This window comes from Streptomyces sp. NPDC031132, from assembly GCF_055570595.1.
In genome coordinates, this window is the sequence record NZ_JBVIGX010000006.1 from 131,109 (window position 1) to 188,779 (window position 57,671).

The window sequence follows — 57,671 nt, forward strand, 5'->3', positions numbered from 1 at the left end:
ATGGTGACGGGGACGGGTGGTATTTCTTGAGACCGCGGTTGTGGCCCCCCCCCCCCCCCCCCCCCCCCCCCCCCGGGCCCGGCACGCGCGCTCGCCGCGTTGTCGTCGGTCGACGACGCGAGCGTCGCCTCCCTCCGCCTTGCGATCACACGCACCAGACCCCACCGCCCCCGCCCTCACGGGCGGACGACGCTACTTTGACGACACCCCCTAGGAGGGCTTCGCCTCGGACAGGTGCATCAGCGCCTGGGCCGCCAGGCGGTAGCCGAAGGCACCCAGGCCGACCACGACACCGCTCGCCAGCGGGGCGATCACCGACTCGTGCCGGAACTGTTCGCGGGCCCACACGTTGCTGAGGTGCACCTCGATCCACGGCGGTGAATAGCTCGCCAGCGCGTCACGCAGGCTCCACCCGGCGATCATCAGGGCGCCGGGGTTGACGATCGCCCCGACCGTGCTGCCGGCATGCCGGTGAATGGCGCTGACGAGGTCGCCTTCCGAATCGTGCTGGACGGAGCGGACCTCCCACCCCTTGACGCTCACTTCCCGGGCGACCGCCGCTTCGATGTCGGCGAGCGTGTCCGTGCCGTATATCTCCGGCTCGCGTCGCCCCAAAATGCCCAGGTTGGGACCGTTCAAGAGAAGAACGACACTCAAAGGGACACCTCGCTGTTGATTCACGCCATTCATTCCACCGGAGAGCTCCGGAACAGCTCCCATCCTGTCGGCGCCCTTCCCGGAGCACCATCATCAGAATTGATAGTCCCGTCGAGGGGCCGCGGCATGAGGACCGCTGGGGACCGGCTCGATGCCGTGCGCGCCCGGTTCGAGGGTGCCCCGGCGGGCTGAGGACGCGAGACCCCGTGGTGGGCGCCAGCCTCCCGTTCGGCGAGGCCGCCCGCCCCTCGCGAACCGAACTTCGCCCTTCCGGCAGCTGTCTTGATCTGCACTTGAGCCCGGCTGGAGCACTCCGGCCCCCCGGAGGCCGGTGCTGAATCATGACTGGCACGTCCACCGCCACCACTCGGACGAAGCGGCGCGACTGATGATCCGATGACAGGAGATGTGATGCTCGACTCTCTGATTCGCCTGCAGACGCCCCCGGTTTTTTCCGTCATGCGCACCTGCGACGGCAACTCCTGCGAGACGGTCCGATGGTCCGAGCTCTCGTTTTCCGCCTGGTCGCGCGGCGAACTCGTCGAGGCCATTCGCCTGGCGGCCGTTGCCGCCCGGATCAACCCTGAATGCGTGGACAACTGCGTGGGGCCGGCCATGGTCTGGCATTCCGTACTGCTCGTCCGGGTCCGCGAGCTCGCCTCCGGGGCGCGTGTGCTCGCCGGCGTGGAGGAGCTGACGGCCCGCGCCGGGGAAACCGGCGGGCTGGTGGCGGCTTCTCTGATCTGTTCGGCAGAACTCGCGTTCACCCGGGGGGATGTCGACTCCGCCGCCGACCTGGCGGGCAGGGGCGTGCACCGGGCGCAGCAGGCCGACCTCAACTCCCTGCTTCCCGACGCGCACACCATGCTGGCACTGAGCGCTCTGCGCCAGGGCAACATGAGCGTCAGCCTGGACTTCGTCGATCAGCTGCGGCAGGACGCCCTTCTCGGCCGGACGGTCGACAGGCCCGGTCAGTGCGCCTGGGCGGCGGCCCAGTTCCTGGAAGTGCAGGGCGGCGCGAAGAGTGCTGCTCATCTCATCGCGGGCATCATCACGGACGACCAGCTCATCCTGGAGCTCCTGGCCTCGGAGCCGGCCGCTGCCGCCTGGCTCGTGCGGACCGCGCGGAAGCTGGGCGACGAATCCCTCGCCAGGCGGGCGGCCTCCGAGGCTTCCGGGCTCGCCGCGCGCAACTGCGGGCTCCGGTCGATAGAAGCGGCGGCCGTACACGCCGACGGGCTGCTGGAGGAGGATCCCGAACGAGTCATCGCAGCGGCCGAATCCCATCTGGACCTGTGGGCCGGCGCGTCCGCCTACGAAGATGCCGGAACCCTCCTCTCCGAGCAGGACCGGGAACGCGACCGCGCCGTCGAGATCCTGGAACGGGCGGTGGACGGGTATGCGCATTCCGCGGCCCCGCGGGACGCCCGCAGGGTCGTGAGCAAGCTCCGCTCGCTCGGTGTGCGACGCGGCCGCTATCCGCAGTACGCCGGCCAGGACGGCGTGAGCGCCGGCTCTCTCACCGTCACCGAGGCTGCGGTGGCCGAGTTGGTGAGCCAGGGGTTCACCAACTCCCAGGTCGGCGAGCACCTGTTCATCTCGGGTCACACGGTGGCGTTCCATCTGAAGAAGATCTTCCGCAAGATGAACGTGGCTTCCCGGGTGGAACTGACGCGGACGTGGAGCCGTATTGCCAGTGGGACTCCCGAACTCGCACAGGTCGGCTGACCACCGGCGGGGATCACCCGGTCAGCCGGTCAGCCGGTCTCCCGGTCACCCGGCCTCCACGGGCAGTATCCGGCGCAGCCTTCCCGGCGGGTCCTGGCGCTTGCGCCACTCGCGGGGATATCCCACGGACACCTCTTCGAAGCGGACGCCCTCGTGGTACGTGGTCCGCGGGATGTGGAGGTGACCGTAGACCATGGCGGCCACGTTGAACCTGCGGTGCCAGTCGGCGGTCAGCCGGGTGCCGCACCACATGGCGAACTCCGGGTACCAGAGGACGTCCGTCGGGTGCCGGTCGAGCGGGTAGTGGTTGACGAGGACGGTGGGCAGGCCGTCGGGGAGTTCGGCGAGCCTGCGCTCGGTCTCGGCGACCCGGGCCCGGCACCAGGCCTCGCGGCTCGGGTACGGGTCGGGGTGCAGGACGTACTCGTCGTTGCAGATGACTCCGGTGCTGTGCGCGTAGGCCAGTCCCTCCTCCTTGGTGGTGCAACCGGCCGGCAGGAAGGAGTAGTCGTACAAGAGGAACAGCGGCGCCACGGCCACGGGGCCGTCCGGCCCCTCCCAGATCGGGTAGGGGTCCTCGGGCGTCGTGACGCCCAGTTCGCGGCACAGCCCGACCAGGTGCTCGTACCGGGCGACGCCGCGCAGGGTGAGGGTGTCGCTGGGGTGGGTCCACAGCTCGTGGTTGCCGGGAACCCAGACGACCTTGCGGAAGCGGCTCGCGAAGGTTTCCAGGCACCAGCGGATGTCGGCCACGTTCTCGCCCACGTCCCCGGCGACCAGCAGCCAGTCGTCCGGCGAGCCGGGTGTCATCCGCTCGACCAGGGCGCGGTTCTCGGCGTGGTTGAGGTGGAGGTCGCTGATGGCCAGCAACTGTCCCTTGCCCGTACCGCCGGCCTTCCCGGTCATCCCTCGTCTCCTTCGGTGCACGCGACGGGTGCCAGGAGGGACCTCTCCGCCTGCTTCGCGCACACGGCTGTCCGCGAGGGGACGAAGGCCGCGTGCTGCGGCGAACTGGAAGTCATGCTTCTCTCCTCCTGGCACTCGGCGAGTGCCAGTCAAGCCCTCCGCTCGGGGGCGACGACAGGTCCTCAGACGGTGGCGGGTGGTTGCGGCGCCGGCCGGCTCACCTCACCTCAGTCGGACCGGCCGGGCGTCAGGACGCTCCGGCGGACCAGCTTCTCCGCCACCAGTCCGGTCACGGCCTCGCTCTGATCGGCGAGGAAGAAGTGGCCTCCGGGGAACACGTGGAGGTCCGTCGGACCGGTGGTGTGCGCTTCCCAGGACGCCGCTTCGTCGATCGAGACGCGGGGGTCGTTGTCTCCGGTGAGCACCGTCACCGGGCAGTCCAGCTTCCGGCCGGGTGCGTACCGGTACGTCTCGACGGCACGGTAGTCGCTGCGGATGGCCGGCATGATCATTTCCAGCAGTTCCGGGTCGTCCAGCATGGCCGCGTCGGTTCCGCTCAACTTGCGGAGCTCGGCCACCATCTGTGCGTCCGACCCGAGGTGGACCACGTCGTCGCGGTAGCGGGAGGGGGCCCGCCGGCCGGACGCGAAGAACCGCACGGGCGAGGGGAGGCCGACGTCCTGGAGGCGCAGTGCGAGCTCGTAGCCGAGAACGGCGCCCATGCTGTGCCCGAACAGCGCCATGGGCAGATCGTCGAGGTGGCGCACGGCCGCGAAGATCTGGTCCGCCAGGTCGGGGATGCTGGGGATGTTCGGCTCGTGGCGGCGGTCCTGCCGCCCCGGGTACTGGATCGCCAGCACCTCCACCGCGGGCGCGAGCGCCTTGGACACCGGGAAGTAGAAGCTCGCCGATCCTCCTGCGTGCGGCAGGCATACGAGGCGGACTTCACTGCCCGGCGCCGGATGAGAGCGGCGGACCCATTTTTCGAATTGCTCCGCTGGCTGAGGCACGGCAATAAATTCCTTTCAGGAATCACCCTTGGCACGCTGCTGCCCCACCGCGGACCGACCAACGATCGACGGTGGGAACCGTGCGATCCCGAGACTTGTATCTTCTTTCTGGAGGGTAGGACAGACGGGGCCGGCCGGACATCCCTCGATCTGATAGCTCGTCCAGGAAATGACGCGCTCCGCTTCGAAGACACCCGGGCATGTGTCAGTCTGTGGTTTCTCGAACCCGCAGGAGGTAATCACCATGAAGATCATCGCGGACGTCGACAAGTGCATCGGCGCAGGTCAGTGCATGTTCACCGAACCGGAACTGTTCGACCAGAGCGAGGATGACGGCACGGTCGTCGTGCTCATTTCCGAGCCTGAGGGCGAACTCCTGACTCAGAAGGCCCGTGAGGCTTCCTACGTCTGTCCGGGCCGGGCCATCTCCCTGGTGGAATGAGTCGGGCGGGCCCGGTTAGCGCAGAAATCTCCGCCTGCACATCCCTCGACCTGATGGCGTTTCCTGCTCCTTGACACGCCTCGAACGGCCTGATTACCATTCTGGCAATTTTCCGGCGTGGCGGAATTCAGCCCTTCAAACAGCGCGGACCTGTGAAGTCTTCCTTGACGCCGTTTTTCGAAGTGCGCGCTGATCTGCCCACAGCATGCGAGTAGGGGCACGATGCCAACCATGCGAACGCACGACACGTACGCGAATCCGACGGACACGGACGTCGTCATCGTGGGCAACGGGCCGATCGGTGCCACGCTCTCGGTGCTGCTCGCCCAGCGCGGCTGGCGGGTGACGGTGCTCGAGCGCCGCGCCCGGCCGTACCGGCTCCCCCGGGCGACCAGCTTCGACGGGGAGACCGCGCGGCTCCTCGCGGCCACCGGGATCGGCCCGGATCTGGGCCGGGTCACCGAGCCGGCCAACGGCTACCAGTGGCAGACCCCCTCCGGCGCGGCGCTGCTGGACATCGAGTTCACCACGACGGGTCCGTACGGCTGGCCGGACGCCAACACGATGCACCAGCCGGCCCTGGAGGAGCTGATCGCCGCCAGGGCGGCGGCACTTCCCGGCATCACGGTGCTGCGCGGGCACGAGGTCGTGAAGATCGCCGACGGCGGGGAGCACGTCGAGGTGACGGCAACCACCGACGACGACGCGACGCGCGTCCTCTCCGCGCGGTGGGTGGTGGGGTGCGACGGAGCCAACAGCTTCGTACGCGACCACCTCGACGTCTCCGTGACGGACCTCGGGTTCTCCTACGAGTGGCTGCTCTGCGACGTCGAACTGCGCCAGCCGCGCGAGTTCACCCCGACCAACGTGCAGATCTGTGACCCGGCCCGGCCCACGACCGTGGTGGCCAGCGGCCCCGGGCGCCGGCGCTGGGAGTTCATGCGCCTGCCCGGCGAGAGCACCGCCGAGCTCAACCGGGACGAGACGGCCTGGCGGCTGCTGGCGCCGTTCGGCGTCACCCCGGACACGGCCACCCTGTTGCGCAGCACCACGTACATCTTCCAGGCCCGTTGGGCCGACCAGTGGCGCGTGGGCCGTGTCCTGCTGGCCGGTGACGCGGCCCATCTCATGCCGCCCTTCGCCGGGCAGGGCATGTGCTCCGGCATCCGGGACGTCGTCAACCTGGCGTGGAAGCTGGACCTGACGCTCCGCGGCCTCGCGGACGAGTCCGTACTGGACAGCTACACACAGGAGCGCCGGGCGCAGGCCAAGGAAGCGATCCTGGCGTCGGTCCAGCTGGGCCGGGTGATCTGCGTGACGGACCCGGCGGCCGCCGCCGAGCGGGACGCCACGGTGCTCGCCAACCGGCGCGGCAAGCCGGCGGGGCGGCCGGAGCCGGCGAAGGCGCTCTCGGGCGGGCTGCTGCACCGGCGGCCGGGAGCGGAGGCGGCCGAGGCGCCCGCGGGCGCCGTCGTACCGCAGGGCCGCGTGGCGCGTCAGGGCTCCGTGGGCCTGTTCGACGATGTCGTCGGGCGTGGTTTCGTCCTGCTGACCACCGATGACCCGCACACCGTGCTCGGTGAGGAGCGGCTGTCCTTCCTCGCCGGCCTCGGGGCCCACGTGGTGCGGCTGCTGCCGCCCGGACAGGCGTCCGACGAGCACGGCCCGGCGGTGGCCGGCGTGGCCGGCGTGGTGGACACGGACGAGGTCTACGGGCCGTATCTGGCGCGGTTCGGGGCGACTTCGCTGCTCGTCCGTCCGGACCACCACGTCTTCGGTGCCGCGAACGGCCCGGACGACACCGGAGCACTGGTCGACGACCTGCGGGACCAGCTGCGTGCCGCGGTGCCGGCCGGTGCACCGCACCGGGCCGGCTGACGGGTCGTACGCGGTCAGGGCGCGGCCAGCCGGGCGAGCGCGACCGCGCCGCGCAACGAGGACAGGCCCCCCAACGCTGCCGGCTCCACCGGCAGCGGGGGTTGGCCCGGGCGGGCCAGCTCGGCGAGGTGGCCCGACACCAGCCCGACGAGCTCGGGGAGACCGGCCGCGAAGCCGCCGCCGATCAGGGCGAGTCGGGGATGGACCAGTTCCTGGACGCCCGCCACCGCGGCGGCCAGGGCCCGGGAGGTCTCCTCGACCGCGGTGACCGCCCACGGCGCCCCTTCGCGCAGCGCCCGCCGGAGTTCCTCGAAGGGGGCGGGCGCTCCCCGCAGAACGGCCGCGCGGACCAGGGTGGCCGGTCCCGAGGCGATCGCCTGGAGGCATCCCCGGCGGCCGCAGACGCACTGCGCACCGCCCATCGCGACGATCACGTGCCCGATCTCGAAGGAGCCCCGGCCGAGCCCGGGGCACAGCGCCCCTTGCAGGACGAGACCGCCGCCGATGCCGGTGCCCACCCCGAGGTAGAGCAGGTCGTCGCAGCCCGACGCCCGCGCCTCTGCGAGCGCGCCGAGGTCGCCGTCGTCCGCCCAGGCGACGGCCGCTCCGGGGAACAGCGCGCGCAGCGAGGCGTCCAGGTCGAGCCCGTTCCACTCCGGCCGGCTGGGCCAGGCGGTGACCCGGCCGGCCGGATCGACCGTGCCGGGCATCGCGACGCCCACCGCGCGGAGCGGTACGCCGAGTCTCGCCCGTAGTTGCTCCACGTGGTGGGCGAGTTGGGCGAGGTCCTGGTCAGCGCTGTGCCGCGGGCCCCACCGGAAGGCGGACTCGTCGACGCACTCCGCGCCGGCCTCCACCCGGAAGGCGACCTTGGTGCCCCCGATGTCGACACCGAGGTGATGTGCCTTCTCCATGCCCTTGGACGGCCTTCAGCCGCGGGGCACGGACGGGCACAGCGCCAGTAGTTCGTCCGGGCGGTACAGGACGGCGCCCGGCAGAGCGCCCAGCAGTGCGTCCTTGTCGTCCACATCGGCCCACAGCGCGGCGACCGAGGCCACGCCGGCGCCGTGGGCGCTGGCGATGTCGGTCGGTGCGTCGCCGATCATGATCGCCTCCTCGGCCGGCAGCTCCAGCAGCTCGAGAGCGCGCACCACGATGTCCGGGGCGGGCTTCGGGTGGGCGACCTCGTCCGAGCCGATCACGTGGTCGAAGTAGTGCAGCAGGCCCAGCTGTTCGAGCAGTGACCGCGCCCGCGGCCCGCTCTTGCCGGTGGCCACCGCGAGCTTGTACCGGCGCGACCGCAGGCTGGCCAGCAGCTCGGCGATGCCCTCGAAGACGGGCACCTGGTGCGCGAGCCGGTAGCTCTCGCGGACGAAGGGCTCCTCCATCTCCAGCGGGAGGCCCATGATCCGCATGATGTCCGGGAAGTAGCGCCCCTGGTGGCGCCGGTACTCCTCGAACGGTGCCTGTCCCTCTCCGACGACCTCCTTGTACGCGATGGCGAAAGCTTCCTCCATCACCGCGAAGCTGTCGACGATGACCCCGTCCAGGTCGAAGATCACGCCGCGCCTGACCGACGAGCGCGTCTGCGTCGCCGTCGCCGATGTCCCTGCCATTGAAATTGTCACGTCATGCCGTCCCGTACGTCTGCTCGTTCTCCTGGAACCGTGGTTCCACTGGTCTTCCGCTGGTCTTCCGCGCCGCCTACCGATAGGCGGGCACGGCATTGCGGGGGCGGACGGAGCGGGCCGAGGCGTAGAAGTCCTCGATGACGCGGACCGTCGTACGGGCCTCGCCGATGGCCTTGCCGCGGTTGCCCGGATCCCCCAGGAATCCGGCGAGGCGGCACAGTTGCCGCCGGTACTCGTTGCCGATCGGCTCGTCCGGCACCGGAACCGAGGTGGTGGTGCCTTCGCGGGTCAGCGTCAGCACCGGCCGGGGCTGGCGGTTGGGGCTGAAGCCGAAGGTGCACCTCAGCTCGGCGGTTCCCTCGCTGCCCACCACCTGGATCCGGGACACGTCCCGCGCCTCGTGCGACGCCCAGCTGGTGTGCAGGGCGACGGAGACGCCGTCGTCGCGGACGAAGAAGCCCCGGGCGGTGTCCTCGACGTCCCCGGCGGTGTCGGCGACGGGCCGGTCGTGCCGCCATGCCGCGCTCCAGGAACCGGCGTTGACGAAGTCGTTCGCCGTCACGCCGACGACCTCCGCGAAGCGGGCCGGACCGAGCAGGGAGGCGAGCGTGTCGAGCAGGTGCCATCCGAGGTCGAACAGCACACCGCCGCCGGCCTTGCTGCGCTGGGTGAACCAGCCGCCGGCCTTGGGGATCCCGCGCGCCCGGACCCACGACAGGTCGACGTGGCGGATGTGGCCCAGGTCGGGCACCAGGCTCGCCAGGGCGCCCACATCGCTGCGGTAGGGGGCCGCGCTGCCGGCCAGCAGCATGGCACCGCCGCTGCGTTCGGCGGCTGCCAGCATGTCGGCCTCGGCGGAGGTCAGGCACACCGGCTTCTCGAGGAAGACGGAGATGCCCTTGCCGAGCAGCGCCGCGGCCACCTCGGCATGCATGAAGTTGGGGACGGCGACCACGGCGAGGTCGACCGACCGGGCGGTGAGCGTGTCCACCGTCGCGTGGACGGGTATGCCCGGCACCACGCCGAACGCCTCACGCGCCGCCGGTTCGGTGTCGGCGACGGCCACCACCTCGAAGTCGCCGTGCTCGCTCAGCAGGGGGAGCCACAGCTCACGCCCCGCCCAGCCGAGCCCGACGATGGCCACCCTGACGCTCATACGGCGCCCACAGCGTCGGCGATGATCGCGGCCGTACGGTGCATGTCCTCTTCGGAGGCGAGCAGCGTGCGGTGGTGCAGCCAGATGCAGTCCTGGCTGATGGCCTCGGAGTTGGGGCAGCGCTCGGCGAGCTCGTCCGGGGTCGCGTCGGGCGCGCCGATCTCCCAGAAGGCGTCGGTGCGGTAGATCGCGCGGAAACCGGCGAACGCCGGCACGCCGGCCTCCACGAGCCGGTCGACGAGAGCGTTGCGGTTCTCCTCGCTGATGCCGGGCACCCGGAACATCGCCATGTAGTGCGAGGGGACGTCGGTGCGCTCGTCGCCCCGCTGCGGGACCACGCCGTCGATCGACTCGAGCAGCTTGGACAGCACGCCCCAGCGCTCGTGACGGGTGGCGATCTGCCCGTCCAGGCGGCGCAGCTGCGCGCGCAGCACGGAGGCGGAGAACTCGTTGAGCCGCAGGTTGGACCCGGCGATCGAGTGGAGGTACCGGCGGTCGGTGCGGGGCCGTCCGCAGCTGTGCCGCAGGAACGCGGTCTCGTACAGCTCCGAGTCCGGGAACAGTACGGCGCCGCCCTCGCCGGCGGTCATCAGCTTGCCGTTCTGGAAGCTGAACGCGGCGATCGAGCCGAGCTCTCCGACCCGCTTGCCCTGCCAGCGGGCGCCGTGGGCGTGCGCGGCGTCCTGGAGCAGCGGGACGCCGGTGTCGGCGGAGAGCTTGCCGAGTGCGTCCATGTCCGCCAGGTAGCCGGCCATGTGCACCGGCATGATCGCCCGGGTCCGCGAGGTCACGGCGGCGGCGGCCGCCGCCACGTCGATGGAGTAGGTGTTCTCGTCGACGTCCACCGGGACGGCGACGGCGCCGAGGCGCTGCGCCGCCTGGGAGGACGAGATGAAGGTGAAGGCCGGGACGATGACCTCGGTGCCCGGACCGACGCCCATGACCTGCAGGGCGAGTTCGAGGGCGTGGGTTCCGTTCGTGACCGCGAGGGCGTGGGCGCCGCCGTGGTGCTCGGCGAACTCCTGCTCGAAGGAGTCGACTTCGCTTCCGCCCATCCGCCACCACTGGCCCTGCTCGAGGGCGCGGATGAGCCCTTCGCGCTCGTTCTCGTCATACTGCGGCCACTGGGGGAATTCCGGCGCCTGTCGCACGTTCATGTTTCTCCAAGGAATGGATCTGACTCGACGCGAGGTGCGAAGTGGGCGGGGCACTGTGCTGCTACGGAAGAAGACGCGCGCACACGAGCAGTCGCCGTCGAGATCGCGGAAGAGGCGCACACTCCGCCCCGTGCAGCGTCATGTGCAGTCAGAAATAGGCTGAATTACAAGTCCAAAATAGAGCTCCGTCTGCGACACCGCATCCCTAGATTCGGTAGTCGTGGCGTGAGTTCAGTGCAAATCGAAGAAGATTCGATAGGAATTCAGTTGCCCCTCGAGCATGTGAATACCGTGGTGGACTCCGTGACCCAGTGCGGCTGCTTCACGCAGGAGCCGCGTCTCACGGGGTTTCATGACGATGTCGGCCACCACGCAGCCCGGCGGCAAGGTGTCCAGGGGGAACGGAAGCGGATCGTCCGCACGCATGCCGAGCGGCGTGGCGTTCACCGCGATGTCGATGCCGGTGTCGCGCAGCTGCGGTCCGGTCAAGGCGCGTACCCGGCCCGGCCAGTACGCGCCGAGGCGGGTGACGAGCGCGCCGAGCTTCGCGGTGTCCGTGTCGTACAGGGACAGCCGGTCGACACCGGCCGTCAGCAGCGCCGCTGCGACGGCGCTGCCCGCACCACCCGCGCCGACCAGCGCCACCCGCCGGCCGTGGGGGTCGTGCCCGGCCCCGACGAGACCGGCCACGAAGCCCGAGCCGTCGAAGTTCTCCGCGAGCCAGCTGCCGTCGGCCTCCCGTCGCAGCACGTTCGCGCTTCCGACGATGTCCACGGTCGGGCCGCAGCGGTCGGCCAGGCGGCGGACGGCGACCTTGTGGGGCACCGTGACGAACATGCCGTCGAGGTTCTCCACGCGCTGCAGACCGCGCACGATCTGCTCGAGGTGCTCCGGCCGGGCGTGCACCGGAACGAGCACCGCGTCCTTCCGCAGGCGCGCGAAGAGGGGATTCATCAGCCCGGGCGCCTGGACCTGGGCGATGGGATCCCCCAGTACGGCGTACAGCCGGGTGGTGCCTTTGATGGCCGGCGTACCGGGAGTGCCGCCGGTCATCGCAGCACCGCTTCGAATTCGGTGACGGCGGCCGCCGTCATCTCCGGGACGGAGAATGCGAGTTCCATCGACTGCTCGGCGTTCAGGCGGGGATCACAGGCCGTGTGGTAGCGGGCGGGCAGGTCGGCTTCCGTTGTTCCGGAGGCGCCGCCGAGGCATTCCGTGACGTCGTCGCCCGTCGCTTCGATGTGAATTCCGCCGGGGTGGGTGCCCAGCCGCCGGTGGACTTCGAAGAAACCGGCCATCTCGTCGGTGATGTGCCGGAGATCGCGTGTCTTGTATCCGTTCGCCGACGTGTACGTGTTGCCGTGCATCGGATCGCACTGCCAGACCACCTGGTGGCCTGAGTCGGTGACCGCCGCGACGATCGCCGGCAGGACGTCACGGACCTGCCGGTGCCCCATGCGGCTGACCAGCGTCAGCCGTCCGGGTTCACGGTGCGGGTCGAGTCGCCGCACGTATGCGGCGGCCGTCTCCGGGCTGGTGCCCGGACCGATCTTGAGGCCGATCGGGTTGGACAGCAGTTCCGCGAAGGCGATGTGCGCGCCGTCGAGCTGGCGGGTGCGTTCGCCGATCCACAGGAAGTGCCCCAGCCCGCTGGCCAGCCGGGGCTCGGGCCCGCTGGTGTCCACCCGCAGCAAGGACCGCTCGTAGTCCAGCAGGAGTGCCTCGTGACTGACGTAGATGTCGCTGCCGCCGTGGCCTTCGCCGTCGCCGAACGTGCGCACCAGGGCCATCGCGCGTGCGGCCTCGGCGTGGGCCCGCAGCATCCGGTAGGGATCGGGCGTCCGGGCCGTGAGCGTGGGCTCGACGGAGTTGACCATGTCGCCGCGGTAGACGGGCAGCCCGAGGGCGTCGACGGCCTGGGACCGGGGCTTGGCGTACTGGCCCGCCATGCGGGCGACCTTGACGACGGGCAGTCCCGTACGGCGGGCGAGCACTGCGGCCATGTCCACGAGCGTCCACAGATTGGCGCGCACATGGGCTTCGGTGTTCGCGGCGAAGGTCTCGGCGCAGTCACCGCCCTGGAGCAGGAACGCCTCGCCGCGCGCGACCGCGGCAAGTCGGCTGCGCAGCCGTGCCGTCTCGGCCGGCGTCACGATCGGCTCGGCGCGGCTCAGCCGGGCCACCGCCTCCCTCGCCCGTTCCGGGTCTCCCCAGACCGGCTGCTGCGCGGCCGGTCTGGCGAGCGCCGCCTCCAGCTTGTCGAACAGCAGGCCGTCCGCCGGCCGGGCGGTGCCGGCCGATCCGTCGAGATCGGCCGGCCACTGAGTTGCACGTGTCATTTCTGAGCCGCATCGGTCGTGGAGGCTCCGGGCGCGGCGTCGCCGACGAGGTCGGCCAGGCGTGCTCGGGGCATCCGGTCCAGGACGCGCGCGACCACCTCGTGCGGTACGTCGCTCACCAGTTCCGCGCCGTTCGGGCCGTCCAGGACGAACGAGAGTCCGTTCATCGCCTTCTTGTCGTGGCGCATCAGATCCATCAGGGCCGCGGGCTCGGCCTCGACGGGCAGGGCGGTGGGGAGACCGTAGTACCGGACGACGTCCTGGTGCTCCTCCACCCGCGCCTGGTCGATACGGCCCAGGGCGCCGGCGAGCCGCCCCGCGAAGACCGTTCCGATGGCCACCCCCTCGCCGTGGCGCAGCGCGAAGTCGGTCGCCTTCTCCAGCGCATGGCCCAGCGTGTGGCCGTAGTTGAGCGTGTGCCGTAGTCCGGTGTCCCGCTCGTCGGTCTCCACGATGCGGGCCTTGAGGCTCACGCTGGCGGTGATCTGCTCCTCCAGCGACAGCCCGCGCAGGTCGGCCGCGCCGATGAAGTGGCAGCGGGCGATCTCACCGAGACCGTTGAGCAGCTCCCGCCGCGGCAGGGTCGACAGGTAGTCCGTGTCGCACAGCACCGCGCTGGGCTGCCAGTACGCGCCGACCAGGTTCTTGCCGGCCGGCAGGTTCACCGCCGTCTTGCCGCCGACGCTGGCGTCCACCTGGGCGAGCAGCGTGGTGGGCAGGTGGATCACGGGCACGCCCCGGTGGTAGAGCGCTGCCGCCAGCCCGACCACGTCGGTGGTCGTGCCGCCGCCGCAGGAGACGACGACGTCGGACCGGGTGAGCCCGAACCGCACGAACTCACCGCACAGCGCCTCCACCGTGGCGAGGGTCTTGTCCTGCTCGCCGTCCCGGGCCGGCAGCAGCAGGGTCTCCACACCGGTGTCCGGCACCCATTCCTCCGGGCGGGCCGACACGACGACGGCCCGTCCGGCGCCCAGCCGTCGGATGACCTCGGCAAGCGACGTACGCACCCCGGGGCCGATGAGGACATCGTACGAATGATCTCTGAGGCGCAGAGGAATGGAAGCCATGACGTCCCTACCGACCCGCCGTGGCCCTGCGGACGCGCGCCTCGGCCCGCTCCTTGCGGTCGGCCTCGTCCAGCTCGGGGTACACCGGGCAGCCGAAGACCCGCCGGAACGGCTCGAACGTGTCCCACTCGGTGCGCTTGCGCATCTCCTGGGCGACCGAGTTGTGCTCGCTCCAGAAGTCGCCGCCGATCAGCCGGACGAGGTACCTCTCCAGGGTGTCCCGGTCCGTGGAGCGCGCGGCGTCGGCGGCCATGGCCACCAGCTCGCCGTCGTAGTAGGCGTGGATGAGCCGGATGTAGGTGTCGTACCCGGTCTTGAAGAAGCTCGCGTACTTGTCGATCAGGTGGTCCTCCTGCGCCGGGTCCTTCAGCGCTGCGCCGATCGTCTCGGCGGCACGGACGGCGGTGGTCGTCGCCACCAGCACACCACCGGAGAACATCGGGTCGCCGAAGCAGCCGGCGTCTCCGACCATGACCCAGCCCGGCCCGGTGACGGTGTCCGAGTGGTAGCAGTAGTCGGTCTCGACCTTGAGGTCCGTGGTGGGACGGGTTCCGGTCAGGCGCGCGGTGATCCGTGGAATCCTGGCCACGTGGTCCTCGAACGCCTTCTCCGGCGTCGACGCGCGCAGTGCGTCGCGCGGCATGACCGTGCCCACGCTGATGCTGTCGGTGGACAGCGGGATCGCCCAGACCCAGCCGTCGTCGTGGGCGCCGACCTGGATGTCGCCCTCGACACCGGGGTTGTTGCTCTCGTCGAGTCCGTCGTAGTGGCGGAACACGGCCACCATGCGGAGCTTCTCGAGCGTCTTGCGCAGACCGAAGCGGTTGGCGATCCGGCCGGCCCGACCGCTCGCGTCGATCACGTAGGTCGAACGCACCTCGTGGGTCTCGCCCTCGCGCTCGTAGCGGACGCCGACCATGCGGTCGCCCTCCATGAGCAGCTCGTTCACGTTCGCGCCGAAGAGGACCTTCGCCCCGGCCTCGGCGGCCTGCTCGGTGAGCATCTTGTCGAACCGGGCGCGCTCGACCTGGAACGCGCGGGGGAAGCGGCCTTCACCCTGCTTGGTGAAGTCCGCACGGAAGACGCCCTCGAAGAACTTCTTCTCGGTCGGGTCGATGAACTCGCCGCCGAACTTGGGGACGTAGCCCTGGGCCTCGACCGTCTCGCGCAGACCGATCTGGTCGAACAGGCCCATCATGTAGGGGAGCAGGGACTCGCCTATGTGGAACCGGGGGAACTCGTCCCGCTCCAGCAGCACCACGGAGTGCCCCTGCTTGGCGAGCACCAGGGCGCTGACCGCGCCGGCCGGTCCTCCACCGATCACAACCACGTCAGCGGTGTCGTTCGTCATCACATTCCCCTTCTGATTCAAACTCGTTCATGTTCACCCGCGATGAATTGCCGTACGGGTGATGGATGGTGCGAATTCAGCCGAGCTCACCGGACAGGACGCCGGCGATCAACATCCGGTGCTCGTCGTCGTCCGTGATGGTGCGGGCCTGTTCACGGCCGTCACGGACCGTCAGGTACCGTCGCCCCTTCAATACGGCCTGGCCGTTCTCGAAACTCCGGCCGCACAGGATTTCCTGGCCGTCGTTCGACCGCGGCTGCGAAAGAATGTCGCGGAGGAGGTCCTCCATTTCCTTCCAGTCGGTCCACTGCCGGGATTCCGTCGTGAAGGTGTAGACGACACTCCACCGGGTGACCGCTCCACGGCGCTGCAGAGCGATCTCGGATCCGCTCTCGACCAGCCGGTACTGGCACCCGTACTGGGTCTGCACCGCGTCGGAGATCTGCAACGGCTCGATGAAGGAGGGACCGGGGTAACCGACGTCCACCAGCCATTCGTCGCCGTCCAGGGCGACGCGGCTGAACATGTGCTCGACGTCGAGCCCGAAGGCGTCCTGGCCTTCGGCGGTCCTCGCCGCCATCAGCGTGACGTCGTAGCCCAGCTCACGGAGGAGTCGGAAGAAGAGGCGGTTCAGCTGGAAACACGTGCCGCCCTGCCCGTTGAGGATCGTCGTCTCGAACGTGGCGTCCTCGTCGATGTCGACGAGGTTCACTCCGTCGCGGTATTCCTCGGTGACGCCGTTGTACGGAATCGCCATGAGGTGATTCTTGTGCAGCTTTCGCAGCGTCGCGAGGTCCGCACCGGTTTCTCCGCCGCAGCCGATCCGCTGCAGATATTTGTCCACGTCGAACATATCATCACCCTCTTTCAGACGGAGATCGCTACTGGATTCGCGGCCTGTTCGCCGCACGTCAGCTCGTGCAGGTACGCGGCGAGCATTCCCGGCGTCGGATAGTCGAAGACGAGGTTCGGGGAGAGCTTCGTTTCGGTGATGTTGCGGAGCCGGTTGCGAAGCTCGATGGCGGTGAGGGAGTCGAAGCCGATCTCGAAGAGCCCCTGGTCCGCTTCGAAGTGGTACGTCGCGCTGTAGCCGAGAACAGCGGCCACCTGGGCGCGCACCAGGTCGAGCAGGACCTTCTTCTGCTCGGCGGCGGTCAGGGTGGCCAGCCGGTCGTACAGCTTGCGGCCCTCGTCGGCGATGTCCGCCGCGTGGGCCTGCTGCCGGCCCGCCCGGACCAGGCTGCGCAACATGTGCGGTACACCGCCCCCGGCCGCCGAGCCGGCCCGGACCCCGCGCAGGTCCAGCTTGGCCGGGACCAGCAGAGCCTGACCGGAGCCGACGGCGGCGTCGAACAGTTCCATGCCCTCCGCCGGCGACATGGCCTGCAGACCGCCACGCCGGTTCAGGCGCGCCTTGACGATGTCGTCGGTGTCCGCGGCCATGCCGGAGGTCTGGTCCCACAGGCCCCAGGCCAGCGACAGCCCGGGCAGGCCCGCCGCCCGGCGGCCGGCGATCAGCCCGTCCAGGTAGGCGTTCGCCGCGGCGTAGCTGCCGCTGCCCGCGCCCATGAAGACGGCCGAGACGGAGGAGTAGACGATGAACGCGTCGAGGTCCAGGCCCCGGGTCAGCTCGTCCAGGTGCCGCACCGCGTCCACCTTCGGCGCGAAGACCCTCGCCAGGCGCTCCGGGGTCAGCGTTCCGATCACCCCGTCGTCCGTCACGCCTGCGGTGTGCACGACACCGGTCAGGCGGTGCTCGGCCGGCACCGAGGCCAGAAGGGCCTCGACCTGGTCACGGTCGGACATGTCGCAGGCCACCACCGAGACGGCGGCACCCTGTTCGGTCAGCTCGGCGACCAGCTCCTGCACGCCTTCGGCCTGCGGGCCGCGACGGCTGGCCAGCATCAGATGCCGTACGCCGTGCTGGGAGACCAGGTGACGGGCCACCAGGCCGCCCAAGGACCCGGCGCCGGAGACCAGGACGGTTCCCTCCGGCCCGAAGACGGCGGGAGCGTCTGCGGCGTGACCGGTGGTCCGGGCGAGCCGGGGCACGAAGAGGGTTCCTTCGCGCACCGCGAGCTGCGGCTCACCGCAGGCCAGTACCGCACCCAGTACCGGCTCCGCGCCCTCATCGGCAGCGGGGTCGGTGTCCACCAGGATGATCCGGTCGGGGTTCTCGGCCTGGGCGGCACGCACCAGACCCCACACCGCCGACCCGGCCGGGTCGGTCACCGCGCCGTCGCCGGCGGGGACCGCGCCACGGGTCACGACCAGCAGCCGCGACTCCTCCAGACCGGCTCCGCCCAGCCAGCACTGCATCACGTCCAGTACCCGGGTGGCCAGGTCCAGCACCGCGTCCTCGCCCTCGGCACCCCCGGTCCCGCCGGTGACGGCTTCCAGGACGGCCAGCGCCGGGGCGGTGTCCGCCCCCGACAGCACGTCGTAGGCCAGGGTCGCCACCTGTTCCGCGGTGTCGACCGGCAGCCACGACGGCGAAGGGTCCGCTCCCTGGGCGTGGGGCAGTTCGGTCCACTCCACGCGGAACAGCGAGTCGGTGCGCGCCGTGCCCGCCGCGTTCTCCAACTGCTCGGCGGACACCGCGCGGGACACCAGCGAGTCCATCGTCACCACCAGGCGGCCGGCCTCGTCCGCCGCCTCCAGCGACAGTGCGTCGCGCTCGGGCTGTGCGAGGCGCACGCGCAGCACGGAGGCACCGGCCGCGTGCAAGGCCAACCCGTTCCACGCGAACGGCAGACGCAGTTCCTGCTCGCCGGTCTCTCGTGCGGCGTCGCCGTCAGCCGACGTGGGCTCCGCCGCGGCGTTGAGCAGCGGCGAGTGCAGGGCCGCGTCGAGCAGCGCGGGGTGGATGCCGAACCTGCCGGCGTCCTTGCGCTGGTCCTCGGGGAGGGCGACCTCGGCGAAGAGTTCCTCGCCGCGCCGCCACACCGCCCGTACGGCCTGGAACGTCGGGCCGTACCCGTACCCCACCTGGGCGATCAGGTCGTAGCCGCCGTTGATGTCCACCGGCTGCGCGCCGACCGGCGGCCAGGTGGCGAAGTCGAACCCGGTGCCGCCGCCACCCGGCTGGACCGTGGCGGACAGCATGCCGGTGGCGTGCCGCGTCCACACGCCCTCACCGACGGCGTCCTCGCGCTGGGAGTAGACCTCCACGGTCCGCGAGCCGGTCTCACCCGGGCCGCCGACGGCGACCTGGACGCGGACTCCGCCGTGCTCGGGCACCACCAGCGGCGCCTCGATCACGAGCTCTTCCAGCACCACACATCCGGCCTCGTCGCCGGCCCGGACGGCCAGCTCCACGAGCCCGGTACCGGGGACGATGACCACACCGTCGACGGCGTGATCGGCCAGCCAGGCGTGCGACTTCAGCGACAGCCGCGAGCTGAAGACCAGGCCGTCGGACTGCGGCAGGTGCATCACCGCGCCCAGCAGCGGGTGATCGACCCCGGCGAGTCCCAGCGACGCCGCGTCGGTGGCCGACTCGGTCGACTGGATCCAGTAGTGCTGGTGGTCGAAGGCGTAGGTCGGCAGGGCCGGTCGTGCGGACCCGGTCCCGGTGGGCAGAAGACTGCTCCAGTCCACGGGCACGCCGCGTACGAACAGCTCGGCCATCGAGGCCAGCAGCCGTCGCAGGCCGCCGTCCTCGCGGCGCAGCGAGCCGGTCACCACCACGTTGGTGTCGGCGTGGTCGACGGTTTCGGTGATCGGCTGGACCAGCACCGGGTGGGCGCTGACCTCGACGAACACCCCGTGGCCCTGGGCGAGCAGGTCGGCCACGGCCGGGCCGAAGCCCACCTGGCCGCGCAGGTTCCGGTACCAGTAGTCGCCGTCCAGGACTTCGGCTTCCGCCACCCACGTACCGGTCACCGTGGAGTAGAACGGCACGGTCGGGGCCTGCGCGGTGACGCCGGCCAGGGTTTCGGCGAGCGTGTCGCGGATCGCTTCCACGTGCCGGGTGTGCGAGGCGTAGTCCACCGCGATCCGGCGTGCCCGGACGCCTTCGCCGGACAGCGTTTCGAGCGCCTCGTCCAGGGCCTCGGCGTCGCCGGCGATGACCACGGAGGTCGGGCCGTTGACCGCCGCGACCTCGATACGGTCCGCCCACGGCTCCAGCCACGCAACCGCCGCGTCCGCGCTCAGCGCGACCGAGGCCATACCGCCGCGGCCCGCCAGCTCCTTGGCGATGGCCTGGCTGCGCAGCGTCACCACGCGTGCGGCGTCTTCGAGCGAGAGCGCGCCCGCCACACACGCGGCGGCGATCTCGCCCTGCGAGTGGCCGAGCACCGCATCGGGCTTGACCCCGACCGAAGCCCACACCGCCGCCAGACCGACCATCACGGCGAAACTGGCCGGCTGGAGCACGTCGACCCGCTCGATGAGCTCGGGGTCGCCTTCGCCGCGCAGCACCTCGATCAGGGACCAGTCGATCCACGGCTCGAGGGCAGCCGCGCACTCCGCGATCCGCGCCGCGAACACCGGCGAGGAGTCGAGGAGTTCACGCCCCATGCCCGCCCACTGCGAGCCCTGGCCCGGGAAGACCCACACGACCTTGCCCGGGGCGGCGGAACCGGCACTGCCGATCACGACACCGGCCGTGCTCTCGCCCCGCGCCAGCGCCTGGAGCCCGGCCAGCGCCTCGTCAGCCGAGCCGGCCACCACGACCGCACGCTCGCCGAAGACCGCACGGTCCGACACCAGCGCCGCGGCCACGTCCGCCGGCGACACCCCCTCGGTGCTCTCGACGAACGCCGCGAGCCGCTCGGCCTGCCCCGCGAGCGAACCGGCGCTCCGCGCCGAGACCACCAGCGGCACCACACCGGCGGACATCAGCGGCTGCTGCGCCTCTTCCGAGACGGGCTGCGCCACTTCGGCGGGCGCCTCCTCCAGGATCAGGTGCGCATTCGTTCCGCTGATGCCGAACGAGGAGACACCGGCCCGGCGCGGATGACCGTTCTGCGGCCACTCCCGCGCCTCCGTCAGCAGCTCGACGGCGCCCTCGGACCAGTCCACCTGGCGCGTGGGCGCATCCACGTGCAGGGTCGGGGGCATGACGCCGTGGCGCAGCGCCTGCACCATCTTGATCACGCTGGCCACACCGGCAGCCGCCTGCGTGTGACCGATGTTCGACTTCAGCGAGCCCAGCCACAGCGGCTGTTCCGCGTCCCGGCCCTTGCCGTACGTCGCCAGCAGTGCCTGCGCCTCGATCGGGTCGCCCAGGGCGGTGCCCGTACCGTGCCCCTCCACCACGTCCACGTCGGACGGGGAAAGTCCGGCGCTGGCAAGGGCCTTGCGGATCACCCGCTGCTGCGAGGGACCGTTCGGCGCCGTGAGACCGTTCGACGCGCCGTCCTGGTTGACCGCACTGCCGCGCAGGACCGCCAGCACCTGGTGTCCGCGCTCACGCGCCACCGACAGCCGCTCCAGCACGACGAGGCCCACGCCTTCGGCCCAACCCGTGCCGTCCGCGCCGTCCGCGAACGCCTTGCACCGGCCGTCCCCGGCCAGTCCCCGCTGCCGTGAGAACTCCACGAAGGAGACGGGTGTCGCCATCACGGTCGCACCGCCCGCCAGTGCCATGGAGCACTCGCCCTGGCGCAGCGCCTGCGCGGCCAGGTGCATCGCCACCAGGGACGAAGAACACGCCGTGTCCACCGTGACCGCGGGGCCCTCGAAGCCGAACACGTACGACACGCGGCCCGAGGCCACGCTGGCCGCCGTACCCGTGCTCGCGAAGCCCTCCAGCTCCGGCGCGACCACGCCGGCTCCGTAGCCCTGGCTGGACACGCCGGAGAAGACGCCGACGTCGGTGCCCTTCAGCGCGAGCGGGTCGATGCCGACGCCCTCCAGCGCCTCCCAGGAGGTCTCCAGCAGCAGCCGCTGCTGCGGGTCCATCGCCAGCGCCTCACGCGGCGAGATCCCGAAGAACCCCGCGTCGAAGAGCCCTGCGCCGCGTACGAAACCGCCCTGGCTCGTGTACGAGGTACCCGCGCTGTCGGGGTCCGGGTCGAACAGGCCGTCCAGGTCCCAGCCCCGGTCGTCGGGGAAGGAGGACATGCCCTCACGGCCCTCGTGGACCAGCCGCCACAGGTCCTCGGGACCCGCCACACCGCCCGGCAGGCGGCACGCCATGCCGACGATCGCGATCGCTTCGTCGGGGTCCGCGACGACGGCCGCGGCCGAGGCAGGGGTACCGGCCTCCGCGTCGCCGAACTCCTCGCGCAGGTAGCGGGCGAGGGCCAGCGGGGTCGGGTAGTCGAAGACCAGCGTCGCCGGAAGCTTCAGACCGGTCGCCTCACGCACCCGGTTCCGCAGCTCGACCGACGTCAGCGAGTCGAAGCCGGCGTCCTTGAACGCCATCTCGGGCCGGACACCGCCGGGCCCGCTGTGCCCGAGCACGACCGCGGCCTGGGCACGCACCAGCTCGAGGAGCAGGGCCTCCTGATCCTCCGCGGCGAGACCGGCGAGGCGGCGGGCCAGGCCGCCGTCCCCGGTGGATCCGGCGCGCGCCTGCTGTCGGCCCGCGCGGACCAGGCCGCGCAGCAGGTGCGGCACGCCGCCGCCGGCCGCCGCACCGGCACGCGCGCCCCGCAGGTCGAGCTTGATCGGCACCAGCAGCGCCTGTCCGGACGCCACTGCGGCGTCGAAGAGCTCCATGCCCTCCACTGCCGATATCGCCAGCGCACCGCCACGGCTCATACGCGCCTGGTCGACGGTGCTGAGGTCGGCGGTCATGCCGGTGGTCTGCTCCCACAGGCCCCAGGCCAGGGACAGACCGGGCACACCCGCCGCCCGGCGGTTGGCCATCAGCCCGTCCAGGAAGGCGTTCGCCGCCGCGTAGTTGCCCTGGCCGGCAGAGCCGAACACGCCCGAGGCGGACGAGAAGACGACGAACGCGGCGAGGTCCAGGCCCCGGGTCAGCTCGTCGAGGTGCCGTACCGCGTCCACCTTGGGCGCGAACACCCCTGCCAGGCGCTCCGGGGTCAACGCCCCGATCACACCGTCGTCCAGCACACCGGCGGTGTGCACCACACCGGTCAGCCGGTGCTCGGCCGGCACGGATGCCAGCAGCGCCTCGACCTGGCCACGGTCTGCCACATCACAAGCCACCACGGAGACCGCGGCGCCGTGCCCGGTCAGCTCGGCGACCAGCTGGTCCACTCCGTCGGCGTCCGGGCCTCGACGGCTGGCCAGCACCAGATGCCGCACCCCGTGCCGCGAGACCAGGTGCCGGGCCACCAGGGCGCCCAGCGACCCGGTGCCACCGGTGACCAGGACCGTTCCCTCCGGCGCGAACACCGCCGGAATCTCCGGGACTTGACCGTGCGCACGGGCGAGCCGGGGGGCGGACAGGGCCGTGCCACGGACCGCGACCTGGGGTTCACCGCCGGCCAGCACCGTGCCCAGCACGGCTCCCGCTCCGTCGCCGGAGGCCGGGTCGGTGTCGATCAGTACGATCCGGTCGGGGTTCTCGACCTGGGCGACGCGCACCAGACCCCACACCGCGGCGCCCGCGGGATCGGTCACCGCGCCGTCACCGGCGGGAACCGCACCGCGGGTCACGACCACCAGCCGCGACTCCTCCAGCCCGGTCCCGGCCAGCCACGCCTGTACGACCTCCAGCACCCGGGAGGTCAGCGCCAGCACCGCGTCCTCGCCTGAACCGCCGAAGGCTTCCAGGACGGCCGCGGCCGGGGCTCCTGCGCCGCCGGCCAGGGCCGCGACTTCGTCGGCGGTGGCCACCGGCACCCACGCAGGCGAAGCCTCCGTCCCCTGGGCCGGAGGCAGTTCGGTCCACTCCACCTGGAACAGCGCGTTGGCGACCGCCGAGTCCGCCGCGGCGCCCAGCTGCTCGGCGGACACCGGACGCGACACCAGCGACTCCAGCGTCACCACCAGGCCGCCGGTCTCGTCCGCCGCCTGCAGCGACACGGCGCCGGGCCCACCGGGCACCAGACGTACGCGCAGCACCGAGGCACCCGCGGCGTGCAGCGCCAGCCCGTTCCACGCGAACGGCAGCACCGCCTCTGCGGTCTCCTCGGCCGGCGCACCCTCCGGGGCGCCGAACATCCCGGTGTGCAGGGCCGCGTCGAGCAGTGCGGGGTGGATGCCGAACCGGTCGGCGTCCTTGCTCTGCTCCTCGGGCAGGGCGACCTCGGCGAAGAGTTCCTCGCCGCGCCGCCACACCGCCCGCAGGCCCTGGAACGCCGGACCGTAGCCGTAACCGCGCTCGACCAGGTCGCCGTAGAACTCGCCGGGGACCATGTCCACCGGCTGGGCGCCGGGCGGCGGCCAGGCGGCGAAGTCGAACCCGGTGCCGCCGCCCGCCGGCAGGCCCGCGGCCGCGAGCATGCCGGTGGCGTGCCGCGTCCACACGTCTGCGCCACCGTCGTCGGCGGCGTCCTCGCGCTGGGAGTACACCTCCACGGTGCGCGAACCGTTCTCGCCCGGTGCGCCGACCGCGACCTGCACCCGTACGCCGCCGTGCTCGGGCACCACGAGCGGCGCCTCGATCACCAGCTCTTCCAGGACGCCGCACCCGGCCTCGTCACCGGCCCGGACGGCCAGCTCCACCAGGCCGGTACCCGGGACGAGCACGACACCGCTCACCGCGTGATCGGCGAGCCACGGGTGGGACCGCAGCGAAAGCCGCGAGGTGAAGACCAGACCGTCGGACTGCGGGAGCTGCACCACCGCGCCCAGCAGCGGGTGATCGGCGGCCGCCTGGCCCAGCGACGTCGCATCCGTCGCCGCCCCGGAGTCCTTCAGCCAGTAGTGCCGGTGCTCGAAGGCATACGTGGGCAGGTCCACCCGGCCGGACGCCGCCGCCTTCGGCAGCACGCGGCTCCAGTCCACGGCCACACCGCGGACGAACAGCTCGGCCACCGACGTCAGCAGGGTCTGCTCTTCCGGGCGGCCGTCGCGCAGGGCCGCGACGCAGGCCACCTCGGCGGCTGCGGCGGTGGCCGCCTCCTCGACCAGGCCGGTCAAGGCCGCGCCCGGACCCATCTCCACGAACAGCGTGCCGCCGTACTCCACCGCGGCCGCGATCCCCTCGGCGAACCGCACCGGCCGGCGCACGTGCCCGGCCCAGTACTGCGGGTCGGCGAGCTCGTCCGGCCCGGCCAGCCGCCCGGTCACGTTCGAGACCACCGGAATCACCGGCGGCTGCCACGCCACGTCGGTCAGCTCTGCGGCGAACTCGGCCAGCATCGGCTCCATCCGCAGCGAATGGAACGCGTGCGACACCGCCAGCCGCTTCGTCTTGCGTCCCTGCGCCCGCAGCCGGTCGGCTGCTGCGAGGACCGCGTCCTCCTCACCGGAGAGCACCACCGAGGACGGGCCGTTGACCGCCGCGACCTCGACGCCCTCGCCCAGCAGCCCGGCCACCTCCTCCTCGGTGGCAGCCACGGCGACCATCGCCCCGCCCTGCGGCAGCGCCTGCATCAGGCGGCCCCGGGCCGCGACGACGCGCGCCGCATCCTGCAGCGAGAGTGCCCCCGCCGCGTACGCGGCGGTGATCTCGCCGACCGAATGCCCGATTACCACATCGGGCCGCACACCCCAGGACTCCACCAGCCGGAACAGAGCGCTCTCGACCGCGAACAGGCCCGCCTGCGTGAACACCGTCTGGTCCAGAAGGGCGGCACTGCCCGGCACCGCGCCCAGCACCACGTCCCGTACCGGATGGTCGACCCATCCGGCCAGACGCGCGTCCAGCTGCTCACACGCCTCGTCCAGCGCCTGCGCGAACAGCGGGTACCGGGCGTACAGCTCCCGGCCCATCCCCACCCGCTGCGAGCCCTGGCCCGGGAACACCCACACGGTCTTGCCGGGCGCCGCAGCGGCGCTGCCGGCCACGGCTCCGGCCGCGTTCTCCCCGCGAGCCAGTGCTTCCAGCCGTGTCAGCGCCTCCTCGGCGGAGTCGGCCACCACGACCGCACGGTCGCCGAAGACCGCGCGGTCCGAAACCAGTGCCCCGGCCACCGACGCCAGCGACGCTCCGCCGGCACCGGACTCCAGGTACGAGGCCAGCCGCCCGGCCTGACCCGAAAGCGACCCGGCACTGCGGGCCGACACCACCAGCGGCACCGCACCGGCAGGCTGCGCCCCTTCCGTGTCGGGCTCCGCCTCCTCCTGCGGCGCCTCCTCGAGGATCAGGTGGGCGTTCGTGCCGCTGATGCCGAACGAGGAGACACCGGCCCGGCGGGGCCGGCCGTTCTGCGGCCACGCGCGGGCCTCGGTCAGCAGCTCGACCGCACCCGCCGTCCAGTCCACCTCGGTCGAGGGCTTGTTCACGTGCAAGGTGGGGGGCATGACGCCGTGGCGCAGCGCCTGCACCATCTTGATCACACTGGCCACACCGGCAGCGGCCTGCGTGTGCCCGATGTTCGACTTGAGCGAGCCGAGCCACAGCGGCCGGTCCGCGTCGCGGCCCTGGCCGTAGGTGGCCAGCAGTGCCTGCGCCTCGATCGGGTCGCCCAGGGCCGTACCCGTACCGTGCCCCTCCACCACGTCCACGTCCGCCGACACCAGCCCGGCGCCGGCGAGCGCCTTGCGGATCACCCGCTGCTGCGACGGACCGTTCGGCGCGGTCAGGCCGTTCGATGCACCGTCCTGGTTGACCGCACTGGCACGCAGCACGGCGAGCACCCGGTGCCCGCGCTCGCGCGCCACCGACAGCCGCTCCAGTACGACCACGCCGGCGCCCTCGGCCAGCCCCATGCCGTTGGCGCCGTCCGCGTACGCCTTGCAGCGGCCGTCCGTGGCCATGCCCCGCTGCCGGGAGAACGCCACGAAGGTACCGGGCGTCGACATCACCATCGCGCCGCCGGCCAGCGCCACCGAGCACTCGCCCTGGCGCAGCGCCTGCGCGGCAAGATGCATCGCCACCAGCGAGGAGGAGCACGCCGTGTCCACCGTGACCGCAGGACCCTCGAAGCCGAACACGTACGACACACGGCCCGACGCCACGCTCGGCGCCACGCCCGTGCCCGTGAAACTCTCCAGCTCCGGCGCGATCGCACCGGAACCGGCCCCGTAACCCTGACTGCACACACCGGAGAACACGCCGACGTCGGTGCCCTTCAGAGAGACCGGGTCGATGCCGGCCCCCTCCAGTGCCTCCCAGGAGGTCTCCAGCAGCAGTCGCTGCTGCGGGTCCATCGCCAGCGCCTCACGCGGCGAGATCCCGAAGAACCCCGCGTCGAACTGGCCCGCCCCGTGCAGGAATCCGCCCTGGTCGGTGTACGACGTGCCCGCGTGGTCGGGGTCCGGGTCGAACAGGCCGTCCAGGTCCCAGCCCCGGTCCTCGGGGAAGCCGGAGACGGCGTCCCGGCCCTCGGACACCAACTGCCACAAGTCCTCCGGCCCCGCCACGCCACCCGGCAAGCGGCACGCCATGCCCACGATGGCGATCGGCTCGTCAGCGTGGCTCGAGCCCTGCTTCTTCAGGTTGTGCAACTCGGTCGTGACGCGCTTCAGGTACTCGAGGAGTTTTTCGTCCGTGGCCATTCTTTAAATTCCTTACGAAGTTTGATGGAACCGCGCTGCCTTGAACTGTTTTCAGACGAGTCCGAATTCACCGTCAATGAATGCGAGGACCTCATCGGCGGACGCGGATTCCAGCTGCTCCGCCACCGTGGAGGCGTCCACGTTCTCGAGCACTCCGTTGCACCTGGCCACCAAACCCTGAAGGCGAAGCGCAATACTGGATTTCATGGATTCATCGAGCAGCAGGCCACTGATCAGCGCCTCGACGTCCTCGATCTTTGCGTTCACGCGGGAAAGCGCGTCGTCGCTCATGCCGAGCTCGTCGCGCAGGTGGCGGGCGAGGGTCAGCGGGGTCGGGTAGTCGAAGACCAGCGTGGCGGGAAGCTTCAGACCGGTCGCCTCGCGCATCCGGTTGCGCAGCTCGACCGACGTCAGCGAGTCGAAGCCGACGTCCTTGAACGCCGTCTCCGCCCGGACGCCCTCCGGCCCGGTGTGCCCGAGGACGAGCGCGGCCTGACCGCGCACCAGGTCGAGGAGCAGGGCCTCCTGCTCCGCTTCGGCGAGCCCGGCGATCCGACGGGCCAGGTCGCCTTCCTTGGCGGCTCCCGCTCGCGCCTGCTGCCGGCCTGTCGGCACCAGGCCGCGCAGCAGGTGCGGCACCCCACCACGGGCCGCTGCGCCTGCGCGCACGCCCCGCAGGTCCAGCTTCACCGGTACCAGCAGCGACTGCGCGGACGCCACGGCGGCGTCGAACAGCTCCATGCCCTCCGCGGGCTTGAGCGCCACGACTCCGTCACGGCTCGCGCGCCGGCTCATGCGCACCTGGTCGTCGGTGGTGAGGTGCGTGGTCATGTTCGTGGCGTATTCCCACGTGCCCCAGGCGAGCGACAGCCCGGGCAGGCCGGCGGCCCGGCGGGTGTCCATCAGCCCGTCGAGGAAGGCGTTGGCGGCCGCGTAGCCGCTGCTGCCGGCGCCCATGAAGACGGACGAGGCGGAGGAGTAGACGATGAACGCGTCGAGGTCCAGGCTCCGGGTCAGCTCGTCCAGGTGCCGCACCGCGTCCACCTTCGGCGCGAACAGGCCCGCCAGCCGCTCCGGGGTCAGCGCATCGATCAGCCCGGAATCGAATACGCCTGCGGTGTGCACCACACCGGTCAGGCCGTGCTCGGCCGGAACCGAGGCCAGCAGGGCCTCGACCTGGCCGCGGTCGGACATGTCACAGGCCGCCACCGTCACCGTCGCACCCCGTTCGGTGAGTTCGGCGACCAGCTCCTGCACGCCATCGGCCTCCGGGCCGCGACGGCTGGCCAGCACCAGGTGCCGTACGCCGTGCCGGGAGACCAGGTGCCGGGTGATCAGCTCGCCCAACGAACCGCCGCCGGAGACCAGGACGGTTCCCTCCGGGCGGAAGACCGCCGGGACGTCCGCGACTTCACCGGTGGTACGGGCGAGCCGGGGCACGGAGAAGGTGGTTCCGCGCACCGCGATCTGCGGCTCCCCGCCGGCCAGCACCGCACCCAGCACCCGTTCCGCAGCGACTTCGGCCGTGGTGTCGGTGTCCAGGAGGACGATGCGGTCGGGGTTCTCGGCCTGGGCGGCACGGACCATGCCCCACACCGCCGATCCGGCCGGGTCGGTCACTGCGCCGCCGCCTGCGGGCACGGCTCCTCGGGTCACGACCACCAGGCGCGACTCCTCCAGCCCGGACCCGGCCAGCCACGCCTGTACGACTTCCAGTACCCGGGAGGTCAGCGCCAGCACCGCGCCCTCGCCGGTGCCGCCGACGGCTTCCAGGACGGCCGCGGCCGGGACTCCTGCGCCGTCGGCCAGCGCCGACACGTCGGCAGCGGTGGCCACCGACAGCCACAACGGAACGGCCCCGGCGGGCTGGGCCTGGGACAGCTCGGTCCACTCCACCTGGAACAGCGAGTTGGCGGCCGCCGCGTCCGCCGCCGTCTCCAGCTGCTCGGTGGACACCGCCCGGGACACGAGCGAGTCCATCGTCACCACCAGGCCGCCGGTCTCGTCGGCAGCCTCGACCGACAGGGCATCCGGGCCGCTCGGCGCCACGCGCACCCGCAGGGCCGAGGCACCCACGGCGTGCAGCGCCAGCCCGTTCCACGCGAACGCCAGCACCGGAGCCCCGGACTCCTCCTCCGCCGCATCCGCAGCGGCGCCGAACGTCGCGGCCTGCAGGGCCGCGTCCAGCAGCGCGGGGTGGAGACCGAACCTGGCGGCTTCCTTGCGCTGCTCCTCGGGCAGGGCAACCTCGGCGAAGACCTCGTCGCCGCGCCGCCACACGGCCCGGATGCCCTGGAACGAGGGCCCGTACGCGACACCGCGCTCGCTCAGGTCGGCATAGAAGTCGTCGACGTCCACCTCGACCGGCTGCGCGCCGGGCGGCGGCCAGGCGGCGAAGTCGAACTCCGTCCCACGGGTCGCCGGCGATGCGGACAGGAGTCCGGTGGCGTGCCGCGTCCACACGTCCGCGCCGCTTTCGTCGGCGGCGTCCTCGCGCTGGGAGTACACCTCGACGGTGCGCGAACCGTTCTCGCCGGCTGCACCCACCGCGACCTGCACCCGCACACCGCCCTGCTCGGGCACCACCAGCGGCGCCTCGATCACGAGCTCTTCCAGCAGCCCGCACCCGGCCTCGTCGCCGGCCCGTACCGCCAGCTCCACGAGCCCGGTGCCCGGGGCGAGGATCAGACCACCGATCGCGTGATCGGCCAGCCAGGGGTGCGACTTCAGCGACAGTCGCGAGGTGAAGACCAGACCGTCCGACTGCGGCAGCTGCACCACCGCACCCAGCAGCGGGTGATCGACCGTCGTCTGGCCCAGCGACGCGGCATCCGTGACCGACTCGTCCGCATGGAGCCAGTAGTGCTGGTGGTCGAAGGCGTACGTCGGCAGATCCACTCGAACGGAAGCCGCCGGCTGCGGCAGGACACCGCTCCAGTCCAGCGCCACGCCACGCACGAACAGCTCGGCCATCGAGGTGAACAGGCGTCGCAGACCGCCGTCTCCACGGCGCAGCGAGCCGGTCACCACCACGTTGGTGTCGGCGTGGTCGACGGTCTCGGTGATCGGCTGGACCAGCACCGGGTGGGCGCTGACCTCCACGAACACCCCGTGGCCCTGCGCCAGCAGCTCGGCCACGGCCGGGCCGAAGCCCACTTGGCCGCGCAGATTGCGGTACCAGTACTCACCGTCGAGGACGTCGGCGTCCTCCACCCATGTGCCGGTGACGGTCGAGTAGAACGGCACCGTCGGAGCCTTCGCATCGATCCCGGCCAGCGTTGTGGCGAGCGCCTCGCGTATGTCCTCCACGTGCCGGGTGTGCGACGCATAGTCCACCGCGACCCGGCGCACCCGGACGTCCTCGCCCGACAGTGCCTCCAGCGCTTCGTCCAGGGCCTCGGCGTCGCCGGCGATGACCACGGAGGTCGGGCCGTTGACCGCCGCGACCTCGACACGGTCCTCCCACGGGGCCAGCCGTACGAGCGCCTCGTCCGCGCTCAGCGCCACCGAAGCCATGCCGCCGCGGCCCGCCAGCTCCTTGGCGATGGCCTGGCTGCGCAGCGCCACGACGCGCGCCGCGTCCTCCAGCGACAGCGCACCCGCCACACACGCGGCGGCGATCTCACCCTGCGAGTGGCCGAGCACCGCATCGGGCTTGACCCCGACCGACGCCCACACCGCCGCCAGACCCACCATCACGGCGAAACTGGCCGGCTGGAGCACGTCGACCCGCTCGATGAGCTCGGGGTCGCCTTCGCCGCGCAGCACCTCGATCAGCGACCAGTCGATCCACGGCTCCAGCGCGGCAGCGCACTCCGCGATCCGCGCCGCGAACACCGGCGAGGAGTCGAGCAGCTCACGGCCCATGCCGGCCCACTGCGAGCCCTGGCCCGGGAACACCCACACGACCTTGCCCGAAGCGGTCGCGCTGCCGGACACCACACCCGGCGCGCTCTCACCGCGCGCCAGCGCCTGCAGACCGGCCAGCGCCTCCTCGTCCGAGTCGGCCACGACCACCGCACGCTCGCCGAAGACCGTACGGCCCGAGACCAGCGCCCCGGCCACGCCCGCCAGCGACACCTCGGCGGTGCCGTCGACGTAGGCCGCCAGCCGTTCGGCCTGGCCCGCGAGCGAACCGGCGCTCCGCGCCGAGACCACCAGCGGGACCACACCAGTGGGCAGGGCCTCGCCGGAGTCCTGCTCCGTCTCCTCCGGCGGCGCCTCTTCCAGGATCAGGTGCGCGTTCGTGCCGCTGACGCCGAAGGAGGACACACCGGCGCGGCGCGGCCGGCCGTTCTGCGGCCACTCGCGGGCTTCGGTCAGCAGCTCCACCGCACCCGCGGACCAGTCCACCTGGCTCGAGGGCTCCTGCACGTGCAGCGTGGGAGGTACCACTCCGTGGCGCAGCGCCTGCACGATCTTGATCACACTGGCCACACCGGCAGCCGCCTGCGTGTGACCGATGTTCGACTTCAACGAGCCGAGCCACACCGGCTGTTCCGGGTCGCGGCCCTTCCCGTACGTGGCGAGCAGCGCCTGCGCCTCGATCGGGTCGCCCAGGGCGGTGCCCGTACCGTGCCCCTCCACCACGTCCACATCGGACGGGGAGAGCCCGGCGCTGTCCAGCGCGCGGCGGATCACCCGCTGCTGCGAGGGACCGTTCGGCGCCGTCAGACCGTTGGAAGCACCGTCCTGGTTGACGGCGCTGCCGCGCAGGACCGCCAGCACCCGGTGCCCGCGCTCACGCGCCACGGACAGGCGTTCCAGCAGCACCACACCGACGCCCTCGGCCAGGCCCATGCCGTCCGCGCCGTCCGCGAACGCCTTGCACCGGCCGTCGGTGGCCAGGCCGCGCTGCCGGGAGAAGGCCATGAAGGAGCCGGGTGTCGCCATCACCATCGCGCCGCCGGCCAGTGCCATCGTGCACTCGCCCTGCCGCAGCGCCTGCGCGGCCAGGTGCATCGCGACCAGCGACGACGAACACCCCGTGTCCACCGAAACCGCCGGACCTTCGAAGCCGAACACGTACGAGACACGGCCCGACGCCACGCACGACGCCGCTCCCGTGCCCGCGAAGCCCTCCACCTCAGGCGTCACCACACCGGCACCGGCGCCGTAGCCCTGCCCGGACACCCCGGAGAACACTCCGATGTCGGTGCCCTTCAGCGAGAACGGGTCGATGCCGGCGCTCTCCATCGCCTCCCACGAGGTCTCCAGCAGCAGGCGCTGCTGCGGGTCCATCGCCAGCGCCTCACGCGGCGAGATCCCGAAGAACCCGGCGTCGAAAAGCCCTGCCCCCTGCAGGAATCCGCCCTGATCCGTGTACGACGTACCCGCGTGGTCGGGGTCCGGGTCGACGAGACCCTCCAGGTCCCAGCCGCGGTCGTCGGGGAAGCCGGAGACGGCGTCGACGCCGTCGGCCACGAGCTTCCACAGGTCTTCGGGCGAGGACACACCGCCTGGGTAGCGGCACGCCATGGAGACGATGGCGATCGGCTCCCGCGCCTGGTCCTCGACCTCGCGCAGCCGCTTGCGGGCGTCGCGGGCGTCGGCGATGGCCCTCTTGAGGTAGTCGCGGAGTTGTGCCTCGTCAGCCACTGGATTCAGCTCCAAGGAAAATTTGAGTGAGCGATTGCTGAGGGGGGGTCCCCGCACCCGTGTGCGGGGAGCACGGCCGGGCCCACCCGGGCCCGGCCGTACGGGGTCCGGCTCAGTCGAGCCGGTCGAAGATCGCGAACAGCTCCTCGTCGTCAGCGGTTTCGAGATCCTCGTTGGACGTTTCCGCAGTTCCCGCCGCCGCATCGGGACCGCCCGCCGACTCGGCTGCCTTCAGCAGTTCCCGCAGCCGTACGGTGATCCGGTCGCGGGCCTCGTCATCGGAAGCCGCGGCCTCGATGGACGCCTCCAGACCGGCGAGACCGGCCAGCACCGGATCGGCGGCGGACGCCTCGTCGACGCCGCACTCCTCGCGCAGGTGGCGGGCGAGGGCCAGCGGGGTCGGGTAGTCGAAGACGAGCGTCGCCGGAAGCTTCAGACCGGTCGCCTCACGCACCCGGTTCCGCAGTTCCACCGACGTCAGCGAGTCGAAACCGGCCTCCTTGAACGCCATCTCCGCACGGACACTGCCCGAGTCGGAGTGCCCGAGCACGACCGCGGCCTGAGCACGCACCAGGTCGAGGAGCAGGGTCTCCTGCTCCGCCGCGGTGAGTCCGGCCAGCCGGTCGGACAGCTGACGGCCCTCGTTGCCGGTGCCCCCGGCGTTCGCCAGTTGCCGGCCGGCCGGTACCAGCCCGCGCAGCAGGTGCGGCACCCCGACACCGGTCGCGGCGTCGGCGCGCACACCGCGCAGGTCCAGCTTGACCGGCACCAGCAGCGCCCGTCCGGACCCCACGGCTGCACCGAACAGCTCCATACCTTCGGCGGACTTGAGCGCCATGACTCCCCCACGTCCCTCACGCCGGCTCATCTGAGTCAGAGTGAGGTCGTCGATGCTGTCGCCCAGACCGGTGACCTGCTCCCACGGGCCCCAGGCCAGCGACAGACCCGGCAGGCCCGCCGCCCGGCGGCAGGCCATCAACCCGTCCAGGAAAGCATTGGCCGCCGCGTAGCCACCACTACCAGCTCCCATAAAGATGGACGATGCGGAGGAGTAGACGATGAAGGCTTCGAGGTCCGTTCCGCGGGTCAGTTCGTCGAGGTGACGGACCGCGTCCACCTTCGGCGCGAAGACCCCCGCGAGCCGCTCCGGGGTCAGCGCCCCGACCACACCCGGATCGAAAACGCCCGCCGTGTGCACCACACCGGACAGCCGGTGCTCGGCCGGAACCGATGCCAGCAGGGCCTCGACCTGATCACGGTCGGACACGTCACAGGCGACCGCCGAAACCGTGGCACCCAGCTCGGTGAGCTCGGCGACCAGCTCCTGCACGCCCTCGGCAGCCGGACCCCGGCGGCTGGCCAGCAGCAGGTGCCGCACGCCGAGCCGGGTGACCAGGTGACGGGCCGCCAGCGCGCCCAACGATCCGGCGCCGGAGACCAGGACGGTCCCGTCCGGTCCGAACCCCACGGGGGCGTCCGGGGCCTCGCCGGTGACCCGGACGAGCCGGGGTACGGAGAGGATCGTTCCGCGCGTCGCGATCTGCGGCTCACCGGAGGCCAGCACCGAACCGAGTACGGAATCCAGCACCGAGTCCGTGCCGCCCTCGGCAGCGGGGTCGGTGTCCACCAGGACGATCCGGTCCGGGTTCTCGGACTGGGCGGCACGCACCAGACCCCACACCGCCGACCCGGCCGGGTCGGTCACCGCGCCGTCACCGGCCGGAACCGCGCCACGCGTCAGCACCACCAGGCGCGACTCCTCCATCCCGGAGTCGGCCAGCCAGGCCTGTACGACCTCCAGCACGCGGGAGGTCAGCGCCAGCACCGCGTCCTCGCCGGAACCGCCGACGGCCTCCAGGACGGCCGCGGCCGGAACTCCCGCGCCGCCGGCCAGGGCCGCCACCTCGTCGGCGGTGGCCACCGGCACCCACGACGGCGACAGCTCCGCCCCCGGGGCCTGGGGCAGCTCGGACCACTCCACCTCGAAGAGCGAGTTGGCGACCGCGGTGTCCGCAGCCGCGCCCAACTGCTCGACGGACACCGGCCGCAGGACCAGCGAGTCCAGCGTCACCACGGGGCCACCGGTCTCGTCGGCAGCCTTGACCGACAGCGCATCGGGACCGTTCGGCGCCACGCGAATCCGCAGGGCCGAGGCACCCGCGGCGTGCAGGGCCAGCCCGTTCCACGCGAACGGCATCACCGGTTCCGAGGACTCCTCCGTCGCCGCGCTCGCCGCGGCGCTGAACATCCCGGCCTGCAGGGCCGCGTCCAGCAGCGCGGGGTGGAGGCCGAACTTGCCGGCTTCCTTGCGCTGGTCCTCGGGCAGGGCGACCTCGGCGAAGAGTTCCTCGCCGCGCCGCCACACGGCCCGCATGCCCTGGAACGCCGGCCCGTAGGCGTACCCCACCTGCGCGAGCATGGCGTAGCCACCGCTGATGTCCACCTGCTGCGCGCCGGGAGGCGGCCAGGCGGCGAAGTCGAACTCCTGCGCCGCTCCCTGTGTCGCCGCGGACGCCGCAAGGAGCCCGGTGGCGTGCCGCGTCCACACGTCCGCGCCGCTCTCGCCGACGGCGTCCTCGCGCTGGGAGTACACGTGCACCGTGCGCGAGCCGGTCTCGCCGGGTCCGCCGACGGCGACCTGGACGCGCACACCGCCCTGCTCGGGCACCACCAGCGGGGCCTCGGTCACGAGTTCTTCCAAGAGCCCGCACCCCGCCTCGTCGCCGGCTCGTACCGCCAGCTCCACCAGTCCGGTGCCCGGGAGGAGCACCACACCGCCGACCCTGTGATCGGCCAGCCAGGGGTGCGACTTCAGGGACAGTCGCGAGGTGAAGACCAGGCCGTCCGACTGCGGGAGCCGCACGACCGCGCCCAGCAGCGGGTGATCGGCCGCCGCCTGGCCCAGCGACGCCGCATCGGTGGCCGCCTCGGCCAGGTGCAGCCAGTAGTGCTGGTGGTCGAAGGAATACGTCGGCAGGTCGATGCGTGCGGACGCCGCTCCGGCGGGCAGGGCCTCGGCCCAGTCCACGGCCACACCGCGGACGAACAGCTCGGCCATCGAGGCGAACAGCCGTCGCAGGCCGCCGTCCTCGCGGCGCAGCGAACCGGTCACCACCACATCGGTGCCGGTGTTGGCGTCGGTGTTGTCGACGGTCTCGTTGATCGGCTGGACCAGCACCGGGTGGGCGCTGACCTCCACGAACACCCCGTGGCCCTGCGTGAGCAGCTCGGCCACGGCCGGGCCGAAGCCCACCTGGCCACGGAGATTGCGGTACCAGTACGCGCCGTCCAGGACGTCGGCGTCCTCCACCCACGTGCCCGTGACGGTCGAGTAGAACGGCACCGTCGGAGCCTTCGCGGCGATCCCGGCCAGCGTTTCGGCGAGGGTGTCGCGGAGGTCCTCCACGTGCCGGGTGTGGGACGCGTAGTCCACCGCGACCCGGCGCACCCGGACGCCCTCACCGGAGAGGGTCTCCAGCGCTTCGTCCAGCGCCTCGGCGTCGCCGGCGATCACGACGGAGGCAGGCCCGTTGACGGCGGCCACCTCGACCCGGTCCGCCCACGGCACCAGCCGCGCAACCGCCTCGTCCGCGCTCAGCGCGACCGAGGCCATACCGCCACGCCCGGCCAGCTCCTCGGCGATGGCCTGGCTGCGCAGGGCCACCACGCGCGCCGCGTCGTCCAGCGACAGCGCCCCCGCCACACACGCGGCGGTGATCTCGCCCTGCGAGTGGCCGAGCACCGCATCGGGCTTGACCCCGACCGACGCCCACACCGCCGCCAGACCCACCATCACGGCGAAACTGGCCGGCTGCAGGACGTCGACCCGCTCGATGAGCTCGGGGTCGCCTTCGCCGCGCAGCACCTCGATCAGCGACCAGTCGATCCACGGCTCCAGCGCGGCAGCGCACTCCGCGATCCGCGCCGCGAACACCGGCGAGGAGTCGAGCAGCTCACGGCCCATGCCGGCCCACTGCGAGCCCTGGCCCGGGAACACCCACACGACCTTGCCCGAAGCGGTCGCGCTGCCGGACACCACACCCGGCGCGCTCTCACCGCGCGCCAGCGCCTGCAGACCGGCCAGCGCCTCCTTGTCCGAGTCGGCGACCACCACCGCGCGCTCGCCGAAGACCGTACGGTCCGAGACCAGCGTTCCGGCCACGCCCGCCAGCGACACCTCGGCGGTGCCGTCGACGTAGGCCGCCAGCCGTTCGGCCTGGCCCGCGAGCGAACCGGCGCTCCGCGCCGAGACCACCAGCGGGACCACACCGGCAGGCGCCGGTGCTTCCGCGACGGTCTCAGCTGCCTCTTCGGCGGGTGCTTCCTCCAGGATCAGGTGGGCGTTCGTGCCGCTGACACCGAAGGAGGAGACACCGGCCCGGCGCGGGTGACCGTTCTGCGGCCACTCGCGTGCCTCGGTCAGGAGCTCGACGGCACCCGCCGTCCAGTCCACCTCGGTCGTGGGCTTCTGGGCGTGCAGGGTGGGGGGCATGACGCCGTGGCGCAGCGCCTGCACCATCTTGATCACACTGGCCACACCGGCAGCCGCCTGCGCATGGCCGATGTTCGACTTCAGGGAACCGAGCCAGAGCGGCTGCTCCGGATCCCGGCCCTTGCCGTACGTCGCGAGCAGCGCCTGCGCCTCGATCGGGTCGCCCAGGGCCGTACCCGTACCGTGCCCCTCGACCACGTCCACATCGGCCGGGGAAAGCCCGGCGTTGGCCAGGGCCTTGCGGATCACCCGCTGCTGGGACGGGCCGCTGGGCGCGGTCAGGCCGTTCGACGCGCCGTCCTGGTTGACCGCACTGGCACGCAGCACCGCGAGAACCCGGTGCCCGCGCTCCCGCGCCACCGACAGGCGCTCGAGCAGCACCACGCCGACGCCCTCGGACAGACCCATGCCGTCCGCGCCGTCCGCGAACGCCTTGCACCGGCCGTCGGCGGCCAGGCCGCGCTGCCGGGAGAAGGCCATGAACGCGCCGGGCGTCGACATCACCATCGCGCCGCCGGCCAGTGCCATCGAGCACTCGCCCTGGCGGAGCGCCTGCGCGGCCAGGTGCATCGCCACCAGGGACGAAGAACACGCGGTATCGACGGAAACCGCCGGGCCCTCGAAGCCGAACACGTAGGACACCCGGCCCGACGCCACGCTCGGCGCGAGCCCCGTGCCTGCGAAACCTTCCACCTCCGGCGCGACCGTGCCGGTCCCGTAGCCCTGGCTGGAGACGCCGGAGAACACACCGACGTCGGTGCCCTTCAGCGAGACCGGGTCGATGCCGGCCCCCTCCAGCGCCTCCCAGGAGGTCTCCAGTAGCAGTCGCTGCTGCGGGTCCATCGCCAGCGCCTCACGCGGCGAGATCCCGAAGAAGCCCGCGTCGAACTGGCCCGCTCCCTGCAGAAAGCCGCCCTGATCGGTGTACGACGTACCCGCGTGGTCGGGATCCAGGTCGAACAGACCCTCCAGGTCCCAGCCGCGGTCGTCGGGGAAGGAGGACACCGCGTCGCGGCCCTCGCACACCATCCGCCACAGGTCCTCGGGATCCGCCACCCCGCCCGGCAGGCGGCACGCCATACCCACGATCGCGAGCGGCTCACCCGTGTCGGCTGCCATGACCGTCGGCTCCACCGGCGCCGGCGCCGCGTCGCCGAACTCCTCGCGCAGGTAGCGGGCGAGGGCCAGCGGGGTCGGGTAGTCGAAGACCAGCGTCGCCGGAAGCTTCAGACCGGTCGCCTCGCGCACCCGGTTCCGCAGTTCCACCGACGTCAGCGAGTCGAAGCCGGCGTCCTTGAACGCCGTCTCCGCACGGACACTGCCCGAGTCGGAGTGCCCGAGCACGACCGCGGCCTGAGCACGCACCAGGTCGAGGAGCAGGGTCTCCTGCTCCTCCGCGGTGAGTCCGGCCAGGCGGTCGGAGAGCTGACGGCCCTCGTCGGCGGCGCCGCCCGCACTCGCCTGCTGCCGGCCCGCGCGGACCAGGCCGCGCAGCAGGTTCGGTACGCCACGACCGGCCGCCGCGTCGGCACGTATCCCGCGCAGGTCCAGCTTGACCGGCACCAGCAGGGCCTGCTCGGACGCCAGACCGGCATCGAAGAGGTCCATGCCCTCTGCCGCCGATATCGCCAGCACGCCGCTACGGCTCGCACGCGCCTGGTCGACGGTGCTGAGGTGCGTGGCCATGCCGAGGGTCTGGTCCCACAGGCCCCAGGCCAGCGACAGGCCGGGCAGGCCCGCCGCCCGGCGGTTGTTCATCAATCCGTCGAGGAAGGCGTTCGCCGCCGAGTAGTTGCCCTGGCCGGCGCCTCCGGACAGGCCTGCGACGGACGAGAAGACGACGAATGCGTCGAGGTCCGTTCCGCGGGTCAGTTCGTCGAGGTGCCGCACCGCGGTCACCTTCGGCGCGAACACCCCCGCCAGCCGCTCCGGGGTGAGTGCCGCGATCAGCCCGTCGTCGAACACGCCTGCCGTGTGCACCACACCGCTGAGGGGGTGCTCGGCCGGGACTGCTGCCAGCAGGGCCTCGACCTGGCCGCGGTCGGACATGTCGCAGGCGACCGCCGAGACCGCAGCGCCGTGCTCGGTCAGTTCGGCGACCAGTTCCTGCACTCCGTCGGCGTCCGGGCCGCGGCGGCTGGCGAGTACCAGATGCCGCACTCCGTGCCGGGAGACCAGATGCCGGGCCACCAGGCCGCCCAGGGAACCGGCGCCGGAGACCAGGACGGTTCCCTCCGGCCCGAAGACCGCCGGTGCGTCCGGAACGTGAGCGGTGGTACGGGCGAGCCGGGGTACGGAGAAGGTGGTCCCGCGCACCGCGACCTGCGGCTCACCGCAGGCCAGCACCGAGTCCAGGACCGTGTCCATCACCGAATCCGTGCCGCCTTCGGCAGCGGGGTCGATGTCCACCAGGATGACGCGGTCGGGGCTTTCGGTCTGGGCAGCACGCACCAGACCCCATACCGCGGCGCCCGCGGGGTCGGTCACCGCGCCGTCACCGGCGGGCACCGCACCCCGGGTCGCCACCACCAGCTGCGACTCCTCGAGCCCGGCGCCGGCCAGCCACGCCTGCAGGACCCCCAGCACACGGGAGGTCAGCGCCAGCACCGCGTCCTCGCCGCCGTCCTTGTCGCCGACGGCTTCCAGGACCGCCACGAGCGATGCGCCGGGGACCGCCGCCATGCCTTCGGCCAGCGACGTCACCTCGTCGGCGGTGGCCACCGGCGCCCACGACAGCGAGGGCTCGGCCTGGATCTCGGGCAGCTCGCTCCACTCCACCTGGAACAGTGCGTTGGCGACCGCCGCATCCGCGGCGCCGCCCAGCTGTTCGGCGGAGACCGGCCGGGACACCAGCGAGTCCAGCGTCAGGACCGGGCCGCCGGTCTCGTCGGCAGCCTGGAACGACAGCGCGTCCGGGCCGCTCGGCGCCACGCGTACGCGCAGGGCCGTGGCACCCGCTGCGTGCAGCGCCAGCCCGTTCCACGCGAAAGCGAGCACCGGCTCCCCGGCGTCTGCGTCCTCTGCCGTGGCCGCCGCTGCGCCGACCGTGCCGGCCTGCAGGGCAGCGTCGAGCAGCGCGGGGTGGATGCCGAACTTGGCGGCGTCCTTGCTCTGCTCCTCGGGCAGGACGACCTCGGCGAAGACCTCGTCGCCGCGCCGCCACACCGTACGCAGGCCCTGGAACGCCGGGCCGTACGCGTAGCCGCGCTCGAGCAGGTCGGTGTAGAAGGTCCCGACCTCGACCGGCTGGGCACCCTTCGGGGGCCAGGCGGCGAAGTCGAACTCCGTCCCGTGGGCCGCCGGCGATGCCGACAGGAGCCCGGTGGCGTGCCGCGTCCACACGTCCGCGCCGCCCTCGTCGGCGGCGTCCTCGCGCTGGGAGTACACCTCCACCGTGCGCGAACCGGTCTCGCCCGGCCCGCCGACCGCGACCTGGACGCGGACTCCGCCGTGCTCGGGCACCACCAGCGGCGCCTCGATCACGAGCTCTTCCAGCAGCCCGCACCCGGCCTCGTCACCGGCCCGGACGGCCAGCTCCACCAGGCCGGTACCGGGCAGGATCACCACACCGCTCACCGCGTGATCGGCCAGCCAGGCGTGCGACTTCAGCGACAGTCGGGAGGTGAAGACGAGCCCGTCGGACTGCGGCAGGCGCACCACCGCGCCCAGCAGGGGGTGGTCGGCCGTCGTCTGGCCCAGCGAGGCCGCGTCCGTGGCCGAACCGACCGCCTCGAGCCAGTAGTGCCGGTGCTCGAAGGCGTACGTCGGCAGGTCCACGTGGGCGGACGCTGCCCCGGCGGGCAGGACCCCGCTCCAGTCCACGGCCACACCGCGGACGAACAACTCGGACATCGAGGCGAACAGCCGCCGCAGACCGCCGTCTTCGCGGCGCAGCGAGCCGGTCACCAGGACATCGGCTGCGGTGTCGCTGTTGTCGACGGTTTCGGTGATCGGCTGGACCAGCACCGGGTGGGCGCTGACCTCGACGAACACCCCGTGGCCCTGCATGAGCAGCTCGGCCACGGCCGGGCCGAAGCCCACCTGGCCGCGCAGATTGCGGTACCAGTACCCGCCGTCGAGGACGTCGGCGTCCTCCACCCACGTGCCCGTGACGGTGGAGTAGAACGGCACCGTCGGCGCCAGAGCAGTCACCTCGGCCAGCGCTTCGGCGAGCGCCTCGCGGATGTCCTCCACGTGCCGGGTGTGCGAGGCGTAGTCCACCGCGATCCGGCGTGCCCGGACGCCTTCGCCGGACAGCGTTTCGAGCGCCTCGTCCAGGGCCTCGGCGTCGCCGGCGATGACCACGGAGGTCGGGCCGTTGACCGCCGCGACCTCGACACGGTCCTCCCACGGGGCCAGCCGTACGAGCGCCTCGTCCGCGCTCAGCGCCACCGAAGCCATGCCGCCGCGGCCCGCCAGCTCCTTGGCGATGGCCTGGCTGCGCAGCGCCACGACGCGCGCCGCGTCCTCCAGCGACAGCGCACCCGCCACACACGCGGCGGCGATCTCACCCTGCGAGTGGCCGAGCACCGCATCGGGCTTGACCCCGACCGAGGCCCATACCGCCGCCAGACCGACCATCACGGCGAAGCTCGCCGGCTGCAGGACGTCGACCCGCTCCATGAGCTCGGGCTCGGTCTCGCCGCGCAGTACGTCGATCAGCGACCAGTCGATCCACGGCTCCAGCGCGGCCGCACATTCCGCGATGCGGTCCGCGAACACCGGGGAGGAGTCCAGGAGTTCACGACCCATGCCCGCCCACTGCGAGCCCTGGCCCGGGAACACCCACACGACCTTGCCCGGCGCACCGGAACCGGCACTGCCGGCCACGACACCGGCCGCGTCCTCACCGCGCGCCAGCGCCTGGAGACCGGCCAGCGCCTCGTCGGCGGAGTCGGCCACGACGACCGCGCGCTCGCCCAGCACCGCACGGCCCGAGACCAGCGCCCCGGCCACGTCCGCCGTCGACACTCCCTCGGCGTCCTCGACGAACGACGCCAGCCGCCCGGCCTGAGCCGAAAGCGCACCGGGGGTCCGGGCCGAAACCACCAGCGGCACCGCGCCTGTGGGCAGGGCCTTGCCGGAGTCCTGCTCCGTCTCCTCCTGCGGCGCTTCCTCGAGGATCAGGTGCGCGTTCGTGCCACTGACACCGAACGCGGACACGCCGGCGCGGCGCGGCCGGCCGTTCTGCGGCCACTCGCGGGCCTCGGTCAGCAGCTCCACCGCACCCGCGGACCAGTCCACCTCGGTCGTGGGTGCATCCACGTGCAGCGTCGGGGGCATGACGCCGTGGCGCAGTGCCTCCACCATCTTGATCACACCGGCCACACCGGCAGCCGCCTGCGCGTGACCGATGTTGGACTTCAGCGAGCCGAGCCACAGCGGCTGTTCCGGGTCGCGGCCCTGGCCGTACGTGGCCAGCAGCGCCTGCGCCTCGATCGGGTCGCCCAGGGCGGTGCCCGTACCGTGCCCCTCCACCACGTCCACGTCCGCCGAGACCAGACCGGCACTGGCCAGCGCCCCGCGGATCACCCGCTGCTGCGAGGGACCGTTCGGCGCCGTCAGACCGTTGGAAGCACCGTCCTGGTTGACGGCGCTGCCCCGCAGCACCGCCAGCACCCGGTGCCCGCGCTCCCGCGCCACCGACAGCCGCTCGAGTACGACCACACCGACGCCCTCGGCCCAGCCCGTGCCGTCCGCAGCATCGGCGAACGCCTTGCACCGGCCGTCGGCGGCCAGGCCACGCTGCCGGGAGAACTCCGCGAAGACGCCGGGCGAAGCCAGCACCGTCGCGCCGCCGGCCAGCGCCATCGAGCACTCGCCCTGGCGCAGCGCCTGCGCGGCCAGGTGCATCGCCACCAGCGAGGACGAACACGCGGTGTCCACGGAAACCGCCGGACCCTCGAAACCGAGCACGTACGACACCCGGCCGGACGCCACGCTCGTCGAGCCGCCCGTGCCCGCGAAGCCCTCCAGCTCGGGCGTCACCACACTGGCGCCCGGCGCGACGTAGCCCTGGCCGAAGACCCCGGAGAACACGCCGACGTCGGTGCCCTTCAGCGAGACCGGGTCGATGCCCGCCCGCTCCAGCGCCTCCCACGAGGCCTCCAGCAGCAGCCGCTGCTGCGGGTCCATCGCCAGCGCCTCACGCGGCGAGATCCCGAAGAACCCCGCGTCGAAGAGCCCCGCCTCGTGCAGGAACCCGCCCTGGTCGGTGTACGAGGTACCCGCGCGCTCGGGGTCCGGGTCGAACAGGCCCTCCAGGTCCCAGCCGCGGTCCTCGGGGAACCCGGAGACCGCGTCCCGGCCCTCGGAGACCATCCGCCACAGGTCCTCCGGCCCCGCCACGCCACCCGGCAGACGGCACGACATGCCCACGATGGCGATCGGCTCTCGGGAAGCATCGAGGAGTTGGCGGTTCTGCTTCTTCAGCGAGCCGACCTCTTCCAGCGACTTCCTCAGCGCCTGGACGACCTTTTCATACGACGCACTCACTTAATTGCCCCCATCATTCCGCGGTTTCGAAGGTTCTTATTCGCCGAGCGCCAGCTGCACGAGGTCATCGACGTCCAGCTCGGCGATCGCCCTCTCCTCGTCGGCGTCGTCGATCCCGCCGATTTCCGGTCCGCCATCGCCGTGGGCGACCAGCTTGACCAGGGCTTCCATCAGTCCCGCTTCCCGGAACCGGGCCAGCGGGAGGGATACGAGTGCGTTCCGCAGTCGCTCTTCATCCACTTCCGTCTCAATTGCATCGTTGGGCGGCAGCAATTCCTGGTGCAGGTGGCGGGCGAGAACCTGCGGGGCCGGATAGTCGAAGACCAGCGTTGCCGGAAGCTTCAGACCGGTCGCCTCACGCAGCCGGTTGCGCAATTCCACCGACGTGAGCGAGTCGAAGCCGGCGTCCTTGAACGCCATGTCCGACCGCACGCTCTCCGGCCCGGCATGTCCGAGCACGGCCGCCACCTGAGTCCGCACCAGGTCGAGGAGGGCCTTCGCCTGATCGGCGGCGGTCAGCGTGGCCAGCCGGTCGTACAGCCCCCGGCCCTCGTCGGCGGTGTCCGCCGCCTGCGCCTGCTGCCGGCCCACCCGGACCAGGCTGCGCAGCATGTGCGGTACGCCGCCCCCGGCGGCCGCGTCGGCGCGCACCCCCCGCAGGTCCAGCTTGGCCGGCACCAGCAGCGACTGTGCGGACCCCAGAGCGGCTTCGAACAGCTCCATCCCCTCTGCCGGCGGCATCGCCTGCAGACCGCCACGCCGGTTCATCCGGTTCCTGGTGAGGTCGTCGGTGTTGGCCGCCATGCCGGAGGTCTGGTCCCACAGGCCCCAGGCCAGCGACAGACCCGGCACACCGGCGGCCCGGCGGTTGGCCATCAGCCCGTCCAGGTAGGCGTTGGCGGCCGCGTAGCTGCCGCTGCCCGCGCCCATGAAGACGGCCGAGACGGAGGAGTAGACGATGAACGCGTCCAGGTCCAGGCCCCGGGTCAGCTCGTCCAGGTGCCGCACCGCGTCCACCTTCGGCGCGAACACCCTCGCCAGCCGCTCCGGGGTCACCGTTTCGATCACTCCGGCATCCAGCACACCGGCGGTGTGCACGACACCGGTCAGGCGGTGCTCGGCCGGCACCGAGGCCAGCAGCGCCTCGACCTGGCCACGGTCGGACACGTCACAGGCCACCACCGAGACGGCAGCGCCCTGCTCGGTCAGCTCCGCGACCAGCTCCTGCACGCCTTCGGCGTCCGGGCCGCGACGGCTGGCCAGCACCAGGTGCCGCACGCCGCGCCGGGAGACCAGGTGACGGGCCACCAGGCCACCCAGCGAACCGGTACCACCCGTGACCAGGACCGTCCCCTCCGGCCCGAACACCGCGGGGGCATCCGGCACCTCGCTGCCGGCCCGGACGAGCCGGGGGGCGGAGAGGACCGTGCCACGGACCGCGACCTGCGGCTCCCCGCCGGCCAGCACCGCACCCAGCACCAGCTCCACGGCGCCTTCGGCAGCGGGGTCGGTGTCCAGGAGCACGATCCGGTCGGGGTTCTCGCCTTGGGCGGCACGCACCATGCCCCACACCGCCGACCCGGCCGGGTCGGTCACCGCACCGTCACCGGCGGGGACCGCACCGCGGGTCACGACCACCAGTCGCGACTCCTCCAGCCCGGTCCCGGCCAGCCACGCCTGTACGACCTCCAGCACCCGGGAGGTCAGCGCCAGCACCGCGCCCTCACCGGTGCCTCCGACGGCCTCGAGGACCGCCACCGCCGGGGCAGCTGCGCTCCCGGCGAGAGCCGCCACATCGTCGGCATCGGTCACCGGCAGCCAGGACGGAGCGAGCCCGGCGCCCTGAGCCCGGGGCAGCTCGGTCCACTCCACCTGGAACAGCGAGTCGGTGCGCGCCGTGCCCGCAGTGGTCTCCAACTGCTCGGCGGAGACCGGCCGGGACACCAGCGAGTCCAGCGTCAGGACCAGGCCGCCGGTCTCGTCGGCAGCCTCGACCGCCAGCGCGTCCGGGCCGAGGGGTGCCAGCCGTACCCGCAGTGCCGAGGCGCCCGCGGCGTGCAGCACCAGCCCGTTCCAGTCGAGCGGCTGCAGCTGTCCCTCCTCCGTCGTGGCCTCGGCCGTCCCGGCGTGCAGGGCCGCGTCGAGCAGCGCGGGGTGGAGGCCGAACTTGCCGGCTTCCTTGCGCTGCTCCTCGGGCAGGGCGACCTCGGCGAAGAGTTCCTCGCCGCGCCGCCACACGGCCCGTACGCCCTGGAACGCCGGACCGTAGCCGTAGCCACGCTCGACCAGGCCGGAGTAGAAGTCCCCGGCCTCGACCGGCTGTGCGCCGGCCGGCGGCCAGGTGGCGAAGTCGAACCCGGTGCCGGGGCCACCCGGCCGGACCGATGCCGACAGCACACCGGTGGCGTGCCGCGTCCACCTGCCCTCCCCGGCAGCGTCCTCACGCTGGGAGTAGATCTCCACGGTCCGCGAGCCGTTCTCACCCGGGCCGCCGACGGCGACCTGGACGCGGACTCCGCCGTGCTCGGGCACCACCAGCGGTGCCTCGATGACGAGTTCGTCCAGTGCGCCGCAGCCGGCCTCGTCGCCGGCCCGCACCGCGAGCTCCACCAGCCCGGTGCCCGGGAGGAGCACCACACCACCGATCGTGTGATCGGCCAGCCAGGGGTGGGACTTCAGCGACAGTCGGGAGGTGAAGACCAGGCCGTCGGACTGCGGCAGCTGCACCACCGCACCCAGCAGCGGGTGATCGGCCGTCGTCTGGCCCAGCGACGCGGCGTCGGTGGCCGATCCGGCCGTCTGGAGCCAGTAGTGCTGGTGGTCGAAGGCGTACGTCGGCAGGTCCAGGGGCCGGGACGGCGCCGTCTGCGGCAGCACGCCGCTCCAGTCCACGGCCACGCCGCGTACGAACAGCTCGGCCATCGAGGCCAGCAGCCGTCGCAGGCCACCGTCCTCGCGGCGCAGCGAGCCGGTCACCACGGCATCGGTGTCCGTGCCGTCGACGATCTCGCTGACCGGCTGGACCAGCACCGGGTGGGCGCTGACCTCGACGAACACCCCGTGGCCCTGACCGATCAGTTCGGCCACGGCGGGGCCGAAGCCCACCTGGCCGCGCAGGTTCCGGTACCAGTAGTCGCCGTCCAGGACGCCGGCGTCCGAGACCCAGCCGCCGATGACGGTGGAGTAGAACGGCACCGTCGGGGCCTGGGCGTCGATCCCGGCCAGTGTTTCGGCGAGCGTGTGGGAGATGGCCTCCACGTGCCGGGTGTGCGAGGCGTAGTCCACCGCGACCCGACGCACTCGGACTCCCTCACGGGACAGCGCCTCCAAGGCCTCGTCCAGCGCCTCCGCGTCACCGGCGATCACCACCGACGACGGGCCGTTGACCGCGGCCACCTCGACCCGGTCCGCCCACGGCTCGAGCCGTGCAACCGCCGCGTCCGCGCTCAGCGCGACCGACGCCATGCCGCCGCGGCCGGCCAGCTCCTCGGCGATGGCCTGGCTGCGCAGCGCCACCACACGGCCCGCGTCCTCCAGCGAGAGCGCACCCGCCACACACGCGGCGGCGATCTCACCCTGCGAGTGGCCGAGCACCGCATCGGGCTTGACCCCGACCGAAGCCCACACCGCCGCCAGACCCACCATCACGGCGAAGCTCGCCGGCTGCAGGACGTCGACCCGCTCCATGAGCTCGGGGTCTGCCTCGCCGCGCAACACCTCGATCAGCGACCAGTCGATCCACGGCTCCAGCGCGGCAGCGCACTCCGCGATCCGCGCCGCGAACACCGGCGAGGAATCCAGGAGTTCACGACCCATGCCCGCCCACTGCGAGCCCTGGCCCGGGAACACCCACACGACCTTGCCCGAGGCAGTCGCGCTGCCGGACACCGCACCGGCCGCGTTCTCACCGCGCGCCAGTGCCTGCAGAGCGGCCAGCGCCTCCTCGCCCGACTCGGCGACCACCACGGCGCGCTCGCCGAAGACCGTACGGCCCGACACCAGCGCCCCGGCCACGTCCGCCAGTGGCACCTCTCCGGCGCCCTCGACGAACTCCGCGAGCCGCCCGGCCTGGCCCGCGAGCGAACCGGCACTCCGCGCCGAGACCACCAGCGGCACCACACCGGCAGGCGCCGGCGCTCCCGCGACGGGCTCCGCCGCCTCCGGCGGCGCCTCCTCCAGGATCAGGTGCGCATTCGTCCCGCTGATACCGAAGGACGACACACCGACCCGGCGCGGATGACCGTTGCGCGGCCACTCCCGCGCCTCCGTCAGCAGCTCGATGGCACCCGCGGACCAGTCCACCTGGCTCGAAGGCTCGTGCACGTGCAGCGTGGCCGGCATGACTCCGTGCCGCAGTGCCTGCACCATCTTGATCACGCCGGCCACACCGGCAGCCGCCTGCGTGTGACCGATGTTCGACTTCAGGGAACCCAGCCACAGCGGCTGCTCCGGGTCCCGGTCCCGCCCGTACGTCGCCAGGAGCGCCTGCGCCTCGATCGGGTCACCCAGGGCGGTGCCCGTGCCGTGCCCCTCCACCACGTCCACCTCGGACGCGGTGAGCCCGGCGCTGTCCAGGGCCTTGCGGATCACGCGCTGCTGCGAGGGACCGTTCGGCGCCGTCAGGCCGTTGGAAGCACCGTCCTGGTTGACGGCGCTGCCGCGCAGCACCGCCAGCACCCGGTGTCCGCGCTCACGCGCCACCGACAGCCGCTCCAGCACCACCAGACCGACACCCTCGGACAGCACCGTGCCGTCCGCGCCGTCCGCGTAGGCCTTGCACCGGCCGTCGGCGGCCATGCCGCGCTGGCGCGACATGCCGAGGATTCCGATCGGCGAACCCATCACGGCGACACCGCCGGCGAGCGCCATCGAGCACTCGCCCTGGCGCAGCGCCTGCGCGGCCAGGTGCATCGCCACCAGGGACGAAGAACACGCCGTGTCCACGGTGACCGCGGGGCCCTCGAAGCCGAAGGCGTACGACACGCGGCCCGAGGCCACACTGCCCGCCGTGGCGGTCGTGACGAAGCCTTCGAGTTCCGCGGGCATGTTCGTCAGGGACTCGACGTAGTCGTGGATGGAGACACCGGAGAAGACGCCGATGTTGCTGCCCTGTGCCGAGCTCGGGTCGATGCCCGCCCGCTCCAGCGCCTCCCAGGAGGCCTCCAGCAGCAGCCGCTGCTGCGGGTCCATCGCCAGCGCCTCGTTCGGCGAGATGCCGAAGAAGGCGGCGTCGAACTGCGCGGCCTCGTGCAGGAATCCGCCCTGGTTTGCGGACGAGGCGCCCGCACCGTCGGGGTCCGGGGCGTGCAGGCCGTCGAGGTCCCAGCCGCGGTCGGCGGGGAAGGACGACATGCCCTCACGGCCCTCGGACACCAGCTGCCACAGGCCATCGGGGTCTGCGACCCCGCCCGGCAGTCGGCACGCCATCCCGACGATCGCGATCGGCTCGTCCGGATCCGCGACGACGGCCGCAGCCGCGGCAGGGGTGCCGGCGGCCGCGTCACCGAGCTCCTCGCGCAGGTGGCGGGCGAGCGCGACCGGGGTGGGGTAGTCGAAGATCAGCGTGGCCGGCAGCTTCACGCCGGTCGCCGCGCTCAGCCGGTTCCGCAGCTCGACCGCGGTCAGCGAGTCGAACCCGATGTCGCTGAACCCGCGGGTTCCCTGCGCCAGTTCGGGGCCGCTGAAACCGAGTACGTTGCCCGACTCGGCCTGGACGACGGTCAGCAGGATGCTCTCCTGCTCGGCCGGCGACAGCCCGGCGAGCCGGCGGACCAGTCCGCTGCTGTCCCCGGCAGCCGCCCGCGCCACGCGCCGGCTCGCGCGGACCAGGCCGCGCAGCAGGTGCGGGACTCCCCCGCCGGCTGCGGCCTGGCTCCGCATGGTCTTCAGGTCGAGCTTGATCGGCACGAGCAGCGTCTGGCCCGCGTACAGGCCGACGTCGAAGATGTGCAGGCCCTCGGCGGGCGTCATCGCCAGCACGCCGCCACGGCTCATCCGGGCCTGGTCGACGGCGCTGAGGTGAGCGGTCAGGCCGTTGCTCTGCTCCCACAGGCCCCAGGCCAGCGACAGTGCGGGCAGGCTCGCCGCCCGGCGGTCGGCCATCAGCCCGTCGAGGTAGGCGTTCGCCGCCGCGTAGTTGCCCTGGCCGGCGGACCCCATGAGCGAGGCGGCGGACGAGAACACGATGAAGGCGTCGAGGTCGAGGCCTCGGGTGAGCTCGTCGAGGTGCCGTACCGCGTCCACCTTCGGCGCGAACACCGTGGCGAGCCGTTCCGGGGTCAGCGTCGCGATCACGCCGTCGTCCAGCACACCGGCCATGTGTACGACACCGGTCAGGCGGTGCTCGGCCGGCACCGAGGCCAGGAGGGCCTCGACCTGGCCGCGGTCGGACACGTCACAGGCCGCCACCGACACCGCGGCACCCAGCTCGGTGAGCTCGGCGACCAGCTCCTGCACGCCCTCGGCAGCCGGGCCCCGACGGCCGGCGAGCAGCAGGTGCCGCACCCCGTGCCGGGTGACCAGGTGCCGGGCCACCAGACCGCCCAGGGCGCCGGTGCCACCCGTGACCAGGACGGTCCCGTCGGCTCCGAACACCGCGGGCTCGTCCGGGACCTCACCGCCGGCCCGGACGAGCCGGGGGACCGAGAGGGCCGTTCCGCGCACCGCGACCTGCGGCTCGCCGCTGGCCAGCACCGCGCCGAGGACGGAAACCGCTGCGTCACCGGAGGCCGGGTCGGTGTCGATCAGAATGATCCGGTCGGGGTTCTCGGCCTGCGCGGCACGCACCAGACCCCACACGGCCGATCCGGCCGGGTCGGTCACCGTACCGTCGCCGGCGGGGACCGCGCCCCGGGTCACCACGACCAGGCTCGACTCCTCCAGCCCGGTCCCGGCCAGCCAGGCCTGGACGACCTCCAGCACCCGGGAGGTCAACTCCAGTACGGCGTCCTCGCCGTCGGCGCCGGCCACGGCCTGCAGGACCGCCACCGCCGGGACGGGTGCGCTCCCGGCCAGGGCCACCACGTCGTCAGCGCCGGAAACCGCCACCCACGACGGGGCCGGCTCTGCGCCCTGGGCCGCGGACAGCTCGGTCCACTCCACCCCGAACAGCGAGTCGCGGCTCTCATCGCCCGCCGCTGCGCCCAACTGGTCGGTGGACACGGGCAGGGACACCAGCGAGTCCATCGTCAGGACCATGTCGCCGGTCTCGTCGGCGGCCTGGAACGACAGCGCGTCCGGCCCGCACGGGGCCACCCGCACCCGCAGTGCCGAGGCACCCACGGCGTGCAGCACCAGCCCGTTCCACGCGAACGGCAGCACCTGGCGGTCGTCGTCCGGATTGGCGAAGGCGTTCGTGTGGAGGGCGGCGTCCAACAGCGCCGGGTGCATGCCGAACTTGCCGGCTTCCTCCCGCTGCTCCTCGGGCAGGACGGCCTCGGCGAAGACCTCGTCGCCGCGCCGCCACACCGCCCGCAGGCCCTGGAACGCCGGGCCGTACGCGTAGCCGCGCTCGAGCAGGTCGGTGTAGAAGGTCCCGACCTCGACCGGCTCGGCACCCGGAGGCGGCCACGCTGCGAAGTCGTAGTCCTGTGCCGTCTTTCGTGTCGCCGACGAAGCCGCCAGGAGTCCGGTGGCGTGCCGCGTCCATGCGTTCGCGCCGCCCTCGCCGGCGGCGTCCTCGCGCTGGGAGTACACGTCCACCGTGCGCGAGCCGGTCTCGCCCGGTCCGCCGACCGCGACCTGCAACCGCACGCCGCCCTGCTCGGGCAGCACCAGCGGCGACTCGATCACGAGCTCTTCGAGGACGCCGTAGCCGAACTCGTCGCCGGCCCGCACCGCGAGGTCGACGTACATCGTGCCGGGGATGATCACCACGCCGCCGATCGCGTGACCGGCCAGCCAGGGGTGCGTCCGCAGCGACAGTCGGGAGGTGAAGACCAGGCCGTCGGACTGCGGCAGCTGCACCACCGCGCCCAGCAGCGGGTGATCGGCGCCGGTCAGCCCCAGCGAGGCCGCGTCCGTGGCCGAACCGGCCATCTGGATCCAGTAGTGCTGGTGGTCGAAGGCGTACGTCGGCAGCTCGATGCGTGCGGACGCCGCTCCGGCGGGCAGGACCTCGGCCCAGTCCAGCGTCACACCGCGGACGAACAGCTCGGCCATCGAGGCGAACAGCCGCCGCAGACCTCCGTCTTCGCGGCGCAGCGAGCCGGTCACCACCACATCGGTGCCGGTGTCGGTCTTGTCGACGGTCTCGGTGATCGGCTGGACCAGCACCGGGTGGGCACTGACCTCCACGAACACCCCGTGGCCCTGCGCCAGCAGCTCGGCCACGGCCGGGCCGAAGCCCACCTGGCCCCGCAGGTTCCGGTACCAGTACGCGCCGTCGAGGACGCCGGCGTCCTCCACCCACGTGCCGGTCACGGTCGAGTAGAACGGCACCGCCGGGGCCTGCGCGGTGACGCCGGCCAGCGCTTCGGCCAGCGTGTCGCGGATGGCCTCCACGTGCCGGGTGTGGGACGCGTAGTCCACGGCCACGCGCCGTATGCGGACGCCCTGGTCGTCCAGTGCGTCCAGCGCCTCGTCCAGCGCCTCGGCATCACCGGCGATCACCACGGACGACGGCCCGTTGACGGCGGCCACCTCCACGCGGTCCGCCCACGGCTCCAGCCGCGCAACGGCCTCTTCCACGTTCAGTGCGACCGAGGCCATGCCGCCGCGGCCGGCCAGGTCCTTGGCGATGGCCTGGCTGCGCAGCGTCACCACGCGCGCCGCGTCCTCCAGCGACAGCGCGCCCGCCACACACGCGGCGGCGATCTCACCCTGCGAGTGGCCGAGCACCGCGTCCGGCTCCACGCCCACGGACGCCCAGACCGCCGCCAGGCCCACCATCACGGCGAAGCTGGCCGGCTGCACCACGTCGACCCGCTGCAGGAGCTCGGGCTCGGTCTCGCCGCGCAATACGTCGATCAGCGACCAGTCCACCCACCGCTCCAGGGCGGCGGCGCACTGCGCGATCCGCTCGGCGAACACCGGGGAGGAGTCCAGGAGTTCACGGCCCATGCCCACCCACTGCGAGCCCTGACCGGGGAACACCCACACGACCTTGCCCGGCGTACCCGAACCGGTCACCACACCGGGCGCGCTCTCACCGCGCGCCAGCGCCTGCAGACCGGCCAGCGCCTCGTCGTCCGAACCCGCGACCACGACCGCGCGCTCGCCCAGCACCGCACGGCCCGACACCAGCGCTCGGGCCACGTCCGCCAACGGCGCCTCGTCGGCGCCCTCGAGGAATTCCGCGAGCCGCCCCGCCTGGGTCGCCAGCGAGTCGGCGCTCCCCGCCGACACCACCAGCGGCACCGCACCGGCAGGCTGCGCCTCTTCCGTGACGGGCTCCGCGGCCTCCTGCGGCGCCTCCTCCAGGATCATGTGCGCGTTCGTGCCGCTGGCCCCGAAGGCGGAGACACCGGCGCGGCGCGGGTGGCCGTTCTGCGGCCACTCCCGCGCCTCGGTCAGCAGCTCCACCGCACCCGCGGACCAGTCGACCTGAGGGGTGGGCGCGTCCACGTGCAGGGTGGCGGGGAGCGTGCGGTGCCGCAGCGCCTGGACCATGTTGATGACGGCGGCGACACCGGACGCCGCCTGCGTGTGCCCGATGACGGACTTGACCGAGCCGAGCCACAGCGGCTGTTCCGGGTCGCGACCCTGGCCGTACGTCGCCAGCAGCGCCTGCGCCTCGATCGGGTCGCCGAGCACCGTGCCCGTGCCGTGGCCCTCGACCGCGTCCACGTCGGACGGGGTGAGCCCGGCACTGTCCAGGGCCTTGCGGATGACCCGCTGCTGCGACGGCCCGTTCGGCGCGGTCAGACCGTTGGACGCACCGTCCTGGTTCACCGCGCTGCCGCGGATCACGGCCAGGATCTGGTGCCCGCGCTCCTGCGCCACCGACAGCCGCTCCAGCAGCACCACACCCACGCCCTCGGCCCAGCCGGAGCCGTCGGCGCCGGCGGCGTAGGACTTGCAGCGCCCGTCGAAGGCGAGTGCGCGCTGACGTGCGAAGCCGACGAACCCGCCCGGCGTGGCCATGACCGTCGAGCCGCCCGCGAGCGCCATGGAGCACTCGCCCCGGCGCAGCGCCTGGGCGGCGAGGTGGATCGCGACGAGCGAGGAGGAGCACATGGTGTCGACCGTCACCGCGGGGCCCTCGAGCCCGAGGGTGTAGGCGACCCGCCCGGAGGCGACGCCGCCCGCCGTACCCAGGGCGCGCTCCAGGCTGAGGTACCCCTCGAAGCCGCTGAGGTCCGGCGCGTAGTCCTGGTGCACGATGCCGGCGAACACGCCGATGTCGCTGCCGCGTACCGAGTGGGGGTCGATGCCGGCCCGCTCGAACGTCTCCCAGGACACCTCGAGCAGCTGTCGCTGCTGGGGGTCCATCGCCAGGGCCTCGCGCGGCGAGATGCCGAAGAACCCGGCGTCGAACTGCGCCGCGTCGTGCAGGAAGGCGCCTTCCTTCACGTACGTCGTACCGGGGTTGTCGGGGTCCGGGTGGTAGAGGCCCTCGACGTCCCAGCCGCGGTCCTCGGGGAACGTGCTGTACACGTCGGCGCCCTCGGACACCACCCGCCAGAAGTCCTCCGGCCCACGGATCCCGCCGGCGTACCGGCAGGCCATGGACACGATCGCGATGGGCTCCGCGGCTGCCGCGACGAGTGTGCTGTTCTCCTGCTGAAGCCGGGCGTTCTCCTTCAGCGAGGCACGCAGTGCCTCAACGACCTGCTGGTCGGGCGCCGACATATCCATCCTCCACGATTCGTTCACAGGCGATCAGCTCGTCTTGCCCAGGGCCCGTTGCACCAGATCGGCAACGTCCATGGCGTCGATCAGTTCCACGTCGGCGGCGGCCGCCGACGGCTCCACTTCCGGCGCGTCCGCGTCCGCGTCCGTGTCGGTCTCGGCGAGGCCGAGGAGGGTGTCCAGGACCCCGGCTTCCTTGAACCGGGCGAACGGCACGGACGCCAGGACCTGCCTGAGCGCGTCCTCCCGTTCGTCCAGGCCGTCGTCGGCCTCCCGGAGAAGTTCGGAGCGCAGGTATCCGACCAGCGCCTCCGGGGTGGGGTAGTCGAAGATCAGCGTTGCGGGCAGGCGCAGTCCGGTGGCCGCGTTCAGGCTGTTGCGGAGGTTGACGGCGGCCAGTGAGTCGAAGCCGACCTCCTGGAACGCCTGGCGCGGGCCGATGCCCTCCGCGCCGCTGTGGCCGAGGACCGTCGAGGCGTGGCCGCGGACCAGCCGGAGCAGGATGCGGTCCTGCTCGGTGTCCGAGACCGCCCGCAGGGAGTCCGCGAGGGACGTGGCGGCGTCGCTGTTCTCGCCGTCGCCCTGCAAGGCCTGGAGGGCCTTCTTCGCCTCGGGGAGGTCGGCGAACAGCGGGCTGGTGCGGACCGAGGTGAACGCGGGGATGAAGGCCCCCCAGTCCATGTCGGCCACCGCCACGAACTTCTCGTTGCCCTGGACCGCCTGCACCATCGCGGTGACCGCCAGCCGGGGTGCCACGGGAAGGACGCCACGGCGCCGCAGCTGGGCGAGGGCTGCCTCGTCCATGCCCACGCCGATCTGGTCGAGGGCTCCCCAGGCGATCGACGTCGCCCTCAGTCCGCGGGCGCGGCGCCACTCGATCAGGGCGTCGAGGACGGCGTTGGCCGCTCCGGACGGACCCTGGCCGCCACCGCCCCACACACCCGCGATCGAGGAGAAGACGACGAACGCGTCGAGCGGGGTGTCCTCGAACAGCCCGTCCAGCCATACGGCGGTGTCCACCTTGGCCGCGAACACCCCGGCGAGGTCGGCGGCTGCGGTGTCGTCGATGGAACTGGTCTGCGCGACGTCGGCGGCGTGCACCACGGCCGTGAGCGGCTGCTGCGCGGCCGCCTCGGAAACCAGCTGCGCGATCGCGTCCCGGTCGCAGTCCTCGCACGACTCCACCGTGGTGGCGACGCCCAGCCCGGCCAGTTCGGCCCGCAGGTCCGACACGCTCTCGTCGGGTGCCTGCGCGGTGGTGGTGACGATGAGCCGGTCCACGCCGGCCTGTGCGAGCCAGACCGCGACGTGCTTGCCGAGCCCCTCGGCGCCGCCGGTCACCAGGACCGTGCCCCGGGGCTGCCAGCCGGCGTCGCCGGTGGCCTCCGGGACGGGCTTGCGCACCAGGCGCCGGGTGTACACGCCCGACCGCCGGACCGCGAGCTGGTCCTCGTCGGCAGCGGAGTTCAGCACTCCGAGCAGGTACTGGGCCGTACGCGGGTCGCTCACGGCGGGCAGGTCGACCAGACCGCCCCACCGGTCGAGCCGTTCCAGTGCGGCGGCGCGGCCGAGGCCCCACAGCGACGCCTGCACCGGTGAGGTGAGGGTGTCGTGGATGCCGATGTTCACGGCACCCCGGGTCAGGCACCACAGCGGCTGGGTGGCGTTGTTGTCCCCCAGGGCCTGGATCAGCGCGAGCGTCGACGCCGTGACGGCGGTCGGGTCCTGCAGACCGCTGCCCGTCTGCTCGTCCAGGGCCAGCAGGGACAGCACGCCGGTCAGGTCGTGTTCGGCCAGGACGCCGGTCAGCCGCTTGGCGAGCTGTTCCCGCGTGCGATCGGGCTCACCGATCTCGAGCAGGACGGTGCCGAGTCCGAGACCGGTCAGCTCCTCCAGGAGCGCGTCGGTCGCACTGCCGTCGGGACGTCCGGACGGGACGACGACCAGCCAGCGGCCACCGGGTACGCCGGCGGCTTCGCGTTCGAGCGGCTGCCAGGTGACGTGGTAGCGCAGCTTCTCGGCCGTCGACCGCTCGCGGCGCTTCCCCCGCCATTGCGCCAGTACGGGGACGACGGCGTCCAGGGCGCTGCGCTGGTCGCTCGACGCCATGTCGAGCAACGCGCCGAGGGAGTCCAGATCGGCTCGTTCGACCGCGGCCCAGAAGTCGGAGTCCGCGCCTTCGGCCGCATCGCCGGCGGCGTCGGCGGCCGCCTCCGCCTCGTGGAGCCAGTAGTGCTGGTGCTCGAAGGCGTACGTCGGCAGGTCCACGTGTGCGGATCCGGCCCCTGCGGGCAGGAGACCGCTCCAGTCCACGGCCACGCCGCGGACGAACAGCTCGGCCATCGAGGCGAACAGCCTTCGCAGGCCGCCGTCCTCGCGCCGCAGCGAACCCGTAACCAGCGCATCGGTCCCGGTGTCGTCAGCGGTCTCGGTGATCGGCTGGACCAGCACCGGGTGGGCGCTGACCTCGACGAACACCCCGTGGCCCTGGCCCATCAGTTCGGCCACGGCCGGGCCGAAGCCCACCTGGCCGCGCAGGTTCCGGTACCAGTACCCGCCGTCGAGGACGTCGGCGTCCACCACCCAGCCGCCGGTCGCGGTGGAGTAGAACGGCACCTTCGGGGCCTGCGCGTCGATGCCGGCCAGTGCCTCGGCGAGCGTGTCGCGAACGTCCTCCACGTGCCGGGTGTGGGACGCGTAGTCCACTGCGACCCGCCGCACCCGGACACCCTGACCGGACAGCGCCTCCAAGGCCTCGTCCAGCGCCTCGGCGTCACCGGCGATCACCACCGACGACGGGCCGTTGACCGCGGCCACCTCGACCCGGTCCGCCCACGGCTCGAGCCGTGCAACGGCCGCGTCCGCGCTCAGCGCGACCGACGCCATACCGCCGCGTCCCGCCAGCTCCTTGGCGATGACCTGGCTGCGCAAGGCCACCACGCGTGCCGCGTCGTCCAGGGACAGCGCCCCCGCGACGCAGGCCGCGGCGATCTCACCCTGGGAGTGACCGAGCACGGCGCCCGGCTCCACTCCTGCGGCGCTCCACACGGCGGCCAGGCCCACCATCACGGCGAAGCTGGCCGGCTGCAGGACGTCGACCCGCTCCATGAGCTCGGGCTCGGTCTCGCCGCGCAGTACGTCGATCAGCGACCAGTCGATCCACGGCTCCAGAGCGGCGGCGCATTCCGCGATCCGCTCGGCGAACACCGTGGAGGAGTCGAGGAGTTCCCGGCCCATACCGGCCCACTGGGAGCCCTGGCCGGGGAAGACCCACACGACCTTGCCCGGCTTGCCCGAAGAGGCACTGCCGCAGACCACACCGGGCGCGCTCTCGCCCCGGGCCAGCGCCTGCAGTCCTGCGAGCGCCTCCTCGTCCGAGCCGGCCACCACGACCGCACGCTCGCCCAGCACCGCACGGCCCGACACCAACGCCCCGGCGAC

At 72.4% G+C, this 57,671-nt stretch carries 20 protein-coding genes (1 of these 20 only partly in view); 3 read left to right on the forward strand and 17 right to left on the reverse strand.

What is annotated here, in order from left to right:
• Positions 1-210: 210 nt before the first annotated feature.
• Positions 211-657 (reverse strand): type II 3-dehydroquinate dehydratase, encoded by a 447-nt coding sequence (locus ACZ49B_RS11720; protein WP_468303682.1) that lies wholly within the window; start codon positions 655-657, stop codon positions 211-213.
• A 411-nt stretch (positions 658-1,068) separates the two neighbouring features.
• Between ACZ49B_RS11720 and ACZ49B_RS11725 the strand changes: the two genes are divergently transcribed.
• A complete protein-coding gene (locus tag ACZ49B_RS11725) occupies positions 1,069-2,385 on the forward strand; it encodes a LuxR C-terminal-related transcriptional regulator (protein ID WP_468303685.1) in 1,317 nt (438 codons plus the stop codon).
• A gap of 45 nt (positions 2,386-2,430) precedes the next feature.
• On the opposite strand, the gene ACZ49B_RS11730 is transcribed toward ACZ49B_RS11725, so the two are convergent.
• On the reverse strand, positions 2,431-3,291 hold the full coding sequence (locus ACZ49B_RS11730) for a metallophosphoesterase family protein (protein ID WP_468303688.1): 861 nt from the start codon (positions 3,289-3,291) through the stop codon (positions 2,431-2,433).
• Between the two features lie 227 nt (positions 3,292-3,518).
• Positions 3,519-4,301 carry a thioesterase II family protein gene (locus ACZ49B_RS11735; protein WP_468303690.1) on the reverse strand — a complete coding sequence of 261 codons (783 nt, stop codon included), beginning with the start codon at positions 4,299-4,301 and terminating at the stop codon, positions 3,519-3,521.
• 244 nt (positions 4,302-4,545) lie between these two features.
• Here ACZ49B_RS11735 and ACZ49B_RS11740 point away from each other — a divergent pair, with 244 nt between their 5' ends.
• Positions 4,546-4,743, forward strand: coding sequence for a ferredoxin (locus tag ACZ49B_RS11740; RefSeq protein ID WP_468303693.1), 198 nt, complete (start codon positions 4,546-4,548; stop codon positions 4,741-4,743).
• A 231-nt stretch (positions 4,744-4,974) separates the two neighbouring features.
• Positions 4,975-6,621 (forward strand): bifunctional 3-(3-hydroxy-phenyl)propionate/3-hydroxycinnamic acid hydroxylase MhpA, encoded by a 1,647-nt coding sequence (gene mhpA / locus ACZ49B_RS11745; protein ID WP_468303696.1) that lies wholly within the window; start codon positions 4,975-4,977, stop codon positions 6,619-6,621.
• A gap of 14 nt (positions 6,622-6,635) precedes the next feature.
• Here the strand turns inward: mhpA and ACZ49B_RS11750 are convergent, their stop codons facing one another.
• From ACZ49B_RS11750 to ACZ49B_RS11815, 14 genes are all read right to left on the reverse strand, one after another.
• Positions 6,636-7,535: an ROK family protein gene (locus tag ACZ49B_RS11750; protein WP_468303699.1), complete on the reverse strand. Its 900-nt coding sequence runs from the start codon at positions 7,533-7,535 to the stop codon at positions 6,636-6,638.
• A gap of 15 nt (positions 7,536-7,550) precedes the next feature.
• Complete coding sequence (locus ACZ49B_RS11755; protein WP_468303702.1) at positions 7,551-8,237, reverse strand: HAD-IA family hydrolase; 687 nt, start codon at positions 8,235-8,237, stop codon at positions 7,551-7,553.
• 88 nt (positions 8,238-8,325) lie between these two features.
• The gene (locus tag ACZ49B_RS11760; protein WP_468303704.1) at positions 8,326-9,408 is read right to left on the reverse strand and encodes a Gfo/Idh/MocA family protein; all 1,083 of its coding nucleotides are present in this window, start codon (positions 9,406-9,408) and stop codon (positions 8,326-8,328) included.
• On the reverse strand, positions 9,405-10,565 hold the full coding sequence (gene rifK, locus ACZ49B_RS11765; RefSeq protein WP_468303707.1) for a 3-amino-5-hydroxybenzoate synthase: 1,161 nt from the start codon (positions 10,563-10,565) through the stop codon (positions 9,405-9,407). The genes ACZ49B_RS11760 and rifK overlap by 4 nt, the downstream gene beginning before the upstream one ends.
• A 231-nt stretch (positions 10,566-10,796) precedes the next feature.
• On the reverse strand, positions 10,797-11,618 hold the full coding sequence (locus ACZ49B_RS11770) for a shikimate dehydrogenase family protein (protein WP_468303710.1): 822 nt from the start codon (positions 11,616-11,618) through the stop codon (positions 10,797-10,799).
• On the reverse strand, positions 11,615-12,904 hold the full coding sequence (locus ACZ49B_RS11775; protein WP_468303713.1) for a 3-deoxy-7-phosphoheptulonate synthase: 1,290 nt from the start codon (positions 12,902-12,904) through the stop codon (positions 11,615-11,617). Before ACZ49B_RS11775 ends, ACZ49B_RS11770 begins: the two co-directional genes overlap by 4 nt.
• Positions 12,901-13,974, reverse strand: coding sequence for a 3-dehydroquinate synthase family protein (locus ACZ49B_RS11780; protein WP_468303715.1), 1,074 nt, complete (start codon positions 13,972-13,974; stop codon positions 12,901-12,903). The genes ACZ49B_RS11775 and ACZ49B_RS11780 overlap by 4 nt, the downstream gene beginning before the upstream one ends.
• Before the next feature lie 7 nt (positions 13,975-13,981).
• Positions 13,982-15,325, reverse strand: coding sequence for an NAD(P)/FAD-dependent oxidoreductase (locus tag ACZ49B_RS11785; protein ID WP_468303718.1), 1,344 nt, complete (start codon positions 15,323-15,325; stop codon positions 13,982-13,984).
• A 76-nt stretch (positions 15,326-15,401) separates the two neighbouring features.
• Positions 15,402-16,235 (reverse strand): arylamine N-acetyltransferase, encoded by an 834-nt coding sequence (locus ACZ49B_RS11790; RefSeq protein ID WP_468303720.1) that lies wholly within the window; start codon positions 16,233-16,235, stop codon positions 15,402-15,404.
• A complete protein-coding gene (locus ACZ49B_RS11795; RefSeq protein ID WP_468303722.1) occupies positions 16,193-26,854 on the reverse strand; it encodes a type I polyketide synthase in 10,662 nt (3,553 codons plus the stop codon). The genes ACZ49B_RS11790 and ACZ49B_RS11795 overlap by 43 nt, the downstream gene beginning before the upstream one ends.
• A gap of 51 nt (positions 26,855-26,905) precedes the next feature.
• A complete protein-coding gene (locus ACZ49B_RS11800) occupies positions 26,906-32,509 on the reverse strand; it encodes a type I polyketide synthase (protein ID WP_468303725.1) in 5,604 nt (1,867 codons plus the stop codon).
• A gap of 55 nt (positions 32,510-32,564) precedes the next feature.
• Positions 32,565-43,439 (reverse strand): type I polyketide synthase, encoded by a 10,875-nt coding sequence (locus ACZ49B_RS11805; protein WP_468303728.1) that lies wholly within the window; start codon positions 43,437-43,439, stop codon positions 32,565-32,567.
• Between the two features lie 36 nt (positions 43,440-43,475).
• Entirely contained in the window at positions 43,476-54,254 is a 10,779-nt protein-coding gene (locus tag ACZ49B_RS11810) for a type I polyketide synthase (protein WP_468303731.1), read from the reverse strand.
• Between the two features lie 6 nt (positions 54,255-54,260).
• On the reverse strand, positions 54,261-57,671 hold the 3' portion of the coding sequence (locus ACZ49B_RS11815; RefSeq protein WP_468303733.1) for a type I polyketide synthase. It continues 12,306 nt past the right edge of the window; 3,411 of the gene's 15,717 nt are visible here — the last part of the coding sequence; its start codon lies off the right edge, out of view; the stop codon is at positions 54,261-54,263.

Excerpts from the sequence above, each read along its gene's own strand:
- ACZ49B_RS11725 (WP_468303685.1), top strand. The coding sequence starts at position 1,069 with ATGCTCGACTCTCTGATTCGCCTGCAGACGCCCCCGGTTTTTTCCGTC.
- ACZ49B_RS11730 (WP_468303688.1), bottom strand. The coding sequence starts at position 3,291 with ATGACCGGGAAGGCCGGCGGTACGGGCAAGGGACAGTTGCTGGCCATC.
- ACZ49B_RS11740 (WP_468303693.1), top strand. The coding sequence starts at position 4,546 with ATGAAGATCATCGCGGACGTCGACAAGTGCATCGGCGCAGGTCAGTGC.
- mhpA (WP_468303696.1), top strand. The coding sequence starts at position 4,975 with ATGCGAACGCACGACACGTACGCGAATCCGACGGACACGGACGTCGTC.
- ACZ49B_RS11750 (WP_468303699.1), bottom strand. The coding sequence starts at position 7,535 with ATGGAGAAGGCACATCACCTCGGTGTCGACATCGGGGGCACCAAGGTC.
- ACZ49B_RS11755 (WP_468303702.1), bottom strand. The coding sequence starts at position 8,237 with ATGGCAGGGACATCGGCGACGGCGACGCAGACGCGCTCGTCGGTCAGG.
- ACZ49B_RS11760 (WP_468303704.1), bottom strand. The coding sequence starts at position 9,408 with ATGAGCGTCAGGGTGGCCATCGTCGGGCTCGGCTGGGCGGGGCGTGAG.
- rifK (WP_468303707.1), bottom strand. The coding sequence starts at position 10,565 with ATGAACGTGCGACAGGCGCCGGAATTCCCCCAGTGGCCGCAGTATGAC.
- ACZ49B_RS11770 (WP_468303710.1), bottom strand. The coding sequence starts at position 11,618 with ATGACCGGCGGCACTCCCGGTACGCCGGCCATCAAAGGCACCACCCGG.
- ACZ49B_RS11775 (WP_468303713.1), bottom strand. The coding sequence starts at position 12,904 with ATGACACGTGCAACTCAGTGGCCGGCCGATCTCGACGGATCGGCCGGC.
- ACZ49B_RS11780 (WP_468303715.1), bottom strand. The coding sequence starts at position 13,974 with ATGGCTTCCATTCCTCTGCGCCTCAGAGATCATTCGTACGATGTCCTC.
- ACZ49B_RS11785 (WP_468303718.1), bottom strand. The coding sequence starts at position 15,325 with ATGACGAACGACACCGCTGACGTGGTTGTGATCGGTGGAGGACCGGCC.
- ACZ49B_RS11795 (WP_468303722.1), bottom strand. The coding sequence starts at position 26,854 with ATGGCCACGGACGAAAAACTCCTCGAGTACCTGAAGCGCGTCACGACC.